This is a genomic window from Mucilaginibacter sp. A3364 (genome assembly GCF_059690715.1).
Window position 1 is genome coordinate 2,133,336 of sequence record NZ_JCAWED010000001.1, and the last position, 57,671, is coordinate 2,191,006.

The 57,671-nt window shown below is 43.8% G+C and carries 39 protein-coding genes, 1 tRNA gene and 1 pseudogene (2 of these 41 cut by a window edge); 21 read left to right on the forward strand and 20 right to left on the reverse strand.

The genetic code is table 11. From position 1 onward, the window contains the following. From mltG to AC59JT_RS09565, 4 genes are all read left to right on the forward strand, one after another. A protein-coding gene (gene mltG / locus AC59JT_RS09550) for an endolytic transglycosylase MltG (protein WP_497398147.1) crosses the window boundary here: on the forward strand, positions 1–821 show its 3' portion. 232 nt of this gene lie to the left of the window's left edge; 821 of the gene's 1,053 nt are visible here — the last part of the coding sequence; its start codon lies off the left edge, out of view; its stop codon occupies positions 819–821. Next, the gene (locus AC59JT_RS09555; protein ID WP_497398149.1) at positions 821–1,228 is read left to right on the forward strand and encodes an acyl-CoA thioesterase; all 408 of its coding nucleotides are present in this window, start codon (positions 821–823) and stop codon (positions 1,226–1,228) included. The genes mltG and AC59JT_RS09555 overlap by 1 nt, the downstream gene beginning before the upstream one ends. An 11-nt stretch (positions 1,229–1,239) precedes the next feature. After that, complete coding sequence (locus tag AC59JT_RS09560) at positions 1,240–2,214, forward strand: YihY/virulence factor BrkB family protein (protein ID WP_497398151.1); 975 nt, start codon at positions 1,240–1,242, stop codon at positions 2,212–2,214. Positions 2,215–2,321: 107 nt separating this feature from the next. Continuing rightward, a tRNA-Ser gene (locus AC59JT_RS09565) sits at positions 2,322–2,406 on the forward strand. A 75-nt stretch (positions 2,407–2,481) separates the two neighbouring features. Here the strand turns inward: AC59JT_RS09565 and AC59JT_RS09570 are convergent. Next, positions 2,482–2,943: an Lrp/AsnC family transcriptional regulator gene (locus tag AC59JT_RS09570; RefSeq protein WP_497398153.1), complete on the reverse strand. Its 462-nt coding sequence runs from the start codon at positions 2,941–2,943 to the stop codon at positions 2,482–2,484. Positions 2,944–3,110: 167 nt separating this feature from the next. Between AC59JT_RS09570 and metE the strand changes: the two genes are divergently transcribed. Together metE and AC59JT_RS09580 are read left to right on the forward strand one after the other, a co-directional pair. Continuing rightward, positions 3,111–5,414, forward strand: a complete 2,304-nt coding sequence (metE, locus tag AC59JT_RS09575; protein WP_497398155.1) for a 5-methyltetrahydropteroyltriglutamate--homocysteine S-methyltransferase — start codon at positions 3,111–3,113, stop codon at positions 5,412–5,414. A gap of 161 nt (positions 5,415–5,575) precedes the next feature. Next, positions 5,576–6,532 carry a methylenetetrahydrofolate reductase gene (locus AC59JT_RS09580; protein ID WP_497398157.1) on the forward strand — a complete coding sequence of 319 codons (957 nt, stop codon included), beginning with the start codon at positions 5,576–5,578 and terminating at the stop codon, positions 6,530–6,532. Between the two features lie 79 nt (positions 6,533–6,611). Here AC59JT_RS09580 and AC59JT_RS09585 read toward each other — a convergent pair whose 3' ends face one another. The 5 genes from AC59JT_RS09585 to AC59JT_RS09605 all read right to left on the reverse strand — a co-directional run bounded on the left by AC59JT_RS09585 (position 6,612) and on the right by AC59JT_RS09605 (position 18,229). Then, positions 6,612–8,237, reverse strand: a complete 1,626-nt coding sequence (locus AC59JT_RS09585) for a glycoside hydrolase family 76 protein (RefSeq protein ID WP_497398159.1) — start codon at positions 8,235–8,237, stop codon at positions 6,612–6,614. A gap of 611 nt (positions 8,238–8,848) precedes the next feature. Further along, complete coding sequence (locus AC59JT_RS09590) at positions 8,849–12,064, reverse strand: glycoside hydrolase family 2 TIM barrel-domain containing protein (RefSeq protein WP_497398161.1); 3,216 nt, start codon at positions 12,062–12,064, stop codon at positions 8,849–8,851. Between the two features lie 241 nt (positions 12,065–12,305). Continuing rightward, the gene (locus tag AC59JT_RS09595) at positions 12,306–13,286 is read right to left on the reverse strand and encodes a BT_3987 domain-containing protein (protein ID WP_497398163.1); all 981 of its coding nucleotides are present in this window, start codon (positions 13,284–13,286) and stop codon (positions 12,306–12,308) included. Positions 13,287–13,319: 33 nt separating this feature from the next. Further along, entirely contained in the window at positions 13,320–15,122 is a 1,803-nt protein-coding gene (locus tag AC59JT_RS09600; RefSeq protein WP_497398165.1) for a RagB/SusD family nutrient uptake outer membrane protein, read from the reverse strand. 23 nt (positions 15,123–15,145) lie between these two features. Then, on the reverse strand, positions 15,146–18,229 hold the full coding sequence (locus AC59JT_RS09605; RefSeq protein ID WP_497398166.1) for a SusC/RagA family TonB-linked outer membrane protein: 3,084 nt from the start codon (positions 18,227–18,229) through the stop codon (positions 15,146–15,148). Positions 18,230–18,748: 519 nt separating this feature from the next. Between AC59JT_RS09605 and AC59JT_RS09610 the strand changes: the two genes are divergently transcribed. Continuing rightward, positions 18,749–22,915: a hybrid sensor histidine kinase/response regulator transcription factor gene (locus AC59JT_RS09610; RefSeq protein ID WP_497398168.1), complete on the forward strand. Its 4,167-nt coding sequence runs from the start codon at positions 18,749–18,751 to the stop codon at positions 22,913–22,915. An 11-nt stretch (positions 22,916–22,926) separates the two neighbouring features. Here the strand turns inward: AC59JT_RS09610 and AC59JT_RS09615 are convergent, their stop codons facing one another. Continuing rightward, a complete protein-coding gene (locus tag AC59JT_RS09615; protein WP_497398170.1) occupies positions 22,927–23,406 on the reverse strand; it encodes a hypothetical protein in 480 nt (159 codons plus the stop codon). 275 nt (positions 23,407–23,681) lie between these two features. Between AC59JT_RS09615 and AC59JT_RS09620 the strand changes: the two genes are divergently transcribed. Together AC59JT_RS09620 and AC59JT_RS09625 are read left to right on the forward strand one after the other, a co-directional pair. Next, on the forward strand, positions 23,682–26,030 hold the full coding sequence (locus AC59JT_RS09620) for a GH92 family glycosyl hydrolase (protein WP_497398172.1): 2,349 nt from the start codon (positions 23,682–23,684) through the stop codon (positions 26,028–26,030). A 3-nt stretch (positions 26,031–26,033) separates the two neighbouring features. Continuing rightward, positions 26,034–29,213, forward strand: coding sequence for a GH92 family glycosyl hydrolase (locus AC59JT_RS09625; protein ID WP_497398174.1), 3,180 nt, complete (start codon positions 26,034–26,036; stop codon positions 29,211–29,213). Positions 29,214–29,376: 163 nt separating this feature from the next. Here AC59JT_RS09625 and AC59JT_RS09630 read toward each other — a convergent pair whose 3' ends face one another. Continuing rightward, positions 29,377–30,738, reverse strand: coding sequence for a chloride channel protein (locus AC59JT_RS09630; RefSeq protein ID WP_497398176.1), 1,362 nt, complete (start codon positions 30,736–30,738; stop codon positions 29,377–29,379). 94 nt (positions 30,739–30,832) lie between these two features. Here AC59JT_RS09630 and AC59JT_RS09635 point away from each other — a divergent pair, with 94 nt between their 5' ends. Beyond that, on the forward strand, positions 30,833–32,014 hold the full coding sequence (locus AC59JT_RS09635) for an AIR synthase related protein (protein ID WP_497398178.1): 1,182 nt from the start codon (positions 30,833–30,835) through the stop codon (positions 32,012–32,014). Between the two features lie 242 nt (positions 32,015–32,256). Here AC59JT_RS09635 and AC59JT_RS09640 read toward each other — a convergent pair whose 3' ends face one another. Both AC59JT_RS09640 and AC59JT_RS09645 read right to left on the reverse strand, forming a co-directional pair. Next, positions 32,257–33,414, reverse strand: a complete 1,158-nt coding sequence (locus tag AC59JT_RS09640; RefSeq protein ID WP_497398180.1) for a hypothetical protein — start codon at positions 33,412–33,414, stop codon at positions 32,257–32,259. A 17-nt stretch (positions 33,415–33,431) separates the two neighbouring features. Next, positions 33,432–35,972: a TonB-dependent receptor gene (locus AC59JT_RS09645; protein ID WP_497398182.1), complete on the reverse strand. Its 2,541-nt coding sequence runs from the start codon at positions 35,970–35,972 to the stop codon at positions 33,432–33,434. 387 nt (positions 35,973–36,359) lie between these two features. Between AC59JT_RS09645 and lpdA the strand changes: the two genes are divergently transcribed. The 8 genes from lpdA to smc all read left to right on the forward strand — a co-directional run bounded on the left by lpdA (position 36,360) and on the right by smc (position 46,768). Continuing rightward, the gene (gene lpdA, locus AC59JT_RS09650; RefSeq protein WP_497398184.1) at positions 36,360–37,745 is read left to right on the forward strand and encodes a dihydrolipoyl dehydrogenase; all 1,386 of its coding nucleotides are present in this window, start codon (positions 36,360–36,362) and stop codon (positions 37,743–37,745) included. Positions 37,746–37,864: 119 nt separating this feature from the next. Continuing rightward, positions 37,865–38,704 (forward strand): MBL fold metallo-hydrolase, encoded by an 840-nt coding sequence (locus AC59JT_RS09655; protein ID WP_497398186.1) that lies wholly within the window; start codon positions 37,865–37,867, stop codon positions 38,702–38,704. Positions 38,705–38,843: 139 nt separating this feature from the next. Beyond that, positions 38,844–39,704, forward strand: a complete 861-nt coding sequence (locus tag AC59JT_RS09660) for a sigma-70 family RNA polymerase sigma factor (protein WP_100341901.1) — start codon at positions 38,844–38,846, stop codon at positions 39,702–39,704. A 422-nt stretch (positions 39,705–40,126) separates the two neighbouring features. Continuing rightward, entirely contained in the window at positions 40,127–40,792 is a 666-nt protein-coding gene (locus tag AC59JT_RS09665; RefSeq protein WP_497398188.1) for an ATP-binding cassette domain-containing protein, read from the forward strand. 4 nt (positions 40,793–40,796) lie between these two features. Continuing rightward, positions 40,797–41,582: a PhzF family phenazine biosynthesis protein gene (locus AC59JT_RS09670; RefSeq protein ID WP_497398190.1), complete on the forward strand. Its 786-nt coding sequence runs from the start codon at positions 40,797–40,799 to the stop codon at positions 41,580–41,582. A gap of 190 nt (positions 41,583–41,772) precedes the next feature. Continuing rightward, a complete protein-coding gene (locus AC59JT_RS09675; protein WP_497398192.1) occupies positions 41,773–42,291 on the forward strand; it encodes a hypothetical protein in 519 nt (172 codons plus the stop codon). An 11-nt stretch (positions 42,292–42,302) separates the two neighbouring features. Further along, on the forward strand, positions 42,303–43,076 hold the full coding sequence (locus AC59JT_RS09680; protein WP_497398194.1) for a hypothetical protein: 774 nt from the start codon (positions 42,303–42,305) through the stop codon (positions 43,074–43,076). Between the two features lie 149 nt (positions 43,077–43,225). After that, the gene (smc, locus tag AC59JT_RS09685; protein WP_497398196.1) at positions 43,226–46,768 is read left to right on the forward strand and encodes a chromosome segregation protein SMC; all 3,543 of its coding nucleotides are present in this window, start codon (positions 43,226–43,228) and stop codon (positions 46,766–46,768) included. A 15-nt stretch (positions 46,769–46,783) separates the two neighbouring features. Here the strand turns inward: smc and AC59JT_RS09690 are convergent, their stop codons facing one another. The 4 genes and pseudogenes from AC59JT_RS09690 to AC59JT_RS09705 all read right to left on the reverse strand — a co-directional run. Further along, positions 46,784–48,346 carry a S41 family peptidase gene (locus AC59JT_RS09690; protein ID WP_497398198.1) on the reverse strand — a complete coding sequence of 521 codons (1,563 nt, stop codon included), beginning with the start codon at positions 48,344–48,346 and terminating at the stop codon, positions 46,784–46,786. A gap of 50 nt (positions 48,347–48,396) precedes the next feature. Then, a complete protein-coding gene (locus AC59JT_RS09695; protein WP_497398200.1) occupies positions 48,397–49,005 on the reverse strand; it encodes an HAD family hydrolase in 609 nt (202 codons plus the stop codon). Beyond that, a complete protein-coding gene (locus tag AC59JT_RS09700) occupies positions 48,995–49,300 on the reverse strand; it encodes a hypothetical protein (RefSeq protein WP_497398202.1) in 306 nt (101 codons plus the stop codon). Before AC59JT_RS09700 ends, AC59JT_RS09695 begins: the two co-directional genes overlap by 11 nt. After that, a pseudogene (locus tag AC59JT_RS09705) lies at positions 49,301–49,960 on the reverse strand (ABC transporter ATP-binding protein); the annotation flags it as partial. It lies immediately after the preceding gene. A 170-nt stretch (positions 49,961–50,130) separates the two neighbouring features. Here AC59JT_RS09705 and sucC point away from each other — a divergent pair. From sucC to AC59JT_RS09720, 3 genes are all read left to right on the forward strand, one after another. Then, on the forward strand, positions 50,131–51,321 hold the full coding sequence (gene sucC, locus AC59JT_RS09710) for an ADP-forming succinate--CoA ligase subunit beta (RefSeq protein ID WP_497398204.1): 1,191 nt from the start codon (positions 50,131–50,133) through the stop codon (positions 51,319–51,321). Between the two features lie 348 nt (positions 51,322–51,669). After that, positions 51,670–52,188 (forward strand): YceI family protein, encoded by a 519-nt coding sequence (locus AC59JT_RS09715; protein WP_497398206.1) that lies wholly within the window; start codon positions 51,670–51,672, stop codon positions 52,186–52,188. 182 nt (positions 52,189–52,370) lie between these two features. After that, a complete protein-coding gene (locus AC59JT_RS09720; RefSeq protein ID WP_497398208.1) occupies positions 52,371–52,991 on the forward strand; it encodes an L-threonylcarbamoyladenylate synthase in 621 nt (206 codons plus the stop codon). Positions 52,992–53,032: 41 nt separating this feature from the next. Here AC59JT_RS09720 and AC59JT_RS09725 read toward each other — a convergent pair whose 3' ends face one another. The 6 genes from AC59JT_RS09725 to trpD all read right to left on the reverse strand — a co-directional run. Beyond that, on the reverse strand, positions 53,033–54,259 hold the full coding sequence (locus AC59JT_RS09725) for a type II toxin-antitoxin system HipA family toxin (protein WP_497398210.1): 1,227 nt from the start codon (positions 54,257–54,259) through the stop codon (positions 53,033–53,035). Continuing rightward, on the reverse strand, positions 54,256–54,564 hold the full coding sequence (locus AC59JT_RS09730) for a helix-turn-helix domain-containing protein (RefSeq protein ID WP_497398212.1): 309 nt from the start codon (positions 54,562–54,564) through the stop codon (positions 54,256–54,258). The genes AC59JT_RS09725 and AC59JT_RS09730 overlap by 4 nt, the downstream gene beginning before the upstream one ends. 242 nt (positions 54,565–54,806) lie before the next feature. Then, positions 54,807–55,577: a tryptophan synthase subunit alpha gene (gene trpA, locus AC59JT_RS09735; protein WP_497398214.1), complete on the reverse strand. Its 771-nt coding sequence runs from the start codon at positions 55,575–55,577 to the stop codon at positions 54,807–54,809. Positions 55,578–55,681: 104 nt separating this feature from the next. Further along, positions 55,682–56,863, reverse strand: coding sequence for a tryptophan synthase subunit beta (trpB, locus tag AC59JT_RS09740; RefSeq protein WP_497398216.1), 1,182 nt, complete (start codon positions 56,861–56,863; stop codon positions 55,682–55,684). Continuing rightward, positions 56,847–57,488, reverse strand: a complete 642-nt coding sequence (locus AC59JT_RS09745; RefSeq protein WP_497398218.1) for a phosphoribosylanthranilate isomerase — start codon at positions 57,486–57,488, stop codon at positions 56,847–56,849. Before AC59JT_RS09745 ends, trpB begins: the two co-directional genes overlap by 17 nt. A 1-nt stretch (position 57,489) precedes the next feature. Further along, a protein-coding gene (trpD, locus tag AC59JT_RS09750) for an anthranilate phosphoribosyltransferase (RefSeq protein ID WP_497398220.1) crosses the window boundary here: on the reverse strand, positions 57,490–57,671 show its 3' portion. 808 nt of this gene lie beyond the right edge of the window; the window shows 182 of its 990 coding nt (coding positions 809–990); its start codon lies beyond the right edge, outside the window; it ends in the stop codon at positions 57,490–57,492.

Sequence of the window (57,671 nt, forward strand, 5' to 3'; positions counted from 1 at the left end):
GGGCTGCGCATAACATGAAATATATTGGCCGTGTTAAACCGGGCAAGTATCGCCTGCAGGAAGGTATGAGCAACCGTAAACTCATCAATATGTTGGCAGCCGGTAACCAGGAGGCTGTTACTTTAAAATTTCAAAACATCAGGCTTAAAGAGCAATTTGCCGGCTTTGCATCTAAAAAGTTAGAACCCGATTCGGCAGCGATTATCAGCTTACTTGATTCCGCTGATTTTGTGAAACAGTTTGGCTTTACTACTGATAATGTGTACAGCGTATTTATGCCCGACTCGTACGAGATATACTGGAACACCACACCCGAGAAGCTTTTTAAACGCATGTACGCGCATTATGAAAACTTTTGGACCACAGAACGTAAGCAAAAAGCCGTCGACCTTAATTTAAACCCCGTCGAGGTATCTATTTTAGCTTCAATAGTTGATGCCGAAGCTTTACATGATGACGAAATGCCAACTATTGCCGGTTTGTATCTTAACCGCCTTAAAAAAGGCCAGAAACTGGAATCAGACCCGACAGTTATATTCGCAATGAACGATTTTACCATAAAACGCGTACTAAATCGTTACCTGGTAAATCCATCGCCTTACAACACTTATGTGCATACCGGCTTGCCTCCGGGGCCCATCATGATGCCATCTGTTAATGCAATAAAAGCGGTACTTGACCCAAAACCAAGCGACTATATTTACATGGTTGCAAAGGAAGATTTTTCGGGCTATCATAACTTCGCGGCAAACGTTGCTGAACACAATAAAAATGCCCAAAAATTCCGTAAAGCGCTTGATGAGCGTAACATCAAAAAATAATGTTTGAAAACAGTACTAAGATAAGGGTACGGTATGCCGAAACCGACCAAATGGGTTACATGTACTATGGCAACTATGCCCAGTTTTTTGAAGTTGGCCGTGTAGAAATGCTGCGTACGCTGGGCCTAACCTATTCGGGTATGGAAGCTTCGGGCATTATGATGCCCGTGCTGGAAATGAAGTGTAAGTACCTTAAACCGGCTCGTTATGATGAAGAGATCACCGTTAAGGTTATTATGGATAAAATGCCGGGTGTTAAAATTCATTTCAGATACGAATTGTTTAACGAAAAACTGGAACTGATACACTTAGGCGAAACCTTACTGGTATTTGTTAACATGGCCAATAACCGCCCCTGCCTGCCTGCGCAAGACTTTTTAGACAGGCTGAAACCATTTTTTGAGTAATTTAGCTACTAATGAAATGGTTGCACCGTTTTCTGTTTCGCCACGTAAGGCCATACCATAGCCTGGTTAACGGGACTAAAAGAGTTATGTTGCCCGGTTTTGGAGGCATGTCGTTATACGATGCCTTACGCGAAGTGATCAATGAGTTCCTGGAAGATTCTATCCTAACCCGTGCATCCTCATTAGCCTATAGCTTTATGCTGGCGCTTTTCCCTGCAGCACTGTTTTTATTTACGCTGATAGCTTATATACCGGTTGATAATTTTCAGGATAAGCTATTGGAGGTATTGCAGTCCATCCTGCCAACCTATACTTACCTTGCATTTGAAAACACGATAGAAGACATTATTAAAAACCAAAATGCGGGTTTATTATCGGCAGGTTTTGTTACCGCCCTTTACTTTGCCACCAATGGCGTAAGCCGATTAATGCAGGCCTTTAATAATTCATCGTTAATATTAGAAAAACGTACCTGGTTTAAACGCCGCGTAGTGGCTACTACCCTAACGGTAGTTATTAGCTTTGCTTTAATTGTTGCTATTGCGGTGATGATAGCCGGCCAAACCGTAATAACCTATTTGCAAAGCCACGTTGCCAGCCAAAGTCATTTCTGGCTGTACCTACTTGCCTTATCGCGCTGGATAATTATTGTGGTGATATTTTTTGTGACGATAGCTTTGCTTTATCGCTACGGCCCTTCGCATAAATTAAAATGGGGATACATCAATCCCGGATCAATATTGGCCACAACACTTGCAGTATTATCGTCATTAGGATTCACCTATTATATCAACAATTTCGCTTCCTACAATAAAGTATATGGCTCCATAGGCACCATCATCGTGGTGATGATATGGCTATATTTAAACTCACTTATTTTGCTCATCGGGTTCGAATTAAACGCTAGTATCGACCTTGCCAAGCGCAACATTAAGGTGCAGAAGCCGCGTTTTAACTCATTTAAAACAAAAACGCCCATCCATTAACATCTTTATTTCTTTAACGTTCAATCGGTTACGATATCGTTAAAAAAACTTTAAAAAAAACGCAATTCAAATTTGTCAATTCGCTCCGGATTTGTACTTTTGTCCCCGGAGAGCTGGCAGAGTGGTCGATTGCGGCAGTCTTGAAAACTGTTGACTGTAACAGGTCCTGGGGTTCGAATCCCTAGCTCTCCGCCGAAAGGAAATAACCAAAAGTTATTTCCTTTTTTTATGCTTTAAACTTTCACATTTGCGCAGGCTGTTTACTATCTAAAAGCTGATATTATGCATATTTTTGATCTCGGCCATTACAAAGGTGCTATGCGTGCTGCCGATACTTTCGACAGAACCTAGTTTATTAAAAACAAAATCCTGGTAGTGCTTCATGTCTTTGGCGAAAACCTTCATTATAAAATCGTAGTCGCCGGATATGTTATAGCACTCAACCACTTCGTCTATCTTCATAATATCTTGTACAAACTGGTGCCCAATATTTTTATCGTGTTGTTTTAACCTGATATTGCAAAAAACAATAAAGCCTTGCTGAAATTTCTCCGGATCAAGCAGGGCGATATACTTTTTAATGTATCCGGTGCTCTCCAGCCTTTTTACCCTTTGCAAAACAGGTGTTGGCGATAGATTTACGTGTGCTGCCAATTCCTTAATAGTATGGCTGGAATTGCTTCCCAATATCCTTAACAATAACAAATCTGTTTGATCTAAATTTTCCATGCAGTATAAAAATCTTTTATGATATGTGAAACACCACCAACAAAGATAAAAATACTAAATAAAATTTAAATAGTAGATCAAAACACCTATTTTATAATTTTAAATAGCTAATAAATCTATAAATATAATTTTGTATAAATTTATTAGCTACTTATATACTTGAAAATATGCTAACGCAAAACCTGGGCTATCCGCGCATTGGTGGCCAACGACAACTAAAAAAAGCCTGTGAAAGTTACTGGGCCGGCAAAATAACTTCCGGTGAACTAGACGAGACAGCCAAAAAAATAAAGCATGATAACTGGCAAACGCAATTAGATGCGGGCATTGACCTTATCCCATGTAATGATTTTAGCTTTTACGACCAGGTGCTGGATATGAATTTGTTATTAGGCGTTGTACCGCAACGTTACACGCCGGTAGCCGACGTAAAAGGTAATACAGAACGTGACCTTTACTTTGCCATGGCCCGTGGTTACCAGAAAGACGGATTGGACATTACCGCCATGGAAATGACCAAATGGCTGGATACCAATTATCACTACCTGGTTCCTGAATTTATGGCTAAACAAACCTTTAAATTATCTTCAGAAAAAGTATTTAATGAATATAACGAGGCTAAAGCTGTATTGGGCGACAAAGCTAAACCGGTATTGGTTGGCCCGGTTAGTTACTTAACGCTTGGTAAAGAAAAGGAAGACGGTTTTGAGCGTATCGAGCTGATCAAAAGCCTGGTACCCGTGTACGTAGAGATCATCAATCGCTTAAAACAACAAGGCGCCACCTGGATACAACTGGACGAGCCTTGCCTGGCGCTTGATCTGTCAAAAAAAGAAAAGGAGGCCTTTGAATTTGCTTACCGGGTTATTGCCAACCGTGTAAGTGGCGTAAAACTACTGGTGGCTACCTATTTTGAAGCATTACTTGATAACACCCAAACTGCTGTAAACTTGCCGGTAGCTGCACTGCATATAGACGTGGTACGTGCACCAGAACAACTGGACGAAGTGCTGACGTTGATACCGGACGCTCTGATCCTGTCTGTAGGCATTGTTGATGGCCGCAATGTATGGAAGAACAACTATGAAAAATCATTAGCGCTGATCAATAAAGCAGTAGAAAAACTGGGCGCAGATCGCGTCATCATCGCGCCGTCGTGCTCATTATTACACAGCCCTATTGATCTTGACCTGGAAACAGCCATCGACCCGGAGATCAAAAACTGGATGGCCTTTGCCAAACAAAAACTTAACGAAGTAGCAGAGCTGAAACAGATAACTGAAGGAAACAACGATCTGTTGCAAGCTAATATTGCCGCTATTGAAAGCCGCCGCACTTCACAAAAAGTACATAAACAAGCGGTAAAAGATCGTGTGACTGCTATTAGCGAAGCTGACGCGACCCGCAAAAGCGCGTTCCCCATCCGCCAGCAATTGCACCGCGACCGCTTTAATCTGCCTGCCTTCCCTACAACTACCATTGGATCATTCCCGCAAACAGATGACATCCGCCAGTTACGTGCCAAATTTAAAAAAGGCGATCTGACTGCCGAACAGTATGAAACCTCTATCGAACAAGCTACCATCGAATCCATTTGCTGGCAGGAAGAAATTGGCCTGGACGTATTAGTGCATGGTGAGTTTGAGCGTAACGACATGGTTGAATACTTTGGCGAGCAATTGGACGGCTTCCTGTTCACTAAAAACGGCTGGGTGCAAAGCTATGGCAGTCGCTGTGTTAAGCCACCCGTAATTTTCGGCGATATAAGTCGCCCTGCTGATATGACCGTACGCTGGAGCAAGTTTGCCGCAGCACAAACCAACAAGCCGATGAAGGGCATGCTTACCGGTCCGGTAACTATTCTGCAATGGTCATTTGTTCGTGATGATCAGCCACGCGATGTAACTACCAACCAGATAGCTTTAGCTATACGCGACGAGGTGGTTGCTTTAGAAAAAGCAGGCATTGGCATCATCCAGATAGATGAGGCCGCTATACGCGAAGGCTTACCGCTACGTAAGGCCAAACGCCCGCGTTACCTGGATTGGGCTGTGAGTGCTTTCCGGGTTACCGCCAGCGGCGTGGAAGATGAAACCCAAATACACACCCACATGTGCTATAGCGAGTTTAATGATATTATTGAGCACATAGCCGCGATGGATGCAGACGTGATCACGATAGAAACTTCGCGGTCGCAAATGGAACTGTTACATGCATTCGCGCATTTTGAGTACCCGAATGAGATTGGCCCGGGTGTTTACGACATCCATTCGCCCCGTGTACCTACTACCGAAGAAATGGTATCCCTACTGGCAAAAGCTGCCGACCTGCTACCAGCACAAAACCTTTGGGTTAACCCGGATTGCGGTTTAAAAACCCGCAAATGGCCCGAAACCAAAGCCGCGTTGGAAAATATGGTAGCCGCTGCTAAAGAGGCACGCGAAAAAATAAGCGTAGCCGATAACGCGTAGCTATTTTATTAACGGCTGCGGGCAAGGTAGTCCGCAGCCATTATTTTAATAAATAGAGGCGATTAAAATTAAAACTATGGCGCAGGTTTTTGTAAGTTTGGCCCACCATATTATTTTGGTTAGTACCAAAAAGTATTATTTAGATCATAATTAGTTTCAATATGTTTTTGCAGAAGATCAAATCCGGCCAATCGGGCATTTTAACTTACGGTATCACGCCACCAAAAGCTGAGACCGGTCCCGAGCGTGTGGCGGAGATAGCAAAAAAAACGCTTGACAGGCTTATACCATTAGATATAGACGCGTTGGTGGTTTATGATGTTCAGGACGAATCGGCCAGGACATCAGAAGAAAGACCGTTCCCTTTTTTAAATGCGCATGATCCACTGGGCTTTGCAATGAACCATCTTCAGGAGCTCAATATCCCAAAGATCATCTATCGCCCAGCCGGTAAATTCACCGCCGAGGAATTATCAGCGTGGCTGGAAGAACTTCATCAACATCAATTTTACCCGGTGTTTGTAGGCGTACCTGCGCCTGATTTTAAAGTAAAAACAACGTTAACCGAAGCTTACCAGCTATGGAGCAAGCACCAGGATACTTCTGTAATAGGCGCTGTTACCATTCCGGAAAGGCACGCGGTATTAAATGATGAGGACAAACGCATTCTGGATAAAGTGGCCAGCGGTGTTTCTTACTTCGTGTCGCAGTGTGTATTTAATGTAGACTATGCCAAAAAGATAGTTGAAGACCTTTGCCAAACCTGTACAGAACAACAGATTTTACCACCCACCGTCATATTTACATTAACAGCTTGCGGATCGCCAAAAACGCTCAACTTTATGGAATGGCTGGGCATTCACATCCCGGAAGAACTAAAAGATGAATTGCTTAGATCTGAAAACATGTTGGATGCATCTGTTAAAGTTTGCCTGGACAATGCAGCCGAACTAACCGCTTATTGTGCCGAGCGTTGCATACCTTTCGGCTTCAATATCGAAAGCGTAGCTATCCGCAAAGACGAGATCGAGGCTTCTGTAGCTATGGTTGATCAGATCGGAAAAATGCTGATCGAAAAGGGTATACGCAAATCTAAAACAGAATACGTGGACAATTAATACCTGTTAGATAAAATACCATATAAAAAGGGCGCCGGAAACGACGCCCTTTTTTATACCGTCTGCTTGTGGTTATTATTTATTGTACAACTAACGAAAAACGCTCATTATCACCGAGGGCTTCCTGCCAAAGTACCAACTTGGTAAGGTTGGCCGGGTTACCCGCTGTTACGTTAACGCAGCTTGATGGTGCGCATTTTGGTTTAAGCTTGTAATAACCATCATAATCATAAACCATTTTAAACATTTGCGCGCCGTTATTGGCTTGTGTAGTCCATATTTCAACCGGAGTATTATTGGCGTTACTTCCGCCTGTAATATCAAGCGAAGTTGCGGTGTTATGCTGAGGCACCAGGCGGTAATAACCATAACCCAATGACAGCAGCCTGAATTTTTGATTACCTCCGTTATTCCAGCCGTATATCTCGGCCAATGACCCGGCTGTAGAGCCTGCTATATCAATCGCACTGCCATCATTTATTTTGGGCGTTAAACGATAGATAGAGTTATCGGTAATGCCGTTAGGCTGTGTGGTTGGCGTAACCTGTTGCATGATCACCCCTCCTACGCATTCTAAAGCTGTGGTAATGTTATCCGATGGTGTGGTTGATGTCCAGTTGTTCCAGATCAGGTTTTTGTCGGTACGGCGCACGTTCCAGGCAGCGTTGGCATTTTGTTTCATCCAGGCATAGTAAGTGCTCCACAGGTTATTATCACGTACAAACTCTCCCAGTCCACGCACAAATTCTGACTGCCAGGTGCCCTGTCGCTGTCCATTGGTCATGATACCGCCTACGGTTTTGTTGTTCTTTACATAATCAACCGAGCGTTTGGCATCATCATAATAGGTTGAGTTACCGGTAAGCCTGTGCAAGTGATTAGCCGCGCCAACAAACGCGCCGATATTGTACACATTTGCCGAATTACTCACTACACCGCTTGGTGATATATTCTCATACACCGCGCCTGTTGATGAGTTATACAAGGTAGCCTTCACCCAGTTATAAATGGCGATGGTTTTATTGAGATAGGTTACATCTTTGGTAGCCTCATAAATATAGCAGCCCAATATCATCTCCGGGTTATTGCTCAGGCCCGATTTAGACTCGTGATCGACATCCCACCATAAACCGCCCCCCAGTTCACTCGTCCAACCGCGATCGTAGCTGCGGTTAAAGGCATACTTGGCTTGATTTAAAAATGTTGCATTTCCGGTAATTTGGTAACCACGGGCGAAGGCTATACCAGCCCATTGCAGGTCGTCATTAAAATCGTTCCAGTTCCAGTCGTATAAGCCCCCGCTACCCTGGTTTTGTTGCAGGAAGGTATTAAGCAGATTAGTAAGCAGTGTTTTGTGCGCGGCGCTTTTAGTGCGCAGGTAAACATCTTCCACCATTTGTATATCCAGCGCCTGGCGCCAGAAATAGTCTTTGCCGGGCACATTCAATGCCTCTTTGTAGTATTGTGTACTGCCGGACGTTACCAGGAAACTGGTGTTATAGGCGGCAAAAGCGGCATCGGCATTAGCGTTAACATCAACCAATACATTTACCGAAAGTTTTTTAGCGCTTGTAGCGACTTCTTCCCTAGTTGCTGGGGGCGGCATTTCTGTTTGTGTTTTTTTACAGGCTGCCAGGCTTAAAGCCAGCAAGGTTGCGCAGGCAATTGGCTTGCGCCAGTAGTGCATGTTAAGTTTTCTTCTCATAATTTGTTTTTTAAGGTTATATAAAGATTTACAGACAGTGCATAACAATTGCCAGGGGACGCAAAAGGACCAGAAGATCAACAGCTATTTATATCGGGGAATACATACAAATAACTATGATTAACGCTGGCAACGTTTGCACAATCGTCTATATTTCTGTCACTTATATTCAAAAGCAACACAAAAAACCCCGGTAGGGCTACCAGGGTTTAACCAGTTGTATAGATCCCGGCTGAGATCATTCGGAGAGATGTTTATATCAATTTGTTTTTCTACCGGCAAAGTAACAGCGCCAGGGGCTGTGACCGTTTTCACGATCGTCTACATTTATGTCATTTACATACAAAACGAAACAAAAAACCCCGGCGGGGATGCCGGGGTTTTACCAATTTATCCATCTCGGTTGAGACCAAATGATGAGCTTTGTATACGGTTATTCTTCTGCATAAAGCTCGCCTTTAAAAAAGAACTAATACCGGATACAAGGGCAAAATAACGGCTGTAAAAGCTGTTCATGTTTTCACGATCGTCTTGATTTATGGTACTTGCGTTCAAAAACAAAAAGCCCGGCATTTCTGCCGGGCTTTGCCAACTTATTACGGTGTTTATGATTATTTCTTTTCCAGTAACGTTATGGTGTAACTAAACGAAGCGGGTTTAGCAAACACCTGGTACTGCTCCAGCGGGCGCGGACCGCAGCCGTTTGAGCCTACCCCCAAAGTTTTATGGCTGATGCAAAGCACGGTACCTTTACTTTTTGGCAGATCGATCTTGTATTCAACCGGGTCCATCTCTTCATCGCTATAAGGTAATGCGGAAACCTGTAATAACGAATCAACTTGTTTGATGCGTAAACCCGCTCCTTTAGCAGAAGTGAGGTTTGCCCAGCGTACATCCTCATGATTGCCTTGCTCCATTGGTTTTTCATAGCCGGTCATTTGTTGTAACACACTGCTACTGTAATGGCCCACATTGAAACCGCTTTTACGGTCGGCGTAGTTTTCCATAGGGCCGCGGCCCAGGTAGTCAAATTTATCCAGCTTTTTATCCAGCAATAGGCGTACGCCCATCCTGGCCAATACCAGTTTAGGGTCGCTAAAGCTTACATCGTTATCAGCTTTGATCTCTCCTTTTCCGTTGATGGTATATAGGGCCTGGTGTTTAACCCAAAAGCTTTGCGCGCCTTTGCCGGTTAAGCCTACTTTTATTTGTATAACATTAGGCGCAGGTTGTGTAGTACTTACTTCGTCAACCGTCCAGCTTAGTTCTTTCAGGCCGTTTTTAACCCAGTTTTGGTAGGCCCACATATCATCTGTCTGGTGTGGGGCACGCCACAGGTGCAATGCCGGGCCGCCGCCATCGCGCAGCAAATCCTCACCAGCTTTTTCCATTTTGATGAAGGTGCCTTTGGCTTTATCAAACTCCAGGCTAAAGCCATTGCCTTTTATTTTAATATCATTTTTTGAATCATTTAAACTAAGGTTGCCACCTTGCGACCTATCCACCACAGCCGGCACCGGCACACCCAATTCAAACTGCTGCGAAGCTACTTCAAAGCCTTTTGCAGCCCAAAGTTTATCGGTTGATAACTGGAAGAACACACGAACAAAATACTCCGCTCCTGCTTTAGCTTTAATTACGTAAGGTAATTTAATATCCTTCTCCTGCCCCGGGTTTACAGAGCCCGCCAACAGGTTGCCTGATGATATAACCGCACCATCCTCACTTAACTCCCATTTAGCGGTAAAGCTGCTCAGGTTAGTAAACTGGTAGCGGTTTTTTATGCTGAAGGTTTTGCTTTTAATATCTTTTGCTTTAATAGTGATCCATTGGTAGGCATGTTTCAACTCAGGGAAATGTGGCTTAGGTGTTCTGTTTGAAAACACCACGCCTTTATGAATAAAGTAATGATCATTCGGGTAGTCGCCGAAACCTCCACCGAAGGCGATGATAGGATGCTTAGCATCGCGGTTATTGTACAGTCCCTGATCCTGCCACTCCCAAATAGCGCCACCAAGTAGAGCTGGGTATTTATCAAACAAGTCATTGTAAAGATCAACCGAACCCATCGAATTAAACATGGCATGTGCGTACTCGCACAGGTAAAACGGCTTGGTTAGTTTATCATCTTTAGCAGCGTTCTCCAGGTTTGGGGTGCTGGTGTACATCTGGCTGTCAATATCCGCCGGGTTTCTGTCTTTACCCTCTCTGTCTTTACCTGTACCAAAACCTTCGTAGTGGGTTGGCCTGTCATCAATTTCTTTAATCGCTTTTAGCGCGGCGCGAAAGTTGGTACCACCACGGCCATTTTCATTACCTAAGGACCAAATAACCACCGAAGGATGATTTTTAAAGTTTTGCACGTTGGCCACATTACGATCAACTATCGCGGCTTGAATTGTAGGTACTTCATTAAACTGGTTTTGCTGCGCGTGGCACTCCACATTAGCTTCGGCCACCAAATAAATACCGTATTCGTCGCATAACTCATACCAAAGCGGGTCGTCACTGTAATGGCTGGTACGTACGTGGTTGCTGTTGGTTTGCTTAATGAGCTGAATATCTTTCACCATTTGCGCCTCGGTAATGGCGTGGCCATCATCGGGCCAGTTTTCGTGGCGATTAACGCCTTTTAGTTTGATAGGCACACCATTCACCAAAAACAAACGGCCCTTGATCTCTATCTCGCGGAAGCCGGTTTTTGCCGACATGGTTTCAATTGTATTTGCACCATCGGTTAATGTAATTACCGAGGTATATAGCTTCGGCGTTTCGGCAGTCCATTTTTGTGGGTTGTTTACATGGAATTTAAGCTCCACATTAACCTCTTCGCCGGGCTGTAAAGCAGGCAATGCTTTTTTAGCGCTGGCACCACTAACCGCTACCGAACCATTATACAAAGCCACGTTTACCTGGCGGGATTTAGTTGCTGTAGTCCCGTAGTTTTTAATTTTAGTATGAACAATTACATCAGCATTTTTATACACCGCGTCCAGGTCGGTTTTGATAGAAAAATCGCGGATATGCTGTTGTGGTGCACTCCATAGGGTGACATTTCTGAATATCCCGCTCAGGCGCCACATATCCTGGTTCTCTAAATAACTGCCGGATACGAAGCGGTAAACCTCAACGGCAATGGTGTTTTTACCGGCGTGCACATACTTGGTCAGGTCAAATTCGGCAACGTTACGGCTGTTTACACTGTAGCCTACTTTTTTGCCGTTCACCCATAAAAAAAAACCGGCATCTACCCCGTCAAAACTCACAAATACGCGACGGCCCACCCAGTTGGCCGGCACATCAAAATCGCGGCGATAACTGCCTACCGGGTTACGCTCGGTCAGGGTGCCGTATTTTTGATTCTTCGGCTCGGTCATCACCCTCGGGTAATCACTTTGAAATATCAGCGTAAAGTTGCTATAATCAGGCGTACCATAGCCTTGCACCTGGAAAGACGAAGGTACTTTGATGTCCTTCCATTTTGATACATCGTAATCTGTTTTATAAAAATTAACCGGGCGCTGTTGCGGCCAGGCCACCCAATTAAATTTCCACATACCGTTAAGACTGCGCGATAAGGTTGAAGCAGAACGTTTGGCTTTTAAAGCCTCCTGCAAAGTTGCATAAGGCATTAAGGTAGCGTGTGCCGCTTCTTTATTGATACCGATATTTTCAGGATCTTCTATTTCGGTGGGTACTTTTGCCGTATCCTTAGCAGTTAAGGGCATGGCGTACATAACCTGGGCTTCGCTTATCTTAAAGCAAAAAATCAAAAAAAGCGCACCTATAAGTTTGGCGCCGCTTCTCCTTAAAACAGATGTATTCATGTTAATTTAAATTGACAGACAGGGATATAAAAATATAAAAGATTTTACAGTACGTAGTTAGTATCACCAACAATAGTGACATTTATTTACTCAAACGTTGTCATTGATTGCCCGGCATTGGTATCACTTTTTGGGAGGATTATTGCCCCTGTCTTTTTGCCGCGCAATTTCATTTACAAGCAAGTTTACGTTTTAAATAAAAATGGCCGGTAAGACTGCCCCTACCGACCATTTTTGAGTATTAGAATGCATTCAATTCGGCCACCTGCGCGTAAGCGCCGCCGTATGACGAATTGATCGTCATTTTAAAATAGCGGAAGTTTTTACCGAAACCATCCTTAAAAAATACCTGCTGCAGGTTTTTGTTATTAGCCAGGTTAACGGTACCCGCGTTTACCCAGGTAACATTATCCTCGCTTATCTGCACATTAACTTCGTTTGGTTTGCCGCCACCATCGGCCTGGCGACCCAGGAACGATAAGCCATGGAAAACTTTTGTTGAACCGATATCAATAACCAGGTAATGCGGCGGGCCCGGCGATGCGCCTTGCCATTGCGTATGCCAGAAGGTATCGTTCTTACCATCTAAAGCAAATATAGCACGACCGTTATTGGCACCCTCACCGTTAGCTTCCTGCGATGAAAAGCTTAGGATAGTCCAGGTGCTACGGTCATAGTTAGGATAATCGGCCAGATCGGGCTGCGCCTTCACCAAAAAGTAGGACGTACGCAAAGCCTCATTAACTTTTACCGTTGTATTAACAATACTTATTGGTAAAATGTAGTCTGTTAAAGCCGGCATAGCGCCTGCACCTTTGGTTTTCAATGTAACCGTAAACGGCGACGTGCCTACGGCACCTTTTGCTATACTACCACTCAAGCCAGATAATGTGTAAGTTCCGTCGGGCAAAATAGGATAATTGGTGCCATTTGCCGTATTATAAGTGGCAACAGCATCCGTATTAACCTTGAAGGTTACCGGTACATCTTCCGTAGGGAAACCGTAACCGCCGTAGACAGCACCGTAAGTAAATGTCTGCGGAGCATCGCTTATTTTAAAAAGCCTGAGCGTAGGCGGATTTACAGCCTGTGGCATATAAACTTTGGTGTAACTGTCAATTGGCTGATCAGGCAAAGGCAAAGTATCCTTGCATCCCGCCAAAGCTACACTTCCTGCTATGCCTAAAAGCAGGGTATACTTTGAAATATTTTTAGTGAACATAATGCTTAATTTCTTATTTGATTATCAAATTAATTACCATCCCGGGTTTTGAACAGCCAGCTTGGCGCGGTCCATATCGTACTGGCTTATCGGGAACCAGTATGACGCCGGTGCGCGGAAGATATGCTGCGATGCTACTACTCTTTTGTAAAAAGTATTATCGTCCTTATTGATATCCATACCGTGCATTTCGCCCATTACCTGGCCGGCAATTTTCCAGCGCCTAACATCAAACCAACGTTGCGACTCGAAAGCCAGTTCAACCCGGCGTTCCTGGCGGATACGTGTACGAACGTCTGCCTGGCCTGACGGCGCAGGTAAACCCGCCGAACCGTATTGCGGTATTCCAGCCCTATCTCTTATCAGGTTTACATATTTCAAAATATCAGCATTACCCGGATCGTACTCGTTCAGCGCTTCGGCATAGTTTAAGTATACTTCGGCCAACCTGAATAGTGCCAAAGGACGTGTCTGTTGGGTACCATTACCACCCGAACCATTATTAGTTTGCATACCTACGTTTTTACGCACCAGGTAGCCGGTTTTTGTCCAGTCGGTAGCGTGGCCGTTTTTACCATTAGGGCCGCTTGCGTAAAATGACAGGGCCGCGGCAGCTTTCATGTTACCGCCCTGGTAAATACAATTTTGGTATGCTACAGAGCAATAAAATCTTGGCTCGCGGTTTACATACATGTTTGATACCTGCACCGCATTTTGTGTTGTGAAACCAACTTCGGTGTAAAGTGGCGACTCTGAAATAGTGCGGCCATCGTTCATAAAATAAGCGTCAACCTGCTCCTGGGTTACACCAATACCATTCCAGCCACCGGCTTGCCTTGGTATACAGTGAACATCCCAGGTAGTTAAACTATTGGTTTTTCTAACAAAGATCTGCTCCGAATTCCATCCGGTAAGGAATACGCCGTTGTATGACTTCTGCGGATCATTTGAAGGGTCTTTATACAAAGAATAAATACCTAGATCAATCACCGCTTTGGCAGCATCGGCCGCTTTTTTCCATTTCTGCTGATCGTAAGTTTGGTTGATCAGCACTTTGCCATCCTGGTTTTTAAAGCCTGAGTAGTCTGTATTGCCATTATACAAAGGGCTTGCCGCATAAAGCAGTAACCTTGCTTTAACAGCCAGTGCCATACCTTTGGTTGCACGGCCATATTCCACATCACTTGGCTGCCCATTACTTTGCGGTATCAGCGGAAGTACCGCGGCTGCTTTATCCAATTCGCTGCTTACATAGTTAACACACTCGTCGTACGAACTACGTGGTATTTGCATCTGGTCGGCGGTAGCATCGGCAGGTATTTCTTTTTCGCCTGCTAAAATCACCGGGCCATATTGCTTCATCAACAAAAAGTAATAGTAAGCGCGTAAAAACCTTGCTTCTGCTTTGTATTGGTCGATAAGTTGTTGGCCGTTTAATGCCAATATTTCTGCATTACCATCAATATGGTTCATAAAGTAGGTAGCCGAACGGATACCTTTATAAAAATAGCCCCATCTGTCAAACAATGGATTACCGGCGCTGATGTTACCGATATTTAACGCGTAGATAGGGTATTTTGACCAGGTGACATCGATCTCATCACAATTACCTACCCATGGGTTATGGTTGTTACCGCCATCCCATTGCTGCGATATATCGTCAACGTAACTATACACGTTAGCCAGGTATTGCTCTGAAGGGCCCTTCTTTTGGAAAACCTGTTCAATAGTAACACGGTCATTAGGTACCTGATCAAGGTATTTTTTACAGCCGGTATTAAACAGTAGTGCTGCTGTTAGCACTACACTGCTGTATTTTATGATTGTACTTTTCATAATATTTTAAGTTTATATAGCTGTTATCTGAAAGTGCATTTTAAGCCCAGGTTATAGGTTTTAAGCATTGGGTATTGTGCGCCTTTGCCATCACCCAGCTCTACGTCCCATAATTTAAAGCTGCTTAGCGTCCATAGGTTATAGCCAATAAAATAGATGCTCATGTTTGACATACCGGCATGTGATAACCATTTAGAACCTTTAAAATCATAGCTTAACTGTGCAGTTTGCAAGCGCATAAAAGCACCATTTTTAACCCACCAGGTACTGTTGGCATAGTTCATATTATCATTACCGTAAGTAAGGCGCGGATAAAACGGACGAGGATTGGTTGTGCCCGGTGTCCAGTGATCGGTAATTTGCGCTAACAGGTTACCGCGCTCGCCACCCTGGCTAAATGGTTGGAAACCATCACCATTTAATGATATATCAACACTGCTTATCCCCTTAAACCAGCCTGATAAGGTAAAGCCTTTATAGCTGATAGTAGGGCCAAAACCGTATACAATGTGCGGCATGCTGCCGTAACCAATAGGGCCCTGGTCATAAGTATCAATTTTACCGTCGCCGTTTAAGTCTTTGTACTTAATATCGCCGGCTTTGTTGGTACCTGTTTGGTAGGCGCTGTTGGCCACATCGGCATCAGATGTAAATAAACCCAGGTCGGTATAACCAAAACGCTGGCCCACCGGTCGGCCAATACGCTGCTGCCAAGGATAAGGCCATGGCGCGTTAGCATCATTTATATTGATGGCATTATTGTAGGTGAAGTTACCTTTGAATACCAGGAACCAATCGCTGCCCAAACGTGTATTTACGTTAAGTGATGCATCGATACCACGGTTGTGGATCTCGCCAAGGTTGGCGTTAGGTAGTGATAGCAAACCTACGTTGTTAGGCACATCGCCACGCTGGCGATAAATACCGGTACGATTTTCCTGGAACGCGTCAACCGTTAACGTAACATCGTTATTTAAAAAGCCCAGCTCCAAACCTAAGTTTTGCTTTTTAGCTTTTTCCCAGGTTACATTTACGGCATAAAGGCCAATATCCAAACCGGTGATGCTTTGGTTGGTAGCACCCTGGCCGTAAGTATAACTGCCATTACCGCCCCCTACTGTGCTTATGTAACCAAAACGCTGGCCGCCAATATTGCTATTGCCGGCTACACCGTACGAGTATCTCAATTTAAATAAGGATACTGTGCTTTTTAATGGTTTGAAGAACTGCTCCTCCGAGATCACCCAACCACCGCTAAATGAAGGGAAGAAACCAAAACGATGATTTGGTGCAAAGGTTTCAGAACCGTTATAACCAAAGTTGGCTTCAAACAAATACCGGTTATCATAAGCATAAGTAGCACGACCGGCCAGGCCCATGTAACGGTATGGTATAGAAGCGATGAAATCGCCCGCGAAAGCATCCTCTTTATCCGACTGGTTATACAGTACCATACCGGTAACGCTATGCTTGCCAAAGTTATTTCTGTAGTTGATAGCCGCCTCGGTATAAAACTGCCTGGTACCGCCGTTTGCACGGTTGTAACCCAGGAAGCTGGTACCAATCGAGGTTTTATCCAATATCAGTTTACCATTAGCATCCCTACCGCTGGCCAAATAACCGTCAACCGTTTTTGTACGGTTTATGGTGTGGGTGTTCAGGTTATCAAAAGAGAACATCGCGGTAGCTGATAAACCTTTCAATATCGAACCCAGATCCTGCGTTACGCGGATGTTGCTCCATAACTGACTTCTAAACTCGTTTACGTAACCACTTTGGGTAAGCAGGTTGTAAGGGTTTAAAATATCGCCGGTACGTATCTGCGCGTTCAACCCGTTTGAGTATACCGGTGGGATCAATATCGGCGGAAGTATGTATGCCGAATTCCAGATGGAAGCGGTTGAGCTACCCGGATAGTTACCATTGCTTATCCAGCCCGAGGCGCCAAAATCAACTTTTGTACTTTTGGTTACATTTAAAGTAAGGTTTGATGTAAAGTTGTAACGGGTATATTTAATGGCCGAGTTATAATTGGCTAAACCATCGGTTTTAAACAAGCCGTTCTCATCATAATACCCCATTGACAGGTAATACTGCGCATTCTCCGAACCTCCGTTAGCGTTTACACGCGCACGGCGGTTTTGACCGAATTTATTGAACAAAATATCAAACCAGTTTACATTAGGATATAGGTCGGGATCAACCTGGCTGGCTGTCTTTTGGATCCTATCCGCAGTGTATTTCGGGTTCGGATCGTTAGGGTTACTGTTTTTGTAGGCTTCGTTGGCAATGTTCATATAAGTAACACCATCAGCAAACTGAGGTATTTTAGTAAACTGGGTGATACCCTGGTCATACTGGGCATTGATCAACGGTTTACCTATTTTACCTTTTTTGGTTTCGATGATGATAACGCCATTCGCGCCACGCACACCGTAAACCGCCGTTGCCGACGCATCTTTCAGGATACTGAATGAAGCGATATCCTCGGGGTCAACGTTAGCGAAATCACGCTCTACCCCATCAACTAATATTAATGGTTTACTGTTGGTAAAGGTTGATATACCACGAACATAGATCTCGGCACCATCATAACCGGGCTCACCGCTACGCTGAACACCAATAATACCTGCCACGCGGCCTGCTATCAAGTTGGTCAGGTTAGCAACGGGTTGTTTTAACTCTTCGGCTTTTACGGTGCTGATAGCAGCAGTGGTACTGATCTTTTTCTGCTGACCATAACCTACGATAACCACATCATTAAGCGATGTATTGGCTTCTTTTAAAGTTACGTTTACCACTTTATCGCCGCTTACTTCAATTTCCTGGGTAATGAAACCTATGAATGAAAAGACAAGCGTACCGCTGGTATTTGGCAATTTTATAGAGTAATTACCATCCCCGTTAGCCAGGGTTGCAACATCGCTGCCTTTAAGCTTTACGGTAACGCCCGGCACAGGCTGGCCTTTTTCGTCAACAACTTTACCGGTAACGGTTATTGGTGGCTGCGCTATTGTAGTTTTATGTAGTATTGATATGGAGGTGGCCGCGCTGGTTTGAAGCAACGCCACCGCTATAAGCAGGATCGTAAGTTTTGTAATCCGCAAAAATTTTAATGGGATACCACGATCCCTTTTGCATGGGGATGCAATTGAAAATTTATACATTTGATTAAGGTTAGTAATAATTGGTTGTATGAATAATCGGTTATTGACCTTTAAAGCCGAAAGGAACTAGTCCGGGAGCACTCTCACCTGCTCCTGGTCTTTTTTTGGCTAAAGCATCATAAGGTTAAGTAGCTGTTAGTCCATCACAATCCCCTCCCTCCCTGCAATTTCAAAATGTGTTTATTCATGCGTATTGGTATTGGTTTATAACTAAATACGTTGCACCTCATCATAACCGTGACGGCAATGACGGAACAGCGTTTATAAATGGTTGACACAAATAACCTCCATAAGCGCGCACACATGTTTGCACTTTTATCCATATTTATTGCACTTTAGTGTATATCTGTATAAACGTGCTTTTAATTGGCTATAAAGGATAATTTTGTAGCATAAACCAGTGGCTTGCTGATCTTATTGCCTGATGGATGGCTGGCCGTGAAACCAAAACACCTATAAATGAGTTCAGTTGAACACATACCTTATGCCTGCGCGTTTCGGAAGAAACGTTTTTTATACTATGCACTTTTGTGCAGCCTTTTATTGATCGGTTACCAGGCCTCGGCACAACCTTTCGCTTATCAATTCAATCATATTACTGTAGATGAAGGTTTATCGCATACCGATGCTAACTGCATTATACAGGACGCCAAGGGATATATATGGATAGGCACTTTGTTTGGCATAAACCGGCTTGACGGGTATAATGTTAAACGCTATTATAATAGTAATGAGCCCCTGCAAAACGCCTATAAAAACCGTGTTAAATATTTGCTGCCGGATAATAATGGCCTGATATGGGTAAGTACCGAAGGGGGCTTACAACAGTTCGATTCAAAAACAGAAAAATATACCGAGTTCCCCGTAGAGGGTGTAAACAACCAGCCCACTTTCGTTAAACTTATAAAAGCCGAAACCAACCTTATCTACAACCTTTCCGACGGCTACCTTAGTTTATATGAAATAAAGGATAAGCGACTGGTACAACGACCATTAACCATTCCCGGCAACATCAAATTTGAGGATATGCGGCAGGACGATAAAGGAAACATCCTTCTGGCAAGCAGTACCGGCGTATTCCTGTTAGATAAAAACAGAACGTTCAGGCGCTTGCAGATCAAAGGTCTACCTGATGGAGGGGCTTCACACATCCACATCAATCGCCGACGGCAGCTTTTAATAAGCCGCAATAACAGGCTATACGCTATTAAACAAAGCGGCAAGGATGTTTATGAGGTAAGCCATACTTACACCAATCCCGATGGTATGAATATGGTACAGATAGGCGAAGAAAATAACGGCCATTACTGGATCAATGGCGGCACAGGCCTTATCAACCTTGATGATAACCTGCAGCCATTACAAGTGGTGACCAACCAAACACCGGGCGTTGGCCTGCGCACCCGTTCAATTACCGATCTGTTTATCGATCGTTCGCAATGTTTATGGGTAAGCGCTTACGGTGGCGGTGTTAGCTATCGCGATCTGAACGAGAAAAAATTCCTCACCTTCCAACATCGTGATGCGGATGCAAACTCCATAAGTGCCAGTAATGTGCGCTGTATTTTAGAGCAGCCCGGTAAAGGCTTGTGGATAGGTACCGAAAATGGCCTTAATTTTTATAACTACCAATCTAAACGCAACACGGTTTATAATCGAAACACGGCAATCGCCATCAACAGCAATAACATTTTATCGCTGGCGCTGGATGATAAGGGTAATGTGTGGGTGGGTTCGGCTGATGGCATCAATATCATCAGTGCCAACCGTGAAACCCTGATGAGGCCGGCTGGGTATAACAATTTCCCAAAATACTCTATAGAAACAATCGCCCGGGATATTTTTGGCAATATGTGGTTTGGCAATCACGTAAACAGGTATGGTGTGATCTGGACGGATAAGCAAAACACCAAACAGGTAAGATATTATGGCGAGGGTTATTTTATTTTACCCGACGAAAAAAAGCCCGAACTTTTTGTATCCAGCACACATGGGTTAACAAGATTGTTTGTGAACAAAGCCGGGCAAATACTTAAAAGCTACCATTACAGGGCCAACAAGGGCAAAGGCTTAAGTTCAGATTACACCTATCCCATCGGAAAGCAAAACGACAGCGTTTACTGGGTTGGTACCATTGGCGGCGGTTTAAATAAGCTGACTTTAAAAAGCCACAACACCTATACAGTTAAATACTACACTGCAAAAATGGGTGTATTTAATGATGTGGAAGCTTTGGAGATTGACAACTCCGGTCGCATTTGGATGGGCGGTAACGGCCTGTTATGCTTAGATCCCAAGACTAACCAACTAACACGGTACGATAAAAATGACGGCTTACAGGGCAATAGCTTTAAAGTAGGCGCCTCGTACAAAGCTACTGATGGTAAGCTTTACTTTGGGGGCACAAACGGTTTGAATTATTTCGATCCGGCTGTCATCAACTTTTCAAACCAAAAGGTACACCCTATTTTAACCGATCTGCTCATTAATAACAAAAGGCCGCACTATGATCAACCCGATTCGGGCGAAAACTGCCTGCCGCAGATCATCACCTACACTAAAAACCTTGAGCTTGATTACCAGCAAAATAACTTCATGCTATCGTTTAGTGCCATGCATTTTGGCAACCCCATGAAATGCCGTTATCGTTATAAATTGGTTGGTTATGATACCGATTGGAAATATACTAATGGCAGCAATCCGGGCGCTTTTTATAGCAACCTGGATTATGACGACTACCAATTTATAGTAGAAGCGACAAACCCTGACGGCGTTTGGACTAACGAACAAGCTACCGTAGCTATAACCGTAACCCCGCCATGGTGGAAATCTACATTCGCCAAATTAGTTTATTTCTTATTAGCCGTGGGCGGATTAGCATGGATCTATATTTACCAGGCACGCTGGTACCAACTTAAACGCGAGCTGGCTGTACGCGCGGTGAACGAAACCAAACGCGAAGAAATGCATCAGCAAAAAGAAATACTTTACCAGCAGCAACTACAATTCTTCACCAATATATCGCATGAGTTACGTACACCGCTCACCCTAATTTTAGGTCCGCTGGAAACGTTGTTGAATAATCACACAGACCGCTCGTTAACCGGTTCCTTCCAGTTAATGTTCCGCAATATAAAACGACTGGTGAACCTCATCAACGAGTTGATGAACTTCAAAAAAACGGCTGATGGCGCTATCAAACTTCAGGTTCGTAAACTCAATATCCTTGATTTTTCCAAGGGGCTTTTCCGCGAGTTTGAGCAATTGGCGCTTAGTAAAAATATCAGCTTCCAGTTTGATCATGATGAACTGCCCGGCGGGCACCAGGAGCCTTCTAACTTTTTCGACGCGCAGGTACTGGAAAAAATATTGTTCAACCTATTAAGCAATGCCCTTAAGTATACTGATAACGGCGGCACTGTTACCTTCCGGATATTTTTTGATAAAGATGATTTTCAACCATCGTTCAACGCCGGCTTCCAGTTGATCAACGACCAGTATCGTGCCGGCAAGTATGTTTACTTCCTGGTAGCGGATACCGGCATCGGCATATCCCGCGAATCGATAGGTAATATATTCGACAGGTATTATCAAATTGGCACCAATCACCTTGGCTCGGGCGTTGGCCTGGCATTGGTTAAATCGCTTGCTATCCTACACAAAGGCGATATTTCGGTTTACAGCGAGCGTAACGAAGGCACACAGTTCCTGGTTGCCTTGCCTTGGGGCGCAGAAAATTATAGTGGCGAGGAATACGCGGGGACGGATGAGCATATTTCATCGCGCCTGGAACGTACGGATGTTTTACCCCTGTCGCCAATGCCGGGTAACACTGCAAATGAAAATCCGCTAACCGAAAAACTGGACAAACATATTTTGCTGGTAGATGACAATGCCGAGCTTCGCGCTTTTCTGAAACAAGCACTGGAGAAATTCTATTTTATAGTTGAGGCCGGGGATGGTGAAGAAGCCATTAAAATGGCAACCGAGCGTTCGCCCGACCTTATCATCAGCGACGTGATGATGCCCGGCATGAGCGGAATTGAGCTTTGCCAAATGATCAAAGATAAATTTGAAACTAGCCATATACCTTTCATTATCCTATCTGCCAAAGACGCGCTGGAGACCAAAATAGAGGGTATGACATCGGGGGCCGATTTTTACTTCGCCAAACCTTTCAGTATCGATCTGCTGCTGCTAACCGTACATAATCTTTTCCAGCAAAGCCAAAAACTTAAATTAAAGTACACGCGCGATTACCTGACATCGGCCACAGAACTGGTACATACCGAAAAAGACAAGGAATTTATTGATAAACTATTAAACCTAATAGAAAGCAATATTGAAGACCCCAACCTGGATGTTGATTTTCTGTGCGATCATCTTTATATCAGCCGCAGTAAACTTTATCAAAAAATTAAAAGTATCTCAGATCAGTCTATCGGCGATTTTATTAAAACTATCCGTTTAAAGAAAGCCATCCAACTGATGACACATGAAGTGATACCTTTTAATGAAGTGGCTTACCGCAGCGGATTTCAAAGCCAGGGTTATTTTTCGCGGGTATTCAGGAAAGAGTTTGGCAAATCGCCTTCAGAATATATGCGGGATTTAAAAAGTGACTAAGCCAGCGCAGCCTATTTAAACATACGTGTAAAAAACATGCCCAAGAAAAATGCGACTGCAATCAGTATCCAGTAAACATATTGCAACAGGCGGGTTTTACTAATTTGCTGCTCGGCATTATCCAGGTCGGTTTTCAGCGCCAGCTTCTCGTTCTGTAAGCGCATATTCTGTTGCTGAAGTTTGGCAAGTGTGCCCCCTACCTGCATGGGCTTTTGCTGTTCCAACTGGAAACGTTTGGTAAAGCCACCTTCCTTTAAAAACTTTTCACCTTTTGGTTTCAAAATAAGTTTGTCGGGCAGCTCAAAGTTGTCTGGCTTACCTGCCTCGGCAACCAGGCCCTCGCGAGACAGCGCCTGTACCATGGCAAAGGCAGTCGCCTCATCGCCATCAAACAACTGCATTAACTGATTACGCGTAAGGCTATCCGGAACACCAAAAGCTTCCAGCACTGTGTCGAGCATTTCGCATTCATACTCATTCAAATCCGTCATGCCCGCAAATTTCCGACAAATTTTATAGCTGCCAAAGAAAAATTTAGGTTATATGCCATTATTATCGCTTACACATTTAACACTCGTTTTATCGTGTCTTTATTTGTGCTTGATAAAAAACCTAATTTCAAAAGAATAACATTCGTTAGCGGCCTGTTATTAAAGCAATTAATCTATATGTACAAACATTACAACTTAGTTTAAAATAAATTTCCGATATTGGCGCTGTAATTTGATATTACCAATATAAACACATCTGCTAAAAACTAAACTTCATGCGTAAATTTCAGCCAAAAGTTACCCAACTGCTGGTATTGTTGTTGATGCTGGCAATTCCCGGAATGCTATCGGCACAACAAAAAAAGCAACCGGTTGATTATGCCGACCCTATGGTTGGTACATCCGAATCGCGCTGGATGTTGAATCCCGGTGCTTCAATGCCTTTTGGCATGGTGCAACTAAGTCCGGATAACCAGGGCACCGATTGGAAAGCGGGCTATGAGTATACACTAGAGAGTATTTCAGGTTTCAGCCATATTCATGCCTGGACAATGGCCGGACTGTCGGTAATGCCAACAACCGGCATGCTAAACCCGGCAATACATGCCCCCGATGCACCAAGTACTACGGGCGAAACCGCGGGTCATCGGTCGCGCATTAACAAACAAACCGAGAAGGCTAGTCCCGGCTATTATGCCGCCGACCTGATCAACTATAACATCAAAGCCGAAATAACCAGCACTACCCGTGGGGGATTTTTTAAATTAACTTTCCCCGAAAGTAAAGACGCGCACGTGATGTTTAACCTGCTCTTCCCGGCCGAATATCCTTTTTCGGTATTGGACGCTAAAGTTACCCGCGTTAGCGATACCGAGATTGAAGGTTACTCTAAACAACAAAGCGGTAACTGGATGAAGCTGGGCGGATGGAACGACTATACCGTGCATTTTGTGGCACGTTTCAATAAGCCTTTCAAAAACTTCGGTGGCTGGAAGGGAAAAGTCATCAGCAAAAACATAACTACTATTGAGGGTAAGGATGATATAGGTGGCTACGTTGATTTTGACACCAAAGAGGGTGAAGTGATCATGCTGCAAACAGCTATATCATATGTAAGTATTGAGCAGGCCCGCTTAAACCTGAATACGGAACTAAGTCCGTTTAAGTGGAACTTTGAAGCGGCTCGAAAAAACGCCCGCGATACCTGGAACAACCTCCTGGGCAAAATTACTGTTGAAGGCGGTACCGAAGTGAACAAGAAAAAATTCTACACCAACATGTACCGCGCGTTTAGCGCCCGCAGCATTTTGAGCGACGTAAACGGTAAATATGTTGACGTATGCGAAAACGTGCAACAACTGGCGGATCCAAACTCACCAGTATTCGGTTGCGATGCCTTTTGGAACACCTTCTGGAACCTGAACCAGGTATGGACACTGGTAACACCGGACATTGCTAACAAATGGGTTAAATCGCAGTTAGAAATGTACAAAACCGGCGGCTGGTTAGCACGCGGACCGGCTGGTATGGAATACTCGGGCATTATGGAAGCATCGCACGAGATCTCGCTTATCACCAGCGCTTACCAAAAAGGTATCCGCAATTTTGATGTTAAGCAGGCGTACGAGGCTATGATCCATCAGCAAACTACCAATGGCATTAAGCACCCTTGCAGCGGCTTGGCGGGCAATTATGATTTGGATACTTATATGAAGCTGGGTTACATCCCGCAAACCGGTCGTACTTCTAACACGCTTGAATTTGCTTATGACGACTGGTGTGTATCGCAAATGGCCAAAAGCCTGGGTAAAACTGATGATTATAACGCTTTCACTAAACGCGCCAATAACTTCCAGAATATATTCGATCCGGAAACAAAATACATGCGCCCCAAATCAAAAGATGGCAAGTGGCTGGAGAAATTCGACCCGCTAAGCCCGGGCGGGTATACCGAGGGTAATGCCTGGCAATACACTTTCTTTGTGCCGCACGACGTAAATAAAATTGTTAGCTTAATGGGTGCCGATGAGTTTAATAAACGCCTGGAGTTTGGTTTCAACCAATCGTCAAAACTTAGCTTTAATGCCATTGGCGACCGTATGGAAGACGTTTATATTAACCACGGTAACCAGCCTAATATGCAGGCGGCTTACCTGTTTAATTATTCGGGCAAGCCTTGGTTAACACAACACTGGGCGCGCGAGATCATGAACAAGTTTTATGGCGATAACCCTTACAACGGCTGGCCCGGCGACGAGGACGAGGGCCAGATGGGTGGCTGGTTCACCATGAGCGCCATGGGCCTGTTTGAGGTTGATGGCGGCGCGGCGGCTAAGCCTATTTATGAAATTGGCAGTCCGCTTTTCCCAAAAGCTACCATACATTTGGATAACAAATATTACAAAGGCAAAACCTTCACCATCGAAGCTAAAAATGTATCAAACATCAACCGGTACATACAATCAGCTACGCTGGATGGCAAGCCGCTTAACAAACCATGGTTTTACCACTCCGAATTGGTTGACGGCGGCAGCCTGAAACTAATAATGGGGCCAAAACCAAATAAAAACTGGGGCAGCAAACCGGCTGATGCCCCACCCTCGATGTCTACCGTTAAATTATAAATAATGAAAAGAACGTTTTTAACGCTGTGCATCATCAGTGCACTTACTACAACAACCTTCGCGCAAACGGGCCAAAAAACTATCTGGGCCGTGGGTCAGCAAAATAATTCGAGCGACGAGTTCGCGTTGGCACCCGATCAGTTCAGGAAGTTTATTGAGCATGATTTTGGCTATGAGGATAGATTTTTCCTGGTGGGAGCTTCTAAAGAAAAACAGAATTTCCCTTACGTGCTACCCGGTCCAGTTGATACCTGGGGCGGCACCTGGGGTACAGCCGGTTGGCGTACCAACCATATTAATATATTGTTTGATGTAAAAAGCCAGGCAGCCAGCAAAGGCTATAAACTGGTTATCCATTTAGCCAATTACGCCAAAAAGTTTTTGCCATACGTAAAAGTAAGCATCAACGGACAGGATCAATATTTTCAGCTAAGTGCCGATGGGTATGATGTTAACAAACAACCTCACCCCCGCCTTAATGAGGCTACGGTTGACTCAGTAGCTTTAAAAGGCGATAAAACATCGGCTACCCCTAAAACAATTGAGATACCGGTTAACGCCAATGTTATTAAGCAAGGCGGCAACAGGGTGCATATTACGGTACTACAAGGTTCGTGGATAACGTTTGATGATGTAAAACTGCTTGGCCCGGCAAATACAGTATTGCAAAAATCTGGTCAGTTTTATGTTGATGATGTTACACCTGCAAAGTATGAACTACAGGAAGGAACAAAACGTTCGCAGCCATTACTGATCAACACCCGCCATTTAAATGGCACACCAAGGCTGAGCGTAACGCTAGATGGCACTAAAATATTTGAAGAGCGACTGGAAAAAGGCTCTTACGAATTTGAAGCCCCAATGCCCGCTGTCGCGACTGCAAAGCAGAGCCGCTACCAGGTTTTGTCTGATGGTAAGGTGGTTTATGCAGGTACTATAAAACGTTCGCCGCAGAAGCTACAAACTCTGGCCAACTATGTGGATACCCGCATGGGTACTGCCCACTCCCGCTGGATGATAGCGCCTGGCCCATGGATGCCGTTTAGCATGGTAAAAATGAGTCCGGATAATCAAAACGCCGGCTGGCAGGCTGGCTACGAACCGTCTTTTGAAACCGTGGGCACCTTTAGTCATATCCACGAGTGGACAATGGGAGGTTTAGGCATTATGGCCACCAACGGCCATTTAAAAACCAATGTGGGTGATGAATTGAAACCCGGTTCAGGTTACCGCTCGCGGATTGATAAACGCAGCGAGGAAGCCCCTATTGGCGAATATAAAGTTAAGCTGACTGACTATAACATTAAAGCAGAAGTAACCGCCACTACACGTTGCGGATTTGAACGCTTTACCTTCCCTAAAGACAGGGACAGTTCGCGCGTACTGGTTGACCTGCACATCCCTACCGAATACAATTACGTGCTGAAAGAGATCAACGTAACCAAAGTAAGCAACAAACGCATTGAAGGTTACGCGCACCAATTCTCAAAAGGCGTGTGGAGCACCCAAGCAGATCAGGATTACAAACTTTACTTTGTAATTGAGGTTGACCAGCCTATAAAAGCTATTGGCGGTTGGGCAGATGGCAAGACTTTGACCGGTAACACTTACAACGTAAAAGATATTAAAGACGCCGGTGTTTGGTTGCACTTTGATACTAAAACCAATCCGGTGGTACAGATCCGTTCGGGCATATCTGTGGTGAGTTTGGCAAATGCCGAGCTAAACCTAAAAACTGAGATCACAGACAAATTTGGCTGGAGTTACGATGCGATCAAGCAAAACCAGTTAAACGTTTGGAACGATATTTTCAACCGCGTAAAGATAACCTCGACCAACCGTTTAGAAAAACAACGCTTTTACAATGCCATGTACCGCTCGGTTGCCAGCCGCAACACCTGGAGCGACGTTAACGGCCAATGGCGCGGAACGGACGACAAGGTAAACCAATTTAAAGACAAGGACGACGTGGCCTTGGGCTGCGACGCTTTTTGGAATACCTTCTGGAACCTTAACCAGTTTTGGAATCTGGTAACCCCCGAGTGGAGCAAGCGCTGGGTTAACTCGCAGCTGGCTATGTACGATGCCAATGGCTGGCTGGCCAAAGGCCCGGCGGGCATGAACTACATCCCCGTAATGGTAGCCGAGCATGAGACGCCGCTTTTGGTTTCGGCTCATCAAATGGGCATTACCGGTTTTGATGCCAATAAAGCATTGGAGGCCGCGGTAAAAATGCAAACCACTCCGGCCCAAAAACTCTTCAAAGGATTTGTGGGTAATGACGATTTGGTGGCCTACGAAAAATACCATTACGTACCATCGGACAAGGGACGTTTTTCAAACTCAATGGAATATTCTTTTGATGACTGGACGGTCGCCCAACTAGCCAAATCATTGGGTAAAACTGATATATATAACAAATTTAACGACCGCGGGTACTGGTGGAAGAACGTTATTGACACCGCCGGCTACTCGCATATGAAACTGAGCAGCGGCGAGTGGGTTAAAGATTTTGATCCGTTCAAGAGCGGGGCCAATCACCACTACGTGGAAGGCAATGCCTGGCAACTAACTTTCTTTACCCCGCAGGACGTGCCCGCACTGGTTAAACTGGTGGGTAAACAAAAGTTCATTGATCGCCTTGAATGGGGCTTTAAGCAGAGCGACCCGTGGCGCTATAATGGTATGAACGACCAATACTGGAACTACCCGGTGGTACAGGGTAACCAGCAATCCATGCACTTCGCGTTTTTGTTTAACTGGGCGGGTAAACCTTGGTCAACGCAAAAATGGAGCCGAAGCATCATGGAACGTTATTACGGTTATGGCGTGGCCGATGCCTATTTGGGCGACGAGGATCAGGGACAGATGAGTGCCTGGCTGGTAATGGTGGCTATGGGCCTTTTCCAAACCGATGGTGGCACCGCTGCTAACCCTGTTTATGAAATAGGCAGCCCGCTTTACCAGAAAATCGAGATCGACCTGGGCCAGCGTTATGGCCGCGGTAAAAAGTTTTTGATCGAGGCTAAGGGCGCATCTCGCGAGAATATGTACGTGCAGAAGGCCACCCTTAATGGTAAGGCATTAAACTCGTTCAAATTCCCGGCTTCTGAACTGCTGAAAGGCGGCTCGTTAATTTTGGAAATGGGCGCAAAGCCAAACGAGAATTGGGGCATACAATAACCCTTATTACACCCATGCAATTGAGGCGCAGTGTAGCGCCGTATGCGTAGCGCGCTACACTGCTACACCTGGTGTAGCGCGCTACAGCACTCATTACCAAATACATAAAAAATGGCGCTATTTTTTGTAGCGCCATTTTTTGTACCAGTATTTTTGATCGGATCTAGTCCTTCGCGGCCACTTTTTCCTTCGTATCATCTTCTGCTAGGTCACGGATGTATTGATCTTTCAGGTGGTCGTAAAACGAATGCTTATCAATCAAAATAGATACCAGGCTTGATACCATGCCCGCCAGTATCAGGTAAAATATTACGTTGTGGCGGTCGGTCATCTCCAGCACCAAAATAGCTGACGTAAATGGCGAGCGCGTTACGCCAGTTAGCAAGCCTACCATGCCCGATAGTACAAGCAAATTAGCATTACTGTCTGACAAACTGAACCAGCCTGCAACCATCGAACCTATACTTGCACCCGCTGTTAGCGCCGGTGCAAATATACCGCCCGCGGCACCTGTTGTAAACGATAACATCGGGCCAATAATTCGTAATATCGGCATGTACCAAACGCCATATTTATTGGAGGTGAACAGGGCCGTTTCCATGATATTTTTGCCCGAACCCATGGTGTTTTTATCTACAAAATACGCTAATGACGCTAAAGCGAAAGCACAGCCTAAGATGTATACCACGTTTTTCCAGGTAAGTTTTAGTTTAGCTTTGCGGCGCATAATAATCAGTATAATTTTGGCCATCGCGCTTCCCAGCAAACCCGCTATCAGTGCAACCAAAATAACGCCGCCAACTATAAACGGCGACATGGCACCTATTTTAGGATATCCCAAATACAGGTATGGCCCCAATATACCCTGCGCGGTTAAACCTGCTATGATAACCGACGAAAATATAGCTGTTTTGAAGTAACTAAAATGCGTTTTGGTCAATTCCTCTATAGCAAACACAATACCGCCTAAGGGCGTATTAAAAGCCGCTGCAAGGCCCGCTGCCGCGCCAGTAATGATCATGTTGGTTTTGGCTACTTTTGGCCACCACTCGGGCAAATAACTGTTTACTTTACGAAAAACCGAGGCCGCTATCTGTATGGTAGGCCCTTCCCGGCCAATTACACCTCCACCCATAGCCATTACCAGGCTCGATAATATTTTTACTACGATGATACGCAGGCTTAGCAGTTTTGCAACCACGCCGTCATTGCGTGGGTTGGTTATTTCTAAAGCAGCAATTACCTGTGGTATACCGCTGCCCCGGGCGTACGGCGCAAACTTTTGCACCATCCACCACGATATAATAAAACAGGTTGGCGTTACAATGAATATCATCCAGGCATGGTGCTCAAACACCATAGCGGTAACTTCTTCGGCCATTAAAAACAAACGGGCATAAATCACCGCTATCAGGCCGGTTATTACTGATGCCACCCAGAATGGGATAGCCTGCAGCATGTTCTTTTTCAAATCATGATCGCTAACGCGATCATACACGGTTTTAAATTGACGGCGTGCCCTCACAGCGGGCCGTTTAAATAGTATGGGTATTTGCATAGGAAGTACAAAAGTAAACACTTAGCTTATTAAAACTATTTTTAAGCTGTATATTTGCCAAATGATCTCATCGCAACGCTATGACCAAAGAGGCGTATCGGCCTCTAAAGACGACGTACACAACGCTATCAAAAATATTGACAAGGGTATTTTCCCACAGGCGTTTTGCAAAATAGTGCCCGATATATTAACCAACGACGAAGCTTACTGCAATATTATGCATGCCGATGGCGCGGGTACCAAATCGTCATTAGCCTATACTTACTGGAAAGAAACCGGCGATATTTCTGTTTGGCGCGGCATTGCGCAGGATGCGATCATCATGAATTTGGACGATTTGCTTTGTGTAGGCGCTGTTGACAATATCCTGTTATCATCAACCATAGGACGTAATAAAAACCTGATACCGGGCGAAGTTATTGCAGCTATCATCAACGGTACCGAAGAAATCTTGGCCGAACTGCGCGAAGCCGGTATAGGCATTTACAGTACCGGTGGCGAAACTGCCGATGTTGGCGATTTGGTGCGTACTATTATTGTCGACTCGACCGTTACCTGCCGCATGAAGCGTGAAGATGTAATATCTAACCATCGCATTAAAGCAGGCAACGTTATTGTGGGCCTTGCATCATACGGACAAGCTACATACGAGAGCGAATACAACGGCGGCATGGGTTCAAACGGATTGACCTCTGCCCGTCATGATGTGTTTAATAAAACCATCGCTCAAAAATATCCTGAAAGCCATGATGGCGCTATACCGCATGAGTTGATCTTTTCGGGATCGAGATCATTAACTGATAAAATAGATATTGGCAACGGGCAAAGCATTGATGCCGGCAAGCTGGTACTTTCCGCTACGCGTACCTACGCCCCTATTATTAAACAAATACTGGATAAATACCGCAGTCAGATTGATGGCATGGTACATTGCAGCGGCGGCGCGCAAACCAAGGTGCTGCACTTTGTAGATAATGTGCATATTATTAAAGATAACCTGTTCCCTATCCCACCGCTGTTTAAGCTGATACACGAGGAATCAAAAACAGATTGGCAGGAAATGTATAAGGTGTTTAACATGGGTCACCGTATGGAGCTTTATGTGCCCCAAGAAATTGCTCAGGACATTATCAGCATATCAAAAAGCTTTAATGTTGACGCACAGATTATCGGTCGTGTCGAAGCGGCTGATAAAAAGCAGGTGACTGTAAGATCAGAATTTGGTGAGTTTGTATATAACTAAAAGAAATACGCTATAATTAAAAAAGGCCGCTTCATTTTAAAGCGGCCTTTTTTTTGGACCTCTCAGCAGAGTCTCCTGAATAGGGACCTGCGCGTGCTTGCCCCCTGATCGCAGGGTACTATATCCGAGAGACGCTGCTCATACGAAATGCTTCGGCAGGATCAAACGAAGCCTTTTTTACGCCATAAAAAAACCCGCTTCAAATTGGAAGCGGGTTTTTTGTTATGATATCACTTTTATAATTACGGAGCAATTACAAAAGCAGTACCGTTGTATACGTAAGTTTTTGTAGGTGTAATATTAGCACCGTTATAAGCAGCATAGGTCATTACAAACTTTTGGTTTGGAAGGCCGGTTACATATTTGTTTTTTAACAGCTGTGATATACCTTCGGTTATCTGGGCATCAGTCCAGGTAGTTGTACCACCCTGGATGTTGAAGTTACCAAATGAAGCAAGGTTAGCCATAGCAGCAGCGCTACCTATGTTAGGTATAGCGGCTATAAAGTTATAGTCGGCTTTAACCAAAGTATAACGTACTGTATTATCAGGTACCCAAACGCCGTTGGTTTTTGCAAAAATAAGCGGGGTAGCAGCAGCAGGCTTGGTAGTCCAATCGGTACCGTTGTAAGTTAACACAACAATACGCTCAAAGTTGTTAGGAGCCGAACCACCTGCAAAATAACGGTAGCTAACGTATTTAACATCGCCTGCTTTTGCAGTAACAGAAACTGACGGATCTGCTTTTAAAAGCGTATTTACATAGCTTGGAATAAGCGGAGCATCAGCAGCAACAAAGTTATTGTTGTTACCACCTTTACCTAAGGCGGTGTATTGGGCTGCAGTGATGTGGTATATTCTAACCCAGGCACCACCCATGTACAGGTATGAGTGCGTTTGAATGCTTGATGCACCCTGGTCAAAAAAGTTAAAAGTAATTACAGCTAACCTGTTTTCGGTCGTACCAGGATATTTCAAACCTAAAGCAGTGATCATTTGGGCAGCGCTTAAGTTAGTAAACGCCGGGTTGATTAATGCGTAATCGGCAGGTTGAAAAGTGTAAGCAATATTTGCATACAATGAGTCAACCGGTTTAACAGCAACAGGTTGAGTACCGTAGGTTACTGTAACTGTCGATCCTTCATTATAATTAGTGTACTTTTTAGCCAAAATTGTCGGGATGCTGGCTTTAGCATCATCCAGGGTTTTGAAGTATTGCGCCGTTTTAGCGTAATCTGTGGTTGGCAATAAATTGTAATCAGCAGCCGCTAAAGTTAAATTAACAGCTAATGCCGGTTTTGGCAAATCACCTAATTCTTTATAGGTGTTATCCATAGGGTTACAGCCGGCAAACGATAATGCGACAGCTACGCAGGATAATAAATAAATAATTTTTTTCATACTCTTAATATTTTCAATTAAAATTTAACTCTCAAAGTAGTAGTGATCGTTCTGCCGATACCGTAGAAAACAACGTTGTTAGCAGCTTTTCCTGAGTTGGCAGCATCTAACGCGTCTGCAATGTAATTAGTATTGAACACGTTGTTCATGTTACCTATCAATGACGCGTTTAAGCCGGCAAATTTGAATTTAAACACAGCATTTAAATCAAATAAGTGGTATGACGGCATTTTCCAGGTGTTAAGTGGCTGCGCAGTAGCACTGCTATTTGATACGCTGGTGTAAGCAAAATCGGCGTAGTAGTTAGTATAGTAGTTCCAGTTACCACCAATTTTCAGGTCAGAGCTAACGTTAACATCTAAGTTTAAACCACCGGTAGTTTGTGCCTGGTCGCCAACTTTCAAACCTTTTAGGTTATAATAAGTAGCACCACCTACAGGTTGGTTAGTTTCGGTAAGTACTTGTACCGGGCCTACGCTGTTAGTGTAATACCAATCGCCTATAGAAAGCTGGCCTGATAAGGTTACGTCTTTAACAGGACGCAATTTAAAGTCAAACTCAACACCCTGGTGCAACTCATTTATGCCGTTAATGTTAGCATACAATTGCTGGCCGGTAACAGGATCAGGTTGTGATCTTGGAGCGGTTGATCTGTCTCTGTAGCTTGTTCTGTATAAGTTAACGTTAGCGCTGAATATTGCACTGCGGTAACCGTAACCCAATTCATAGCTTAATAATTTTTCGTTTTTAGCTACCGGGTTTAACACGTTGGTGTTATTTAAGTAAGCAGTGTTAAAAAACGGCGCTTTGGTTAAGTAACCTACGTTAGCAAAAACGTTATGGTGATCATCCAGGTTGTAGTTAGCACCACCTTTAGCCTGGTAGCCAAAGTAATGTTTAAACGGCGTAGTTTGCATTGGGTCACTATCAAGATAGTTGAAATGGTCTATCCTTTTGTATGAAGTGTTTGAACCCGCAACTGATATAAAACCGGTCAGATTATCTTTTGAATATTCTGCTTGTAAGAAACCACCTTCCCAGGCAACGTTACTATCGTTATTGTAAATAATTTTATCACCTACCCTGGCATTTTTTACAGGGTTGTTGATATCACCGTTACCAACGCTAACTCTGTTATCAATTAGGTATTTAGCACCTAACAAGTCGGTAACTTCGGTAAAGTGACGACCGATGTAGTAACGGAAGTCGATACCAGCTAACAGGTCAATTTCAGGAGTTAGTTTCTTTTTGTAAGTACTGATAGCACCATACCACTCGTGGTCGTTACGTGCAGCACGTAAGTAGTTAATTGCCGAACCGTCAGGGTTTGCTACGTTAGCATCCTGGATAGCATCAAAATCAATTGGCGAGTAAGCATCACCTGTTCTAGGCGCGGCTGCAGGTGCAAGGTTTGATGAACCACCGCCACCGGTACCTTTTGATGCGTATAATACTGTTGATAAACTTGAAGTTTCGTTTATCGTCCAGTTATGGTTTAATGATATAATTGGTTTGGTGTAGAAGTTATTACGCAGTGTTAAAAACTGGCCGTTTCTGTAACCCCAATCCGAGTTGTATTTAATTCCTTGCGGAGCCAGACGATAAGACTCGATAGAATTTTTGGTTGAACGCTGACCGTGAGTTTGCTGCGCACCAATTAAAGTTAATGATAAGGTATGGTTTGCGTTTATAACTTTAGAAGCGTTAAAGAAATAGTTATAACCAACAAACTGCAAACCGTCCGCGTTACCGTTACCTTCGGTTTTAGCTGCTAAAGCCGAGAAAGCCCAGCCTTTTTCATTTAAACCGGTTGATAAGTTGATAGCAGTTTTTAAATAACCATCGCTACCGATTGATTGTGCAACCGAACCGCCTTTAACAGCATCAGTTGTACGGGTAACTGTATTAATAGTACCACCTAATGAAGGCACAGCAACTTTTGATGCACCTAAACCACGTTGTGCCTGTACTACCGAAGTAACATCGCCCAAAGCAGACCAGTTTGACCAAAATACAGCACCGTTCTCCATATCGTTAATTGGCACACCGTTAATTAAAACCGCAACGTTGGCTTGCTTAAAACCACGGATGCTTAAACGCGAATCGCCAAAACCACCACCTTGCTTGGTAACCATTACACCCGGAACAGATTTTAGTACCTCAGGAAACTCTTGGTTACCAATTTTCTCTTCGATAAATACCTGGCCAACGCTTGAAACAGCGATAGGGGTTTTTCTATCAACAGCTACTGAATTTAAGCTGGCTGATATACTTACCTCTTTTAGCGAACCTGAAACAGGCTCTAAACTAATGGTGCCCAGATCGGCACGGGTAATGGTAATTTCCTGTGTTTTGTAACCAATGTAAGTAGCTACCAATACGGCGCTGCCACTGGTTGAAGCATTGATCTTGAACGAACCGTCAAGATTAACGGCACTTGCCTGTGATGTACCTTTAATAGCAACGGTAGCGCCAATTAGCGGCTCTTTGGTTGCAGCATCTACTATACGGCCTTTAACCTGCGTTTGAGCAAAGGTTACCGTTGATAGTAAAAGCATTGAAAAAAATAACACAGAACATCTTTGTAAAAAGTTCCTCATACTTTGTTTTTTTAAATGTTTTAAATTAACTAAAAAATTGCAGTGCAAATATAAATGTAATCCCCTGTCTTAATGTTAAGTTAACATTAATAAATTCAATTATTTTTTAGGTTTTTATCAACATTTAACATACATATTGCATTAATCATAAAAATCAAACCTTTGGTGTGTAAAAATGGTACCATTTTATAATTTATTAACCCACAGTTAACCTATGTTTTACGTAGACTTTATGGGCATTTTATGATAGTATGATGATGTAATAAATCGCATCTATTTTCTGCTTTCAGGCCTTTTACTTAGCTTTGGCTTTCAAAACATAAAAACAAAACAGAATCTAACAGTATGAACTACGATGTAATTGTTATAGGGTCGGGCCCGGGTGGCTATGTAGCCGCAATTCGCGCTTCCCAATTAGGTTTAAAAACCGCAGTAGTTGAAAAAGAATCATTAGGCGGTATTTGCCTTAACTGGGGTTGTATACCAACCAAGGCTTTATTAAAAAGCGCCCAGGTTTTTGAATATATAAATCATGCTGCCGAATATGGTATAAAAGTGCCAACCGGCGAAGTTGATTTTGAAGCTGTAATTAAGCGTAGCCGTGGCGTAGCCGATGGCATGAGCAAAGGCGTTCAGTTTTTGATGAAGAAAAACAAAATTGACGTTATAAACGGTTTTGGTAAAATTAAAGGTAAAGGCGTTGTTGAAGTAAAAGGCACCGATGGCACCAAAGAAGTTACCGCTAAACACATCATATTAGCTACCGGCGGCCGCTCGCGCGAGTTGCCTAACCTAAAACAGGACAACAAAAAAGTTATCGGCTACCGCCAGGCTATGATGTTGCCTAAACAACCAAAATCATTGGTGGTTGTAGGTTCGGGCGCTATAGGTATTGAGTTTGCTTACTTCTATAACTCTATAGGTACACAGGTTACTGTGGTTGAGTATTTGGATAATGTGGTTCCTTTGGAGGATGAGGAAGTATCAAAAGCATTGGGCCGTATCTTAAAGAAACAAGGTATCAATATCTTGACCGGCTCAAACGTTGAATCTGTTGATACCAGCGGCGATCTTTGTAAAGTAAATATTAAAACTGCATCGGGCACCGAGGTTATCGAGGCCGAGGTAGTACTTTCTGCAGTAGGCATTTCAACCAACATCGAGGGTATTGGCCTGGAAGAAGTTGGCGTTAAAACCGACAAAGGCAAAGTATTGGTGGATGACTTCTACAAAACCAACATTGAAGGCGTTTATGCCATTGGCGATATTGTTAAAGGCCAGGCTCTTGCTCACGTAGCATCTGCCGAAGGCATTATCTGTGTTGAGAAAATTGCAGGCCACAAACCTGAGCCATTGGATTATAACAACATCCCGGGTTGTACTTATTGCAGCCCCGAGATAGCGTCTGTAGGTTATACTGAGAAAGCTGCCAAGGAAGCCGGCTACGAGTTGAAGATCGGTAAATTCCCGTTCTCGGCATCAGGTAAGGCCAGTGCATCAGGCGCTAAAGACGGTTTTGTTAAAGTGATATTTGACGCGAAATACGGCGAGTTCCTGGGCGCGCACATGATCGGCAACAACGTTACCGAGATGATCGCCGAGATTGTTGTAGCACGCAAATTGGAAACAACCGGCCACGAAATATTAAGAGCAGTACACCCTCACCCTACCATGAGCGAGGCCATAATGGAGGCAACAGCCGAAGCTTACGGCGAGTGTATACACTTGTAAATTTTAGTCAAAAGTCTTTAGCCGATAGTCAAAAGTTAATTATAACTTTAGCTATCGGCTTTTTTATTCACAAAAAATCGGACTACCGACTTTGGACTAAAGACTCCTGACTAAAACCTATGAAACTTCACACCATTGACACGGGCTTTTTTAAACTGGATGGCGGCGCTATGTTTGGTGTTGTACCCAAATCCATCTGGCAAAAAACCAACCCGGCCGATGAAAATAACCTATGCACCTGGGCCATGCGTTGCCTGCTTATTGAGGACGAAGGGCGACTGATATTGGTTGATACCGGCATTGGTAATAAACAGGATGCCAAGTTTTTGAGTCACTATTACTTGCATGGCGATGCTACAATGGATAGCTCGTTGGCAAAACTGGGCTTTCACCGGGATGATATTACCGATGTGTTTTTAACCCACCTGCACTTTGACCACGTTGGCGGTGCCGTTGCCCGCGATGGCGATAAACTGATTCCCGCCTTTAAAAACGCCACCTACTGGAGCAACCAGGATCACTGGAACTGGGCCGTGAATCCTAATGAGCGCGAAAAAGCTTCATTCCTGAAAGAAAATATATTACCGATAGAAGAAAGCGGGCAACTAAAACTGATTGACGCGGTGGACAATATTAAATTTACCGAGAATGTGCGGGTGCGTTTTGTACACGGCCATACCGAAGCGATGATGCTGCCATTGATCAATTATAAAGAGCAACAGATATTATATATGGCTGATCTGTTGCCTTCAGTTGGTCATTTGCCCCTGCCCTATGTAATGGCCTATGACATGTTTCCGTTGCAGACTTTGGCAGAGAAGAAGACCTTTTTACACGAAGCGCTTACCAATAATTACATATTATATTTTGAGCACGACCCGGTAAATGAGTGTTGTACTTTACAGCAAACCGAAAAAGGAATAAGGGTAAATAACGTTTTTAAATTAGATGAGATATAATTCGCCTACAAAAATCATGCTATTGTTAGCTGAATATAAGTAATATGTAATCTTTTTTTTTATACATAAAATAGGCAAACTTTTTCATATTTTTGCACGTTCAATTCTAAAACATAGAAGAATCGAGGTTTATAACTAGATGAGACAACTCAAAATAACCCAATCCATTACCAACCGTGAGTCACAATCACTTGACAAATATCTTCACGAAATTGGTAAAGTAGACCTAATCACAGCTGAAGAAGAAGTAATTTTAGCACAAAAAATAAGGGAAGGTGATCAAGCAGCCCTGGAGCGCTTAACCAAAACCAACTTACGTTTCGTAGTATCAGTAGCTAAACAATACCAAAATCAAGGCTTAACATTAGGCGATCTGATTAACGAGGGTAACCTGGGTTTGATTAAAGCAGCCAAACGTTTTGACGAAACCAAAGGTTTCAAATTCATCTCGTATGCCGTTTGGTGGATCCGTCAGTCTATTCTGCAAGCTATCGCCGAGCAATCTCGTATCGTACGTCTGCCATTGAACCAGGTAGGTTCACTTAGCAAAATAAGCAAAGCTTTCTCAAAACTGGAGCAAGAGTACGAACGCGAACCATCGCCCGAAGAACTTGCCGACATGCTGGAAACCACTGTTGACAAGATATCTGACACCCTGAGCAACTCAGGCCGCCATGTATCAATGGACGCTCCTTTTGTTCAAGGTGAAGAAAACACTTTGTTGGACGTATTGGAGAATGCCGAGCCAAACACCGACTCGATATTGATCAACGAATCATTATCTGAAGAGATCAAACGCTCATTGTCAACATTAACCGAGCGCGAGCGCGAGATTATTGTACTGTTCTTTGGTTTAGGTACCAATCACCCACTTTCGTTAGAAGAGATAGGTGAGAAATTCAACCTTACCCGCGAACGTGTACGCCAGATCAAAGACAAGGCACTGCAAAGATTACGTCATACCAGCAGAAGCAAAATTCTGAAATCTTACTTAGGTTAATCCTTACATAAAACATTGACTTCCCCCGGTTAACAGCCGGGGGATTTTTTTTGTCTGCTCCTCTCCTGCTTCCCTACACAATAAATTAACGTTTCGGTTGTTTAGTATATCATCACAACGCAATCATTGAAACGCCTAAGCACACTCGCGCTACAATTTTATCAATCCATTTGGTTATATAACCTGGCCTGTACAATCGTCATTATTTTTCTGGGTGCGCTCGCCGCAAGTAGTATTACCATATCCTTCATTTTATTTACCCGTGTAATGACGTTCGCGTCTGCCGCCGGCTTATATTACTTTACAGCTAAGGATAGCTACTTTTATTATCGCAATGCGGGCTACAGCGCAAGACGAATTCATCTTGCGGCCTTATTGGTTGACCTGCTCCTATTTTCCACGCTTTATCTTATCATTACCGTATGCTTACACTAAAAGTTGATAGCGTACAGCTGGCATTTGACGACCGCAAGATTTTACAAGGCGTTTACATCGACTGTAAACAAGGCGAAGTTGTAGGTCTGCTCGGTCGTAACGGATGCGGCAAATCATCGCTGCTCAAAATAATCTTTGGCTCGTTAGGCTCGTCATACAGGCATGTAAGTATTAATGATGTGTTTATACATAAAGGCTACCATAAAAACCAGATCGCCTACCTCCCGCAACACAACTATCTGCCAAAAAACATACGCATAGGCAAACTGGCGCCGATGTTAGTGGACGAGCAGTATTGGCAAGCCTTTACCGCTATCGACACCTACAAACATAATCTGCATAAAACAGCCGATGAACTCTCGGGCGGTCAATTACGTCAACTGGAAATGCTGCTGGTGCTATACAGCAGGGCCAACTTTATTTTACTGGACGAACCCTTCACCCATATAACCCCGGTACAAGTTGAGCATTTTAAACAGATCATCGAAACCGTAAAACAAACCAAAGGCATCATCGTAACCGACCACCAGTACCGCAATGTTTTAGATGTAAGCGACCGGATCATCCTGATTGAAAATGGTTACACTAAACCCATCAACCACGTTGACGAATTAATTACTTATGGCTACATTAGCAAAGTAAACCAGTTTTAAGCCTATGACTATTCCTATATACCAGGCCGATGCCTTTACATCGCAACTATTTGGTGGCAACCCGGCGGCTATTTGCCCGTTAACGGAGTGGCTACCTGACGAGGTAATGCAAAAAATTGCTGTGGAGAACAACTTAGCCGAAACCGCTTTCTTTGTAAAAACCGACAACGGCTACCTGCTGCGTTGGTTTACGCCCGAATATGAAATAGACCTTTGCGGCCACGCTACGCTGGCTACCGCCCATATATTGTTTACCGAATTGGGCTATCAAGGCGATACCATTCATTTTGAAACCGTAAAATCAGGCACGCTAACCGTAAGCCGCGACGATGATAAGTATGTGCTTGATTTCCCTTCGCGCCCTCCTATACCTATTGAAATGCCAAATGGCTTGGTTGAAGCCTTGGGTGGCTCACGGCCTGTAGCGGTATTACGTTCGCGCGATTATTTTGTGGTTTACCAGTCGGAGGCTGATGTGCTGGAGATAGCGCCTGATTTTTATGCTTTATCAAAAATGGACACCGTAGGCATAATTATAACCGCACCGGGTAAGGATGTTGATTTTGTATCACGTTTCTTCGCGCCGGGTGCCGGTATTCCCGAGGATCCGGTTACCGGTTCGGCTCATTGCAATTTGATACCGTATTGGGCAAAAGAATTAGGTAAAACAAAGCTACACGCCTACCAACTGTCCGCCCGTAAAGGCGAGTTATGGTGCGAGTTAAAAGGCGAAAGGGTATTGATGAGTGGTAAAGCGGTAACTTATTTGAGGGGCCAAATAACCATTTAAAGAAAGCAGATAGTTTAACAGCCTGAAAAACCATCAGCTATTCCGAATAATTTACAGAAATAAATATCATTTACCGAATTTATTCAACCTTAAACCACAAAAAATTTAATTTTTACGAAACCATACATTAAGCTGATTTTAACTTTAGATTTGTGTAAACAACAAAAAGTTTAACCTAAACATTAAAATCATGAAACACAAAGAACGCTGTGGCTTTTTGGCCGGAACCTCTAACTTTTTCAAAGTTATCTTAGTTTGTCTATTTGCGGTAGCATCATCATCGGCTTTCGCTCAGAAATCCGATTTGATGGGCAATAACTCTTCTACTCAAAGTTTAAATGAATCATACACAGAGGCCGAAATCATGGAGGAGTCAGACTATCTGGAGGAATATCCACCATATGATTACAATGGCATACCATCACAGCCATGGCTGATTGCCCGAAACAGATATTTTTTGTGGTTTATTTGGGCTATTGATAAGGTACAAGGCGACATTACCACAGGGATTCGTGCAATAAACCTGTCTGTGTATCGGGAAGGATATATAATTGGAGACTTTGCTGTAACCTCTAAAACCGGGTATAACGTTTGGGAACCTGGCAGTTCGGTTTATGTAAGCATAGTGTGTGAACAAACGTGGAATCTCGGCGGTGTACCTGTTGGCCGCACGTATAGTAATGGGTATACTCATTCGTTACCGCTTTAATATTTATTGGTATGTTGAAAATCCTTATTTTATCATTTTTAGCTTCGTTAGCGCTAAGTAGCTATTCTCAAAATTTCACAGATAAGGAGAAGATAGACGCAACTATAGCTTTTGATTTTACGGCCCATAAAGGTGAAGCTAATTTTAAACTTGCGGACACATTATTAGTTAGAAATTCCTTTGTTTTGGAGCCTACAAAAATATTGACTTTTAGAGGGGCAACCAATCATACTACTGGTATTACTACCACAGAAGCGCCTTTCGAAAAACTACAGTATTACTATTTAACGGATTATTTAAAACTGCGGGGAATGAAATTTAATGTAGATTCGCAAGTTACGCGGGAGAATATTAAAACATATACCAATAAGTCAAAAAGTTTGGGGTATCCAATTTCTTTAGAGCCTTTTTTCTTCAACAATGCCTATCAACCCGGCGATTATTCAAAGGTTTCCGATACCGTCTTTAACGGACAAAAGTGTTTTATAATAATGGCTACTAAAAAAATATCTTTTAATGATAACAAAACCGCGGATACAATATTATTCACAAAAATAATTATCAATCCTAACATTAAGAATCATAGCTATCCGTTTATTAGCAACGCCATAACTAAACAATTTGGTGGAGCCATTGTGTACACGCACTTTTACTATCAAAGTGGTATGGACTGTGTATTTACATACAAATACGCAACTGGCATTCCATCAGCTTACAAACAAATATTTGATAAGTATCACTCTCTTTATATTGCTAACGAGGATTTGTTTAGTCAATTGAAGTAGACAGAGCAACGGGTGTTTACGCCAACTTCAAGTTTTTAAAAATAAATGCTCCGAATGGGGCATTTATTTTTAAACATTAACCTTTCGCCTTTTACCTTAAAATCCTTATTTTGAAGCCCCGAATTTACACAGGGACGGATAAAGAATAGATGCAGCTTACCAAATTAGAGATCAAAGGTTTTAAGAGCTTTGGCGATAAGATCACCATTAATTTTAATGAGGGTGTTACCGCTATTGTGGGTCCTAACGGCTGCGGAAAATCAAACGTTGTTGATGCCATACGCTGGGTACTGGGTGAGCAAAGCACCCGGATGCTGCGTTCGGAGAAAATGGACAACGTTATCTTCAACGGTACCAAAAGCCGTAAGCCCGCCAACCTTGCCGAGGTTTCGTTAACGTTTGACAATACTAAAAACATCCTCCCTACTGATTATTCGCAGGTTACGCTAACGCGAAAACTGTACCGTAGCGGCGATAGCGAATACCGCCTGAATGATGTACAATGCCGTTTAAAAGATATTACCGACCTGTTTTTGGATACCGGTGTAGGCTCTGACTCGTACGCTATTATCGAGCTGCGGATGATCGAAGAGATCATATCCAACAAGGAAGGCTCGCGCCGTAATTTGTTTGAGGAAGCATCTGGCATCTCCAAATATAAGCTTCGCAAAAAACAAACCTTTAATAAACTGCGCGATACCGAGGCCGATCTGGAGCGCGTGGAAGATTTGCTGCACGAGATCCAGAAAAACCTGAAGATGCTGGAGAACCAGGCCCGTAAAACCGAGCGCTACTACCGCATTAAAGAGGAATATAAAACGCTGAGCATCAAACTGGCTTCGTTTAAGCTGGCTGCTTTCGGCGATTCGCTATCGCGGATAGAAGGCTTAGAGTTAAAGCAACGCGAAGAGAAAGCAGGCATTATTACCCAGATGGATAAGCTGGAAGCCGGTTTACAGCAGCAAAAACTGGATAGTGTTACACGGGAAAAAAACCTGTCTATCCAACAAAAAGCAACCAACGAGTTTGTAAGCAAGATACGCGCTTACGAAAGCGAGAAAAAAATAAAGAACGAGCAACTTAAGTTTCAGCAAGATAAAGAGAAACGCCTGAACGACGAACTGGAACGCGACCGCAATCAGCTGAACCACGTTTTGTATAACATTAAGCGTTTATCGGAAGAGAAAATTCAGGAAGAAGAAAACCTGGATGCGCTATCAACCAAAGTAGCAGACCTCAAAGTAGCCGTTGATGAACTGCGCTTAGAACAAACCAGCGCGCGCGACGAACTGAACGAGTTAAACACCACTACCAATAACCTGCAGAATCAGGCCTACAAGGCCGAAAAGGATATAGACATACTGCAAATACAAGAGCAGGCGCTGGAGCAGGAAAGCCAGCGTAATATGGAAGATGCTACCAACAAAAAGGTGGAGCTATCCCATTTTAACGAAGTAGTGGCAGACTTGCAGGAACGTACTTCCACAGTAGAGAACGCTTACAACACAGCCGTAGAGTTGGAAACCAAACTACAGGAAGAAATAACGACCATTGATACCGAAGCCGGCAAGGTTAAAGAAACCATCATTACCGAGAGCCGTAAACTTGACGCCAAACAAAACGAATACAACCTGACCAAAAGTTTGGTGGATAATCTGGAAGGTTTCCCGGAGTCTATCCGTTTCCTGAAAAACAGTAACGACTGGGCCAAAAACGCGCCGCTGTTTAGCGATGTGCTTTTCTGCCGCGAACAATACCGCGTGGCCATTGAGAACTACCTGGAGCCGTTAATGAACCACTATGTGGTTGATACGTATGACGACGCGGTTAAAGCCATTAATTTACTAAGTAACGCCGCCCGTGGCCGTGCTCAGTTTTTTATCCTGAGCAATTTTGTGGAGGAAGTACAGGGTTTCGGCTTTAAGGATGAAGGCAGCAGTAACCGCATACCGGCATTAAGCGTTGTTGAGGTTGATAAAAAGTATCAGCCGCTTTGTAATCACCTGCTTAAAAACGTTTACCTGGTAAATGACGAAAGCGAGTTAAGCAGCAATAATATCAGCGAAGGTTTGGTTTTAATAGCGCAAAGCGGAAAATTCAATAAAACCAGGTATACCATGGCCGGTGGTTCGGTAGGTTTATTTGAGGGAAAGAGGATCGGCCGCGCCAAAAATTTGGAGAACCTGGCTAAGGAGATCAAGAAACTAGAAGTGGAGCTGTTTGAGCTGAAAACCCGCTCCAACAGTCTGCAGTCAAAATCGGTTGAACTAAAAGCTGCCGGTAAAGCTGCCGAGATCAAACAAACACAGGACGAGCTGAATCGCTTAAATACCGAGTTGATCACCGTTAAAACCCGCCAGGAGCAATACGAAACCTTTATTGAGAACAGCCTTAACCGCAAGGATGATATTGCCAAAAAGATAGCTGGCATTAAGGAAGAAATGGCCAACCTGCAGCCGTTGGTGCTGGAGCTTAAAGAGCGCAAGCAGATACAAAGCGAGTTATTGCAAGATAAGCAAATCGCTTTTGCCGAGATCAACGAGATGCTTACCGTACGATCTAACGCTTATAACCAGGAAAATATCCGTTTCCATCAGCAACAAAACAAGGTATCAGGCTTGCAAAAAGATTTGGACTATCGCGACAGCCAGCAAGAAAACCTGGAAACCCGAATTAAGCAAAATGCAGGCGAACTGGAAGGTGTAAAGAAAGCTATACAGGAAAACCTGCAAATGTCAGACACATCTGACGATAGCCTGCTGGAAATGTACAGCCAGAAAGAAGAACTGGAAAAAGCCACCCAGGAAGCCGAACAGGATTACTATAAACTCCGCGGTGCCATTACCGAAGTAGAGGATAATATAAGCGCCCTGCGCCGCAAAAAAGAGAATAGCGAAACGATTGAAAACGAGCTGAAGGATGAGCGTAATAACCTGCGTATTGAGCTTAACGCGCTGAAAGAACGTCTTTCGGTTGAATTTAATATAGATATACAGGAGCTTGCCGAAAACGAAGTTCCCGAAGGCGAGAATGAAGATCAGCTAAAAGAACGCACCGAAAAATTAAAAAATCAACTGGATGATTTTGGTGCGATCAATCCAATGGCGGTTGAGGCCTATAACGAGATGAACGAGCGTTATACCTTCATCCAGAATCAAAAGAAAGACCTGGGTGAAGCTAAGGCTTCCCTGCTGGCCACTATTCAGGAAATTGATGATACCGCTAAAGAAAAGTTCATGACCGCCTTTACTTTAGTGCGCGAAAACTTTATTACGGTATTCCGTTCGCTGTTTAATGAGCAGGATTCATGCGACCTGATCCTGACCGAGCCTGATCGCCCATTGGAATCAGACATTGACATTATCGCGAAGCCGAAAGGAAAACGTCCGCTATCGATAAACCAATTATCGGGCGGTGAGAAAACATTGACGGCTACGGCTATCCTGTTCTCGCTTTACCTGTTAAAGCCCGCGCCGTTCTGTATTTTTGATGAGGTTGACGCGCCGCTGGATGATACCAATATTGATAAGTTTAATAACATTATCCGTAAGTTTTCATCACAATCGCAGTTCATCATCGTGTCACATAACAAACGAACCATTGCCAGCACCGATATTATATATGGTGTGACAATGGTTGAACAGGGAATTTCGCGTGTCGTCCCGGTAGATCTGCGAGAGTTGGCCGACTAGCTAAGCCGTCAACTATTAATTTTTAAGCTTTACAGGCTTATCATAAAATAAACCACTGTATTTGCTGTCAACTAAACTTTTTGCTGCTTCGTTGGCTTGTTCGGCTGTAAAAGTGCTTTTGGCTGTTGATTGTATTTGTGGCGAGTTTGACTCGAATGTGCCAAGGTTTACATAATTAAGCGCGTACTTTAATAAACGCTCATTAGCATCACCAAAATCTTTTGTGGCATCATCCACGTCATTTTTGCCGGGGTAAGCGGCCGAGCCGGGCGTCATACCGGCATAATAACCACCTTGTCCAAGCGCATTTTTTGTTTCAAACTGCGGGATATACATCTCGTACTTATTGATCTTGATATCAAAAAAACCTACCGGCTTGCCAAAAGTAGTTGTACCAATAATTTTAACATCGCTCATAGCCGCTTTAACGTTATTAATAACCAACTCGCTGGCCGATGCAGTGTTACCACTCACAATAAAAAATACCCTGCTTACATTAAGCGACCCGATTTTAGAGAAATTAACCGCGTTACCCGCCACCGAAAAATCGATCTGGCTGTAGTTATAAGGCTTACCGGTATTGGGGTTTACCCGCACCTGGTTAGCCAGTATAGTACCTTTCCCGCTTGTTAAAATGTCATTAAAATAGGTATTGTACATTAAAGTACCTGTTTTTGTGGCCGGCACTATGAGGTTACACAGGTGTTCGGCAGTGCTTACGTAGCCACCACCGTTATACCTAAAATCAACTACCAGGTCGGTAACGCTATTATTGGCAAAATAGTTAAAGGCTGCATCCAACGGGCCATCAGCAATAGCATCGCTGGTAAAGCTGTTAAATACAATATAGCCAACCTTGCGGCTATTGGCTGTAGTTAATACTTTATAGGTAATAACCGGGTTTATGCTATAATTAGCAATGTTTAAAGTAATGCTTGAGCTTGAAGCATCAGCCTTTACCACGGTCATGGTGATGGTGCTGCTATTGGTATAGGCATTAATTACAAAGTTAGTGTGCGGTCCCGATGAACCGTCAAACGAGAGGTTGCTGTTACCGTTAATAACCGTTATCCTGTCGCCACGCTTTATACCAGCCTTATCTGCCGGCGAACCCGCGTACACATATTTTACCCTCAGGTCGTTGATATCATTATAAACAGGTGCAAAACCAAAATCGCCTTGTGTAGCATTTAGCTTTGAAGCAACACCGGCTACATCAATAAACGAGTACTTAGCCTCGCCCGGGTTGGGTGTGTAATATTCAAAAGGCTTTTGCGTATCAGGATTGATCTTGTATTGCGATATAGCGTTAACTTCTTTTTGTAAGGCGCTCAGGTCATCGCCCGCCGAGATACTACGCGGTTTAAAAGTGCCGTAAGTTGGCAGCGCATCGTACCAATAATAAGTTTGCTTGGCATACAGGTAAACCGAATCGCGCATCAGATCAAGCGCCGACCCATCTTTTGTTGGTTGCGAACCATCATCCCCTCCATTGTTATCCGGGTTCTTTTTATCTTTTTTACAAGATGTCGTTAAACCCAACATCGCTATCATCACACAAAATAACGCTCTTCTCATATTACAATTTAAACGTTTTAACGTATTAACATTAAATATGTTATAGCAAGTTATAAAAACTGATTCACGTTAATGTAATCAATTCCTAAAGCTTCGGCACATAACTTATCAGTTTCGGCATTTTCTATCATCACCAGGTCCCTCCTGCTTAAACCGTGATCTTTCATCAATAGTTCCAGTGCGTCGGTTTCCGGCTTGGGTTTGGTTTCGTTGGCAAAGTAGCAGGTTAAATAAGGCTCAAGCTTGTTCCATTCGGTTTGCTTGATCTTATTCAGTTGCAGGGCCAGCTCGCCATTTGTTACTATAAATATACGCTTTCTATCTACAACAATAGCCTGCATCAGATCCAGTATTTTTTGGTAGATGAGCAGCTTAAGCGGCAATTTGGCCGTAAGCACCAGGTTGTCAAAAGCTGCGCGGTATCTTTCAGCCAGCGCGAACTTCTCTTGTGTACGGTCAAATACCACGTCCTTCCCTTCTGCTATATACGTAGCGACCATGAAATCCGTTACAGCTTTCGCATCAATTAATTCGGTATACTCAATGGCGCCCGCAAACAGGTAATACACCTGGAACCAGTAATCCTTTTCAGGATAGATCACATCATCCAGTTCAAATATAAAGGCGGTTTTATGCGGGGCGATGTCGTTATAGGTCATTATCGGTAATATGTATTTCGATGCCGTATTCTTTAAACAATAGCATCGATTCGATCAGCAATTTGGCTTCGGTTATATTAAGGGGATAAATAGCGGTCACCCCGTTATCCAGCGACAAGGCCAGCATCTGGTGCGTGTACGAACTCGAAGCCGGATCAGGCAAACGCAGCACTGCGCCGCTTTTGATCATAAAATCGGGCATGGGCAGGTAGTCGCCCAGCACCACTTCTTCGGTGATCGTTTTTTTAAGCTGATGTGCTTTGGCAGAACTGGCGCCGGTTATCAATACACTCATTTAGCTAACAATTAGTCCGTCTTTCATTACCACTTTGCGATCGGCTATATTGGCCAGGTCCTCGTTGTGGGTAACGATGATAAATGTTTGGTTAAACTCGTTACGCAGTTTAACAAACAGTTCGTGTAACTCGCGGGCGTTGTTAGAATCGAGGTTACCTGAGGGTTCGTCAGCAAATATCAAAGCCGGCTTGTTGATCAGGGCACGGGCCACGGCTACACGTTGCTGCTCGCCACCTGATAGTTGGTTGGGTTTATGATGGATACGATCGCCTAGCCCAAGCATATTCAACAGTTCGGTAGCGCGGGCTTCCGCATCAGCTTTGGATACGCCGGCTATGAACGCCGGGATACATACGTTCTCCAAAGCGTTAAACTCCGCCAGCAAATGGTGAAACTGGAATATAAACCCAATTTGCCGGTTACGGAAGTCGCTAAGCTTTTTATTATTTAACTGGCTTAACTCAATACCATTAATATATAGCTGACCCGAGTCGGGCTTATCTAGGGTACCAAGTATATTAAGCAGAGTGCTTTTACCGGCACCGGATGCACCTACAATGGTAACTATTTCGCCTTTTTGTACCTCAAGATCAACACCTTTAAGTATTTGGAGCTGCGCGTATGATTTATGGATAGCTGTTGCTTTTAGCATGGGGTCAAATTTAGTGAATAGCGGTTAGAGATTGGTGATTAGTTACTTAATTTTATAAACTACCTTTCTTCTATGTAACATTTTTAGTTAAAGCAAAAAACTAATCACTAATCTCCAATCACTAATCTCTGTTTTCGAAACAAATCATTAGATTTACCGCAAATTCTTCGAAAAGCATGAATATTCACGAGTACCAAGGTAAAGCCATATTAAAAAGTTTTGGTGTTAGAGTACAGGAAGGCATTGTAGCCGATACTGTTGAACAAGCTGTTGAGGCAGCTCAAAAATTAAAGGAAGATTACAACTCGAGCTGGGTTGTTGTTAAAGCCCAGATACATGCTGGTGGTCGTGGTAAAGGTGGCGGCGTTAAACTGGCCAAAAACCTTGACGAGGTTAAAGAAAAAGCAGGCGCCATTTTAGGCATGCAACTGGTAACCCCGCAAACCGGCCCCGAAGGTAAACTGGTACGTAAAGTATTAGTTGCGCAGGATGTATATTACCCGGGCGAAAGCGAAACCAAAGAGTTTTACATCAGCGTATTGCTTGATCGTGCTAAAGGCCGTAACATTATTATGTACAGCACCGAAGGCGGTATGGACATTGAAGAGGTTGCCGAGCACACGCCGCATTTGATATTTAAAGAAGAGATAGATCCTAAAGTTGGTTTACAGGGGTTCCAAACCCGTAAAATAGCTTTTAACCTTGGCCTGTCGGGCGAAGCGTTTAAGGACATGACCAAGTTCATCGCCGCTTTATACAAAGCTTATGATGCTACCGACTCATCAATGTTTGAGATCAACCCTGTTTTAAAAACATCTGATAACAAAATATTAGCTGTTGACGCCAAAGTAAACCTTGACGACAATGCCCTATACCGCCATGCTGATTTTGCAGCTATGCGCGATGTTACCGAGGAAGACCCTACCGAGGTTGAAGCAGGTAAATCAAACCTTAACTATGTAAAGCTTGACGGTAATGTGGGTTGTATGGTTAACGGTGCCGGTTTAGCTATGGCTACCATGGATATCATCAAAATTGCCGGTGGCGAACCTGCTAACTTTTTGGACGTGGGCGGTACCGCTAACGCGCAAACTGTTAAAGCCGGTTTCAACATCATCCTGAGCGACCCTAACGTTAAAGCTATCCTGATCAACATATTTGGTGGTATAGTACGTTGCGACCGTGTTGCACAAGGTGTTATTGACGCTTACAAAGAAATTGGTAACATACCGGTACCAATCATCGTTCGTTTGCAAGGTACTAACGCTAAAGAAGCGAAAGAACTGATCGACAATTCGGGCTTAGAGGTGTTCTCGGCTATTTTGTTAAAAGAGGCGGCTGAGCGCGTTAAAGAAGTGTTGGCATAGCCGGTGATCAGAGATCAGTTTGACTTTCTGACGTATATAAAAGGGGCTTATGGCCCCTTTTTTTATGGTCTAATATATCTAGGGTGCGCCACTTTTAAAGTGGCGCACTTGGCGCACTTATTTTCCATAAAGCATTGATAATAAAGAATTTAATTAAAAAAGCGGCGCAAAGCGGCGCATTCTTTATTAATTTTAAGTATTTGATTATCAATAACTTATTACATCCCCACAAAATTGATTATTAAAAGTGGCGCACCAAAAATTAATTGACAATTAAATTACATGTTTAAACATCTATTGTATTATCTTTGTCTCAACAAATAAGAAAAACATAAAACAATCCTAATCATGGCAACTACAAAATGGGTATTAGACCCAATGCACTCAGAAGTACAATTTAAAGTTAAACACTTAGTAATATCTACCGTAACCGGCTTTTTTAAAAGCTTTGAAGGCGCGTTAGAAACCGAAGGCGATGATTTTGCTAACGCGAATATCACTTTCTCATTAGATGTAAACAGCATAGATACTACACAGGAGGCCCGCGATGGCCACTTAAAAAGCGCTGAGTTTTTTGACGCAGAGCAATTCCCGAAAATCACTTTCCAATCAACTTCGTTTGATGGCGAGGAATTGAAAGGCGACTTAACTATTAAAGGCATCACCAAACCGGTTACTTTAGAAGTTGAGCACGGCGGTACCGCTACCGATTTTTACGGTAACACTAAAGCCGGTTTTGAAGTAACAGGCAAAATCAACCGTAAAGAGTTTGGTTTAACCTGGGACGGCGTAACCGAAGCAGGTTCAATCGTTGTTGGTGAAGACATTAAATTGATCATCAATGTACAGTTTGCAAAACAAGCGTAATTAGTGATCAGGAATTAGTGAGTAGAGATTAGTGCGATCACTTATATAGCAGAGGCCATCCGTTAATTCGGGTGGCTTTTTTGTTTACGTTGCACCGGCTAAAACACTCGCGCAATTTTATAGTTATATTTACTGAAAATTGGCTGCAGGCTTTTCTTCAGCCATCTCATCACACCTGCCACATGTTAATCAAAATATACCCCGAAAATCCAAACGAGAAAGCCATACAACAGGTAGCCGAAGTGCTGCGCAAAGGCGGCCTTGTTATCTACCCTACTGACACGGTTTATGGTTTGGGCTGTGATATTACCAATCACCGGGCTATTGAGGCTATTTGTAAGATCAGGAATATTAAGCCCGAGAAAGCTAATTTTTCTTTTGTGTGCTATGATCTGAGCCATATTTCGGATTATATCAAGCCTATTGATAATACCACGTTCAGGGTATTGAAAAAGGCTTTGCCCGGGCCGTTTACGTTTATATTTAATGCCAGTCACGCAGTACCCAAACTGCTAAGCTCCAACAAAAAAACGGTTGGTATACGTGTGCCCGATAACAATATTGCCCGTTGTATTGTAAAAGAGTTAGGCAACCCTATCTTATCCACCTCTATCCACGATGAGGATGATATCATCGAATATTCAACCGATCCGGAACTGATCTACGAGAAATACCAGGATCTGGTGGATATCGTAATAGATGGTGGCTATGGCGATAACGTCCCTTCAACAGTGGTTGATTGTACAGCAGGTGATTTTGAGATCATTCGTGAAGGTAAAGGAGATCTGGAAGTGTATTTGTAGTTTGCCAAAACTTACGAAGTTTATAAAACTTCGTAAGTCTATCATATCTTGATAACATTAGCCACCAATTTAATGTTAGCCGCCGAAACCTGGTGATGTTTTGCCAGCTCGGTCCATTTTTGTAATGAGTGAGTTGTACGCTCAATAACTTCGTCAACTAAATTCCTTGATAATTTGACATCCTGCCCAAGTTTTACCAGATGGCTGATTTTTGGATGCCTGCCCTCTCCCATCACCGTTGTGCTTTGTTCGCCATTGGGGCCGGCAGAAAAAGTAAGGTCGTACGCCGGGGCCAACTTCCAAACGCCATTTTCATCCATCAGGAAACTGAAATTTTTAGCATGGTCATCGCGGTTATGTGCTAACACGTTGAATACGGCCAACCGATACATTTTCTCCACTTCACGAATATCCCTGGTTAATGCACCCGTTAAATTGAGCAGATCTTCATAATCCAGTGAGGGGGTTCTAAAATCGCTATGCAATAAACCACTTGCTGTATGCATGTGCAGGCGTTTGTTTCCATCCCTGTCAAAACGTTTAACAGCAAAGTAGCCTGCTCCCTTTTGTGATGAAAAAAGATGCACCTCCGGCATCAGCACGCCGGCTTCTTTTGCCATTAAAGCATAAACATATTCAATGGCTCCGGCATCCTGCCCAGCTTGTGTATTACAAAATTTAACCAGCCAGGGCTCAAAACCTTGTTCAACCGTTTTTGAGCCATAGGTAATTTGCTTACGGTCTTCACTAACAGCAATAAGCGCCTTCGGACGCGCGCCGGCGGATGAACCATTCAAGGCCAGCAGTTCTTTGATCACTTCTTCCGAACTCCCTTGTAATACCTCCGCCGTTTGTAATGCCAGATGGTCAAGATCAATTTGAGACTGATTATCTGCAGGACTGTTGTCGGGCTCATAAACCAATGCGCCCATGCCAGATGCGCCAACATGCGCCAGGCGATGCAGCAGCGAGATACTTGCCGGTAAAACACCTTGCGAACGAAGCAAACGATCAAAAAGTAACCGCCCCCAGCCATCCGGCAAACTATCGCTAAAAACCCCGGCAAGCCCTTCAAACGGGCGCTGCGGTAATTGGATAAGACCGTTTTGTAAAGGCAACTTAAATGGAGAAATTGCTAGTCCTTTTGAGATGAAGGCATTATCATATTCAAAATAGACAATGCCGTCGCGCATGGCCAGACGCCCTACGGGCTGAATATCCGAGCCGAAATCCAGGCCAACTTTTACTTCAGTTACCGGTACGCTCATTTTTTATTCCCCCTTTTTCGGGAAGTGCTTCCCGTATCTTTCAGCACATCATCTATCGAGGCGAAAACTGGCTTTGAGGGCTTCAGTACATCAATAATATCTTCTATCCCACCAATCACCATCAAAAGTTTCAAAAAAGATTCCAGTGAAATCGAACCTTTTTGTTCAAACTTACGCAATGTGGGTAGCGGGACACCCGCGCGTTGCGCCAGGCCTTCCTGGGTTAAGTCCATAGCCAAGCGCCTGGCCCGAACATTCTCGGCAATTTTAACCTGCGCTTTTGATGTTGAAATAAGTGATAACATTGTATTAGTTTTTATTTAAAATAACATTTAACTAATATTATTGTATCACAAATATAAGAAATTAAAAAGGAATCTCATTTGATTTATGTTGATCTGTACTAACAACACTTTCCCAACACGTCATAGCGAACGTAGTGTAGCTATCCCCTATAGATAAGGTAGGCGCGCGAACACCCTCAAGAGAATTACTACGCTCGTTCCTCGCTCGTAATGACGATATGGTTTGAAGATTGGTGTAAGTACTATCCTTTTATCGACTTTATAAACGCCGGTATCTTCTCTAAATAACCTTCCTCGCCCAATAACTTCACAAACTTACTGCCCACAATAGCGCCGTTAGCGTACTGGCAGGCTTTAGTGAACGTAGCATTATCAGATATACCAAAACCGATGATCAAAGGATTACTAAGCTCCATAGCTTTTACGCGGGTGTAGTAAGCCTCGATGTTATCAGAAACATTCAGATTGCCACCGGTAATAGATGATGATGACAACAGATAAATAAAGCTATTGCTCAATCCGTCTATCTTACGGATACGATCAGGTGATGTTTGCGGTGTCACCAGGAATATATTGCTCAGGTTGTTTTCTGTAAAGAATTTAGAATACATCGATTCATACTCATACATCGGCAGGTCAGGCACGATCACGCCATCTACGCCACATTCCGCGGCTTTCCTGCAGAAACGCTCTACGCCATATTGCACAATAGGGTTTACATAGCCCATCAGCAAAATAGGGATCGATACACGCTGACGCAGATCTTTCAATTGTTCAAACAACAAGTTCAAGGTCATGCCAGCATCCAACGCTTGTTGCGAACTAGCCTGAATAGTGGGACCATCGGCCACGGGATCAGAATACGGGAAACCTATCTCCAGGAAATCGGCACCGGCCTTCTCCAGCGCTTCGGCAATCTCTACCGTGGTATCAATTGCAGGATAGCCTGCGGTATAGTATATCGAAAGAAGATTCTCTTTTTTAGTTGCGAAAAGTTGGTTGAGACGGTTCATTTTTTTGAGTCCATAGTCCATGGTCGATGGACCATAGTCATTTTGTTACTGATAATAATAAGTCCAATTTAACCATGGTCTATGGACTATCGACCATCGACTACCTAGTAGCCAAAATATTTAATGTAAGTATCCAGATCCTTATCGCCGCGGCCTGACAGGCAGATCACTACGTTATCGGTTGGTTTAAATTTCATTTTCTCCAGTTGTGCCAGCGCATGCGATGATTCGATAGCCGGGATAATGCCTTCCAGTTGGCAGCACAGCAAACCAGCCTGCAAAGCTTCGTCATCGGTTACACTGGCGTACTGCGCGCGCCGAATCTTGTACAAATGCGCATGCTGCGGACCAATACCCGGGTAATCCAAACCTGCCGAAATGGAATATGGTTCAACAACCTGCCCATCTTCGGTTTGCATCAGTATGGTACGGCTGCCGTGTAATACGCCTTCCTTACCCAAAAAAGTAGTAGCCGCCGAGTGGCCGCTATCAACACCTTTACCAGCTGCTTCTACCGCAACCAACTGCACGCTTTCATCATCCAAAAAATGATAAAACATACCCATGGCGTTGCTTCCGCCACCTACGCAGGCCAAAACATACTCAGGTAATTCTTTACCGGTTTGCTCCAACAGTTGCGCTTTAGCTTCTTGTGAGATAATAGCCTGGAAACGAGCCACCATATCCGGGTAAGGATAAGGGCCAACCACAGAACCGATGATGTAATGTGTGTCAACCGGGTTTGCTATCCAATCGCGCAGGGCCTCATTGGTGGCATCCTTAAGCGTTTTACTGCCCGATGTTGCCGGTACTACTTTAGCGCCCAGCATTTTCATGCGCGACACGTTGGGTGCCTGGCGGGCCATATCAATCTCACCCATGTAAACTACACATTCAATACCCATCAAAGCGCAAACCGTAGCCGTAGCCACGCCATGCTGACCGGCACCTGTTTCAGCTATAATACGTTTTTTGCCCAGTCGCTTAGCCAATAGTATCTGCCCAATGGCATTGTTTATTTTGTGCGAACCGGTGTGGTTCAGGTCTTCACGTTTCAGGAATATATTGGCACCATACTTTTCCGAATAACGCTTAGCGTAATACAGCGGCGAAGGGCGGCCCACATAGTCTTTTAACAGTTTATCAAACTCGGCTTTAAACTCCGGATCATTGATGATGTTGATGTATTGTTGCCTTAGTTCCTCCACATTTGGGTACAACATTTCGGGCACGTAGGCACCACCAAAATCGCCATAATATCCCTGCTCGTTAACTCCGTATTTCATGTGTAGTAATTTGTTTTATCGTGTTAAACGCCTGCTTCAGTTTCTCAACATTTTTAAGCCCGGGCGAAGTTTCAAATTTGCTATTTAAATCGACACCGTAAAACTGCGGATGCCTTATATTTTTAATTTCTTCAATATTATCCGGCCCCAGGCCTCCGCTCAGGAAGAATGGGACGTTCAAAGTGTATTTATCCAGAATTCGCCAATCAAAAGTCTTGCCCGAACCACCGTGTGCCGACGTTTTGGTATCGAACAGAAAATAGTCGACTTTGTTGGCGTAGGCTGCTAATTGGCCGAAGTCAAAATCCTCATCAACCCCAAAAGCTTTCCAAACCTCTACCCTGTCGCGAAACGATCGGGCAAAATCCGGGCTTTCGCTGCCGTGCAATTGTATGGCGTTGAAACGGTGTTTGGCTATTAGCTCATCAATTACCGCCTTTTCCTCGTTTACAAAAACAGCCGTTTTATAAATATCAGCCGGCAGGTTATCCAGGTCTGCTGCCGCGATGTCGCTCACAAAACGTGGCGAACGGTTGTACAGGATAAAACCCAGGTAATCGGGCTTTAAGGCTGCTATGGCCTTAATATTATCCGCATCGAGCATGCCGCAAACCTTAATTTTCATCTTAGCCTTCGATTAAACTTTTAAAGCTTTGCAGCGCTTTTTTCCGTGTTAGTGATTCCTCGGCCTCATAAAAACAATCGGCAAAGGTTTTATGTGGGTTGATGGTTTGGATAGCAAGCGCCGCGTTTGCCAGTACAACATTACTTTGGGCATCGGTGCAATCGTAATTCAGCACATTCATAA

Excerpts from the sequence above, each read along its gene's own strand:
- AC59JT_RS09555 (WP_497398149.1), top strand. The coding sequence starts at position 821 with ATGTTTGAAAACAGTACTAAGATAAGGGTACGGTATGCCGAAACCGAC.
- AC59JT_RS09560 (WP_497398151.1), top strand. The coding sequence starts at position 1,240 with ATGAAATGGTTGCACCGTTTTCTGTTTCGCCACGTAAGGCCATACCAT.
- AC59JT_RS09570 (WP_497398153.1), bottom strand. The coding sequence starts at position 2,943 with ATGGAAAATTTAGATCAAACAGATTTGTTATTGTTAAGGATATTGGGA.
- metE (WP_497398155.1), top strand. The coding sequence starts at position 3,111 with ATGCTAACGCAAAACCTGGGCTATCCGCGCATTGGTGGCCAACGACAA.
- AC59JT_RS09580 (WP_497398157.1), top strand. The coding sequence starts at position 5,576 with ATGTTTTTGCAGAAGATCAAATCCGGCCAATCGGGCATTTTAACTTAC.
- AC59JT_RS09585 (WP_497398159.1), bottom strand. The coding sequence starts at position 8,237 with ATGAGAAGAAAACTTAACATGCACTACTGGCGCAAGCCAATTGCCTGC.
- AC59JT_RS09590 (WP_497398161.1), bottom strand. The coding sequence starts at position 12,064 with ATGAATACATCTGTTTTAAGGAGAAGCGGCGCCAAACTTATAGGTGCG.
- AC59JT_RS09595 (WP_497398163.1), bottom strand. The coding sequence starts at position 13,286 with ATGTTCACTAAAAATATTTCAAAGTATACCCTGCTTTTAGGCATAGCA.
- AC59JT_RS09600 (WP_497398165.1), bottom strand. The coding sequence starts at position 15,122 with ATGAAAAGTACAATCATAAAATACAGCAGTGTAGTGCTAACAGCAGCA.
- AC59JT_RS09610 (WP_497398168.1), top strand. The coding sequence starts at position 18,749 with ATGAGTTCAGTTGAACACATACCTTATGCCTGCGCGTTTCGGAAGAAA.
- AC59JT_RS09615 (WP_497398170.1), bottom strand. The coding sequence starts at position 23,406 with ATGACGGATTTGAATGAGTATGAATGCGAAATGCTCGACACAGTGCTG.
- AC59JT_RS09620 (WP_497398172.1), top strand. The coding sequence starts at position 23,682 with ATGCGTAAATTTCAGCCAAAAGTTACCCAACTGCTGGTATTGTTGTTG.
- AC59JT_RS09625 (WP_497398174.1), top strand. The coding sequence starts at position 26,034 with ATGAAAAGAACGTTTTTAACGCTGTGCATCATCAGTGCACTTACTACA.
- AC59JT_RS09635 (WP_497398178.1), top strand. The coding sequence starts at position 30,833 with ATGATCTCATCGCAACGCTATGACCAAAGAGGCGTATCGGCCTCTAAA.
- AC59JT_RS09640 (WP_497398180.1), bottom strand. The coding sequence starts at position 33,414 with ATGAAAAAAATTATTTATTTATTATCCTGCGTAGCTGTCGCATTATCG.
- AC59JT_RS09645 (WP_497398182.1), bottom strand. The coding sequence starts at position 35,972 with ATGCTTTTACTATCAACGGTAACCTTTGCTCAAACGCAGGTTAAAGGC.
- lpdA (WP_497398184.1), top strand. The coding sequence starts at position 36,360 with ATGAACTACGATGTAATTGTTATAGGGTCGGGCCCGGGTGGCTATGTA.
- AC59JT_RS09655 (WP_497398186.1), top strand. The coding sequence starts at position 37,865 with ATGAAACTTCACACCATTGACACGGGCTTTTTTAAACTGGATGGCGGC.
- AC59JT_RS09660 (WP_100341901.1), top strand. The coding sequence starts at position 38,844 with ATGAGACAACTCAAAATAACCCAATCCATTACCAACCGTGAGTCACAA.
- AC59JT_RS09665 (WP_497398188.1), top strand. The coding sequence starts at position 40,127 with ATGCTTACACTAAAAGTTGATAGCGTACAGCTGGCATTTGACGACCGC.
- AC59JT_RS09670 (WP_497398190.1), top strand. The coding sequence starts at position 40,797 with ATGACTATTCCTATATACCAGGCCGATGCCTTTACATCGCAACTATTT.
- AC59JT_RS09675 (WP_497398192.1), top strand. The coding sequence starts at position 41,773 with ATGAAACACAAAGAACGCTGTGGCTTTTTGGCCGGAACCTCTAACTTT.
- AC59JT_RS09680 (WP_497398194.1), top strand. The coding sequence starts at position 42,303 with ATGTTGAAAATCCTTATTTTATCATTTTTAGCTTCGTTAGCGCTAAGT.
- smc (WP_497398196.1), top strand. The coding sequence starts at position 43,226 with ATGCAGCTTACCAAATTAGAGATCAAAGGTTTTAAGAGCTTTGGCGAT.
- AC59JT_RS09690 (WP_497398198.1), bottom strand. The coding sequence starts at position 48,346 with ATGAGAAGAGCGTTATTTTGTGTGATGATAGCGATGTTGGGTTTAACG.
- AC59JT_RS09695 (WP_497398200.1), bottom strand. The coding sequence starts at position 49,005 with ATGACCTATAACGACATCGCCCCGCATAAAACCGCCTTTATATTTGAA.
- AC59JT_RS09700 (WP_497398202.1), bottom strand. The coding sequence starts at position 49,300 with ATGAGTGTATTGATAACCGGCGCCAGTTCTGCCAAAGCACATCAGCTT.
- sucC (WP_497398204.1), top strand. The coding sequence starts at position 50,131 with ATGAATATTCACGAGTACCAAGGTAAAGCCATATTAAAAAGTTTTGGT.
- AC59JT_RS09715 (WP_497398206.1), top strand. The coding sequence starts at position 51,670 with ATGGCAACTACAAAATGGGTATTAGACCCAATGCACTCAGAAGTACAA.
- AC59JT_RS09720 (WP_497398208.1), top strand. The coding sequence starts at position 52,371 with ATGTTAATCAAAATATACCCCGAAAATCCAAACGAGAAAGCCATACAA.
- AC59JT_RS09725 (WP_497398210.1), bottom strand. The coding sequence starts at position 54,259 with ATGAGCGTACCGGTAACTGAAGTAAAAGTTGGCCTGGATTTCGGCTCG.
- AC59JT_RS09730 (WP_497398212.1), bottom strand. The coding sequence starts at position 54,564 with ATGTTATCACTTATTTCAACATCAAAAGCGCAGGTTAAAATTGCCGAG.
- trpA (WP_497398214.1), bottom strand. The coding sequence starts at position 55,577 with ATGAACCGTCTCAACCAACTTTTCGCAACTAAAAAAGAGAATCTTCTT.
- trpB (WP_497398216.1), bottom strand. The coding sequence starts at position 56,863 with ATGAAATACGGAGTTAACGAGCAGGGATATTATGGCGATTTTGGTGGT.
- AC59JT_RS09745 (WP_497398218.1), bottom strand. The coding sequence starts at position 57,488 with ATGAAAATTAAGGTTTGCGGCATGCTCGATGCGGATAATATTAAGGCC.